49 protein-coding genes are annotated in these 53603 nt (G+C 48.7%); 39 read left to right on the forward strand and 10 right to left on the reverse strand.

Going from position 1 to position 53603, the window contains the following annotated elements; genetic code table 11:
* Both RDL68_RS01265 and RDL68_RS01270 read left to right on the forward strand, forming a co-directional pair.
* Window positions 1–571, forward strand: a 571-nt coding sequence (locus RDL68_RS01265; RefSeq protein ID WP_308539855.1) for a Rib/alpha-like domain-containing protein, incomplete at its 5' end; no start/stop codon positions are given.
* A 320-nt stretch (window positions 572–891) separates the two neighbouring features.
* Window positions 892–2673 (forward strand): Na/Pi cotransporter family protein, encoded by a 1782-nt coding sequence (locus RDL68_RS01270; protein WP_308539856.1) that lies wholly within the window; start codon window positions 892–894, stop codon window positions 2671–2673.
* 158 nt (window positions 2674–2831) lie between these two features.
* Here RDL68_RS01270 and RDL68_RS01275 read toward each other — a convergent pair whose 3' ends face one another.
* A complete protein-coding gene (locus tag RDL68_RS01275) occupies window positions 2832–4337 on the reverse strand; it encodes a 4Fe-4S dicluster domain-containing protein (RefSeq protein WP_308539857.1) in 1506 nt (501 codons plus the stop codon).
* Window positions 4334–4720: an NAD(P)H-dependent oxidoreductase subunit E gene (locus RDL68_RS01280; RefSeq protein ID WP_308539858.1), complete on the reverse strand. Its 387-nt coding sequence runs from the start codon at window positions 4718–4720 to the stop codon at window positions 4334–4336. The genes RDL68_RS01275 and RDL68_RS01280 overlap by 4 nt, the downstream gene beginning before the upstream one ends.
* 179 nt (window positions 4721–4899) lie before the next feature.
* Between RDL68_RS01280 and RDL68_RS01285 the strand changes: the two genes are divergently transcribed.
* Genes RDL68_RS01285 through RDL68_RS01300 form a run of 4 tightly spaced genes read left to right on the forward strand, consistent with a single transcriptional unit; the run spans window position 4900 to window position 10124 of the window.
* Complete coding sequence (locus tag RDL68_RS01285; RefSeq protein WP_308539859.1) at window positions 4900–5997, forward strand: MqnA/MqnD/SBP family protein; 1098 nt, start codon at window positions 4900–4902, stop codon at window positions 5995–5997.
* A gap of 1 nt (window position 5998) precedes the next feature.
* Window positions 5999–7459 carry an ATP-binding cassette domain-containing protein gene (locus tag RDL68_RS01290; protein ID WP_308539860.1) on the forward strand — a complete coding sequence of 487 codons (1461 nt, stop codon included), beginning with the start codon at window positions 5999–6001 and terminating at the stop codon, window positions 7457–7459.
* A 44-nt stretch (window positions 7460–7503) separates the two neighbouring features.
* A complete protein-coding gene (glmS, locus tag RDL68_RS01295; RefSeq protein ID WP_308539861.1) occupies window positions 7504–9336 on the forward strand; it encodes a glutamine--fructose-6-phosphate transaminase (isomerizing) in 1833 nt (610 codons plus the stop codon).
* Between the two features lie 53 nt (window positions 9337–9389).
* Window positions 9390–10124, forward strand: a complete 735-nt coding sequence (locus RDL68_RS01300) for a hypothetical protein (protein WP_308539862.1) — start codon at window positions 9390–9392, stop codon at window positions 10122–10124.
* A gap of 201 nt (window positions 10125–10325) precedes the next feature.
* Here RDL68_RS01300 and RDL68_RS01305 read toward each other — a convergent pair whose 3' ends face one another.
* The gene (locus RDL68_RS01305; RefSeq protein ID WP_308539863.1) at window positions 10326–11504 is read right to left on the reverse strand and encodes an AI-2E family transporter; all 1179 of its coding nucleotides are present in this window, start codon (window positions 11502–11504) and stop codon (window positions 10326–10328) included.
* A gap of 165 nt (window positions 11505–11669) precedes the next feature.
* Here RDL68_RS01305 and RDL68_RS01310 point away from each other — a divergent pair, with 165 nt between their 5' ends.
* Complete coding sequence (locus tag RDL68_RS01310) at window positions 11670–12584, forward strand: sugar phosphate nucleotidyltransferase (protein WP_308539864.1); 915 nt, start codon at window positions 11670–11672, stop codon at window positions 12582–12584.
* Between the two features lie 12 nt (window positions 12585–12596).
* Window positions 12597–13790 (forward strand): acetate kinase, encoded by a 1194-nt coding sequence (locus RDL68_RS01315; protein WP_308539865.1) that lies wholly within the window; start codon window positions 12597–12599, stop codon window positions 13788–13790.
* 107 nt (window positions 13791–13897) lie between these two features.
* Here the strand turns inward: RDL68_RS01315 and RDL68_RS01320 are convergent, their stop codons facing one another.
* Complete coding sequence (locus tag RDL68_RS01320) at window positions 13898–14563, reverse strand: HAD-IA family hydrolase (protein ID WP_308539866.1); 666 nt, start codon at window positions 14561–14563, stop codon at window positions 13898–13900.
* Window positions 14564–14649: 86 nt separating this feature from the next.
* Window positions 14650–15408: a hypothetical protein gene (locus RDL68_RS01325; protein ID WP_308539867.1), complete on the reverse strand. Its 759-nt coding sequence runs from the start codon at window positions 15406–15408 to the stop codon at window positions 14650–14652.
* A 155-nt stretch (window positions 15409–15563) separates the two neighbouring features.
* Here RDL68_RS01325 and RDL68_RS01330 point away from each other — a divergent pair, with 155 nt between their 5' ends.
* Together RDL68_RS01330 and RDL68_RS01335 are read left to right on the forward strand one after the other, a co-directional pair.
* Window positions 15564–16889 (forward strand): glutamate-cysteine ligase family protein, encoded by a 1326-nt coding sequence (locus RDL68_RS01330; protein ID WP_308539868.1) that lies wholly within the window; start codon window positions 15564–15566, stop codon window positions 16887–16889.
* On the forward strand, window positions 16876–18240 hold the full coding sequence (locus RDL68_RS01335; protein WP_308539869.1) for a circularly permuted type 2 ATP-grasp protein: 1365 nt from the start codon (window positions 16876–16878) through the stop codon (window positions 18238–18240). Before RDL68_RS01330 ends, RDL68_RS01335 begins: the two co-directional genes overlap by 14 nt.
* Here RDL68_RS01335 and RDL68_RS01340 read toward each other — a convergent pair.
* Both RDL68_RS01340 and RDL68_RS01345 read right to left on the reverse strand, forming a co-directional pair.
* Window positions 18181–18735, reverse strand: a complete 555-nt coding sequence (locus RDL68_RS01340) for a QueT transporter family protein (protein ID WP_308539870.1) — start codon at window positions 18733–18735, stop codon at window positions 18181–18183. The genes RDL68_RS01335 and RDL68_RS01340 overlap by 60 nt on opposite strands.
* Before the next feature lie 146 nt (window positions 18736–18881).
* The gene (locus RDL68_RS01345) at window positions 18882–20039 is read right to left on the reverse strand and encodes a polysaccharide deacetylase family protein (protein ID WP_308539871.1); all 1158 of its coding nucleotides are present in this window, start codon (window positions 20037–20039) and stop codon (window positions 18882–18884) included.
* A 205-nt stretch (window positions 20040–20244) separates the two neighbouring features.
* Between RDL68_RS01345 and RDL68_RS01350 the strand changes: the two genes are divergently transcribed.
* Genes RDL68_RS01350 through RDL68_RS01365 form a run of 4 tightly spaced genes read left to right on the forward strand, consistent with a single transcriptional unit; the run spans window position 20245 to window position 25907 of the window.
* Complete coding sequence (locus RDL68_RS01350) at window positions 20245–23037, forward strand: ATP-dependent DNA helicase (protein ID WP_308539872.1); 2793 nt, start codon at window positions 20245–20247, stop codon at window positions 23035–23037.
* Window positions 23030–24178: an ABC transporter ATP-binding protein gene (locus RDL68_RS01355; RefSeq protein WP_308539873.1), complete on the forward strand. Its 1149-nt coding sequence runs from the start codon at window positions 23030–23032 to the stop codon at window positions 24176–24178. Before RDL68_RS01350 ends, RDL68_RS01355 begins: the two co-directional genes overlap by 8 nt.
* A gap of 9 nt (window positions 24179–24187) precedes the next feature.
* Window positions 24188–25042, forward strand: a complete 855-nt coding sequence (locus RDL68_RS01360) for a hypothetical protein (protein ID WP_308539874.1) — start codon at window positions 24188–24190, stop codon at window positions 25040–25042.
* Window position 25043: 1 nt separating this feature from the next.
* A complete protein-coding gene (locus RDL68_RS01365; RefSeq protein WP_308539875.1) occupies window positions 25044–25907 on the forward strand; it encodes a hypothetical protein in 864 nt (287 codons plus the stop codon).
* A 90-nt stretch (window positions 25908–25997) separates the two neighbouring features.
* On the opposite strand, the gene RDL68_RS01370 is transcribed toward RDL68_RS01365, so the two are convergent.
* The gene (locus RDL68_RS01370) at window positions 25998–26756 is read right to left on the reverse strand and encodes an exodeoxyribonuclease III (RefSeq protein ID WP_308539902.1); all 759 of its coding nucleotides are present in this window, start codon (window positions 26754–26756) and stop codon (window positions 25998–26000) included.
* A gap of 136 nt (window positions 26757–26892) precedes the next feature.
* Between RDL68_RS01370 and RDL68_RS01375 the strand changes: the two genes are divergently transcribed.
* From RDL68_RS01375 to RDL68_RS01485, 23 genes are all read left to right on the forward strand, one after another.
* Entirely contained in the window at window positions 26893–29772 is a 2880-nt protein-coding gene (locus RDL68_RS01375) for an insulinase family protein (protein WP_308539876.1), read from the forward strand.
* A 307-nt stretch (window positions 29773–30079) separates the two neighbouring features.
* On the forward strand, window positions 30080–30364 hold the full coding sequence (gene rpsF, locus RDL68_RS01380) for a 30S ribosomal protein S6 (RefSeq protein WP_308539877.1): 285 nt from the start codon (window positions 30080–30082) through the stop codon (window positions 30362–30364).
* Between the two features lie 20 nt (window positions 30365–30384).
* Complete coding sequence (locus tag RDL68_RS01385; RefSeq protein ID WP_308539878.1) at window positions 30385–30876, forward strand: single-stranded DNA-binding protein; 492 nt, start codon at window positions 30385–30387, stop codon at window positions 30874–30876.
* Window positions 30877–30899: 23 nt separating this feature from the next.
* Window positions 30900–31127: a 30S ribosomal protein S18 gene (rpsR, locus tag RDL68_RS01390; protein ID WP_066924832.1), complete on the forward strand. Its 228-nt coding sequence runs from the start codon at window positions 30900–30902 to the stop codon at window positions 31125–31127.
* Window positions 31128–31267: 140 nt separating this feature from the next.
* The gene (locus RDL68_RS01395) at window positions 31268–31396 is read left to right on the forward strand and encodes a hypothetical protein (protein WP_308539879.1); all 129 of its coding nucleotides are present in this window, start codon (window positions 31268–31270) and stop codon (window positions 31394–31396) included.
* Window positions 31397–31460: 64 nt separating this feature from the next.
* Entirely contained in the window at window positions 31461–32012 is a 552-nt protein-coding gene (locus RDL68_RS01400; RefSeq protein ID WP_308539880.1) for a radical SAM protein, read from the forward strand.
* A 13-nt stretch (window positions 32013–32025) separates the two neighbouring features.
* A complete protein-coding gene (locus RDL68_RS01405; protein WP_308539881.1) occupies window positions 32026–32763 on the forward strand; it encodes an SPASM domain-containing protein in 738 nt (245 codons plus the stop codon).
* On the forward strand, window positions 32764–34506 hold the full coding sequence (locus RDL68_RS01410; protein ID WP_308539882.1) for an ABC transporter ATP-binding protein: 1743 nt from the start codon (window positions 32764–32766) through the stop codon (window positions 34504–34506).
* An 89-nt stretch (window positions 34507–34595) separates the two neighbouring features.
* On the forward strand, window positions 34596–35552 hold the full coding sequence (locus RDL68_RS01415) for a DUF2232 domain-containing protein (RefSeq protein ID WP_308539883.1): 957 nt from the start codon (window positions 34596–34598) through the stop codon (window positions 35550–35552).
* Window positions 35545–37563, forward strand: a complete 2019-nt coding sequence (locus tag RDL68_RS01420; protein WP_308539884.1) for a DHH family phosphoesterase — start codon at window positions 35545–35547, stop codon at window positions 37561–37563. The genes RDL68_RS01415 and RDL68_RS01420 overlap by 8 nt, the downstream gene beginning before the upstream one ends.
* Window positions 37544–37990 carry a 50S ribosomal protein L9 gene (rplI, locus tag RDL68_RS01425; protein WP_308539885.1) on the forward strand — a complete coding sequence of 149 codons (447 nt, stop codon included), beginning with the start codon at window positions 37544–37546 and terminating at the stop codon, window positions 37988–37990. Before RDL68_RS01420 ends, rplI begins: the two co-directional genes overlap by 20 nt.
* A gap of 4 nt (window positions 37991–37994) precedes the next feature.
* Window positions 37995–39356 carry a replicative DNA helicase gene (gene dnaB, locus RDL68_RS01430; protein WP_308539886.1) on the forward strand — a complete coding sequence of 454 codons (1362 nt, stop codon included), beginning with the start codon at window positions 37995–37997 and terminating at the stop codon, window positions 39354–39356.
* Between the two features lie 46 nt (window positions 39357–39402).
* Window positions 39403–40284 (forward strand): DnaD domain protein, encoded by an 882-nt coding sequence (locus RDL68_RS01435; RefSeq protein ID WP_308539887.1) that lies wholly within the window; start codon window positions 39403–39405, stop codon window positions 40282–40284.
* The gene (locus RDL68_RS01440; protein WP_308539888.1) at window positions 40281–41240 is read left to right on the forward strand and encodes an ATP-binding protein; all 960 of its coding nucleotides are present in this window, start codon (window positions 40281–40283) and stop codon (window positions 41238–41240) included. The genes RDL68_RS01435 and RDL68_RS01440 overlap by 4 nt, the downstream gene beginning before the upstream one ends.
* A 14-nt stretch (window positions 41241–41254) precedes the next feature.
* Entirely contained in the window at window positions 41255–41926 is a 672-nt protein-coding gene (locus tag RDL68_RS01445) for an NAD(P)H-hydrate epimerase (protein WP_308539889.1), read from the forward strand.
* A gap of 114 nt (window positions 41927–42040) precedes the next feature.
* Complete coding sequence (gene serS, locus RDL68_RS01450) at window positions 42041–43321, forward strand: serine--tRNA ligase (protein ID WP_308539890.1); 1281 nt, start codon at window positions 42041–42043, stop codon at window positions 43319–43321.
* Window positions 43321–44403: an undecaprenyldiphospho-muramoylpentapeptide beta-N-acetylglucosaminyltransferase gene (locus tag RDL68_RS01455; protein ID WP_308539891.1), complete on the forward strand. Its 1083-nt coding sequence runs from the start codon at window positions 43321–43323 to the stop codon at window positions 44401–44403. The genes serS and RDL68_RS01455 overlap by 1 nt, the downstream gene beginning before the upstream one ends.
* An 18-nt stretch (window positions 44404–44421) precedes the next feature.
* Entirely contained in the window at window positions 44422–45057 is a 636-nt protein-coding gene (locus RDL68_RS01460) for a chromate transporter (protein ID WP_308539892.1), read from the forward strand.
* Window positions 45054–45668: a chromate transporter gene (locus RDL68_RS01465; RefSeq protein ID WP_308539893.1), complete on the forward strand. Its 615-nt coding sequence runs from the start codon at window positions 45054–45056 to the stop codon at window positions 45666–45668. Before RDL68_RS01460 ends, RDL68_RS01465 begins: the two co-directional genes overlap by 4 nt.
* Before the next feature lie 196 nt (window positions 45669–45864).
* Window positions 45865–46248 (forward strand): hypothetical protein, encoded by a 384-nt coding sequence (locus RDL68_RS01470; RefSeq protein WP_308539894.1) that lies wholly within the window; start codon window positions 45865–45867, stop codon window positions 46246–46248.
* Window positions 46249–46307: 59 nt separating this feature from the next.
* Window positions 46308–47333, forward strand: coding sequence for a hypothetical protein (locus RDL68_RS01475; protein WP_308539895.1), 1026 nt, complete (start codon window positions 46308–46310; stop codon window positions 47331–47333).
* Window positions 47323–48498 carry a hypothetical protein gene (locus RDL68_RS01480; RefSeq protein ID WP_308539896.1) on the forward strand — a complete coding sequence of 392 codons (1176 nt, stop codon included), beginning with the start codon at window positions 47323–47325 and terminating at the stop codon, window positions 48496–48498. The genes RDL68_RS01475 and RDL68_RS01480 overlap by 11 nt, the downstream gene beginning before the upstream one ends.
* On the forward strand, window positions 48491–49162 hold the full coding sequence (locus tag RDL68_RS01485) for an ABC transporter ATP-binding protein (RefSeq protein WP_308539897.1): 672 nt from the start codon (window positions 48491–48493) through the stop codon (window positions 49160–49162). The genes RDL68_RS01480 and RDL68_RS01485 overlap by 8 nt, the downstream gene beginning before the upstream one ends.
* A gap of 52 nt (window positions 49163–49214) precedes the next feature.
* Here RDL68_RS01485 and murF read toward each other — a convergent pair whose 3' ends face one another.
* Together murF and RDL68_RS01495 are read right to left on the reverse strand one after the other, a co-directional pair.
* The gene (murF, locus tag RDL68_RS01490) at window positions 49215–50594 is read right to left on the reverse strand and encodes a UDP-N-acetylmuramoyl-tripeptide--D-alanyl-D-alanine ligase (protein ID WP_308539898.1); all 1380 of its coding nucleotides are present in this window, start codon (window positions 50592–50594) and stop codon (window positions 49215–49217) included.
* Window positions 50591–51682, reverse strand: a complete 1092-nt coding sequence (locus tag RDL68_RS01495; protein WP_308539899.1) for a D-alanine--D-alanine ligase family protein — start codon at window positions 51680–51682, stop codon at window positions 50591–50593. Before RDL68_RS01495 ends, murF begins: the two co-directional genes overlap by 4 nt.
* 146 nt (window positions 51683–51828) lie before the next feature.
* On the opposite strand from RDL68_RS01495, the gene RDL68_RS01500 reads away from it, so the two are divergent.
* Together RDL68_RS01500 and RDL68_RS01505 are read left to right on the forward strand one after the other, a co-directional pair.
* A complete protein-coding gene (locus RDL68_RS01500; protein WP_308539900.1) occupies window positions 51829–53364 on the forward strand; it encodes a hypothetical protein in 1536 nt (511 codons plus the stop codon).
* The coding region (locus RDL68_RS01505) for a BREX system ATP-binding domain-containing protein (protein WP_308539901.1) at window positions 53354–53603 on the forward strand (250 nt) is incomplete at its 3' end. The genes RDL68_RS01500 and RDL68_RS01505, both read left to right, overlap by 11 nt.

Genomic DNA, 53603 nt, shown 5'->3' on the forward strand with positions numbered 1-53603 from the left:
GAAAGCAAACTACAAGGATGCGACGAAGGTCTTTGACGCATGGGATCCGGCAGTACCGAAAGACGGCGCGGTAACGGCAAAAGACTATACGGCGACGTATAAGAAAAAGCCGGTTACGCCAAAACCGGATCCAAATCCGGGGACAGACCCGAATCCGGGGACAGATCCGGGAACAAAACCGAATCCGGGCACAGATCCGGGAACGAACCCCGGAACGAAACCGAATACAAAGGATCCCATTGGGCAGGATATCATCGTGAATCCGGGCGAAACGCCGAAGGCGGAAGACGGCATCAAGAATAAAGAGCAGATGCCGGAGGGAACGACCTATAAGTTCAAGAATAAGGTCGATACCTCGAAGCCGGGCGATAAGGATGCGGTCATTGTGGTGACGTATCCGGATGGAACGGTTAAAGAAGTAAAGGTCGTGGTACGAGTACGTGCGAAGAAGGGCGCAACACCCAAAACGGGCGATATCGTACTGGGATGGTCGATTCTCTCGATGGCGGCTTCGGTAACCGGTCTCGTTGCGCTGTCCGGTAAGAAGAGAAAAGAAAACGAAGAAGAATAATGGTTAAAAAGCGATAAGATGGTATGTGTGTTGTGCAAGAAATCGAATGAGGGATTGCTTCGTGACCGTGTCGAGTAGGACATTTTCTATCGGCAGCGTACCATTCGCATACGACCATAAGCCCACCTTGTGTACAGAACACAAGGTGGGCTTTCTTTTTGTCTAAAGAAGCGTGAAAAGCGACAACTTCTCAAGAACTTTTCGTTCAATTCATGTACAATAAGAGGGCAGGCTTGTAAGGAACAAATGCGAATTGCGAAAGGAATGCAGCCTGTGAATCATGAAGAGCCGATGCGAATCACGAGAGGAACGACGGAACCATGACGCTATTTGATTACTTAGAATTATTGGGCGGCTTGAGTATGCTGCTCTTTGGCATGTCGATATTAGGCGACGGATTGAACGTTGTTTCCGGCGGCAAAATGGAAAGCCTGTTGGAGCGGCTGGTGTCCAACAAGTTCAAAGGCGTGCTGCTCGGTGCAGGCGTAACCGCCGTCATCCAGTCTTCCTCGGCGACAACCGTCATGGTGGTGGCGTTAGTCAACTCCGGTGTGCTGAAATTAAAGCAGGCGGTTTCTATTATCATGGGCGCGAATATCGGAACGACCATTACCGCCTGGATTCTTAGTTTGAGCGGTTTGCGCGGCGACAGTTTTCTCATTCAAATGCTTAAGCCCAGCTCCTTTTCTCCCATTCTTGCCATGATTGGCATCATTATTCTGTTTACGGCGAAAAACGAAACGAAAAAAGCAAAATCCGGCGTGTTTCTTGGCTTTGCTGTCTTGATGTTCGGTATGGAGACCATGATGCGCGCCATGGAGCCTTTGCAAAATTCTGCAGCTTTCTTTGAAGTGGTTGCACTCTTCTCCAATCCGATTTTAGGATTACTTTTGGGCATCGGAATTACGGCACTCATTCAGTCTTCCTCCGCCTTTACGGGAATTTTACAGGCTCTTTCTTCCACCGGTGCGATTACTTTTGGTACGGCGATTCCGGTTATTATGGGGCAGAACATCGGTACATGTATTACCGCTCTGCTTTCCAGTATCGGCGCGGAGGTGAATGCGAAGCGCGCGGCGATTATTCACTTGATTTTCAACGTGATTGGTACGGCATTGTTTCTCTGCGTGTTCTATTTGGGCAATGCGTTTTTGCACTATACATTTTTGAATGACACGGTGAATGCGGTAAATATTGCTATTATTCATACGACTTTTAACATTGCGACAACGGTGATGCTCTATCCCTTTGCGGATCATTTGGTGAAGCTGTCGCAAAAGCTCATTGTGGACAAAAAAGCGCCGGTGGAAGTGGATGCCATCGACCAGGATTTGCGCCTTCTTGAACCGCGTTTGCTGGACCGTCCGGACTTTGCTGTACAGCAGGCCTATTCCGTCCTGTGTCAGATGATGAAACTCACTACACAAGAATTTGAAGAGACCGCTTTATTGATTGAACAGTATACGCCGGAGCGACACGAAAAAATAGAATGGATGGAACGTCAGGTCGACCGCTACGAGGATGCCTTGCAGGATTACAGCGTAAAAATCTCTAAGGCTTCGTTGTCGGATAACGACGCGCATAAGCTGACGGTTCTCATGTATTCGCTCAATGATATTGAGCGCGTAAGTGATTATGGCATTAATCTTGCGGATCAGGTACTCAAGAGTGTGGAATCACCGCAGCGATTCTCTCTTTTGGCAACGCGCGAATTGAAGGTGTATACGGATGCCGTAAAAGAGATTGTGCAGAATAGCTATACGGCGTTGGAAAGTCTTTCTTACGACAAGGCGATTCAGATTGAGCCGTTGGAAGAATGTATTGATGAAATCAACCAGACGCTGTCGCATCGTCATATTGACCGTTTGCAGAATGGGGAATGCAGTGCCATGAATGGTCCCATCATCATCGAAATGTTCAACAGTTTAGAGCGTATAGCAGACCATTGTTCGAACATTGGCATCAGTGTCATTCAATACACGACCCAGAAATACCTTGCGCATGAATATCAGTCGCATATTGATAAGTCGAGCGAGGCTTTTCGACGGACTTTTGAATCATATCGCAATAAGTATCCGTTGCCTGCTCCGCAGGTGCGCTAAAAGTTCTGCGGTTAACGGCACGAGCCTGATCCGTTTATAACAGTAGACTACGAAAAAGCCTTCCTTCAACCCGTTCTCTTTTAGCGAGGTATTCGCTTTATAAAAGAGCATTGTGGCTGAGGGAAGGCTTATTTGTATTACGTTTTTACCGGCAAGATTTACACCGGTTTGTCTTCCTGCGGGATATTGGTGTTGTCCCAAGGAGACGCAAACGAGGATTCTGCCGAGAATTGGACATTGGCTTTTCGCGCGCGATGACGGGGAACGACTACGCCCGGACCGCCGATGCATCCGGCTTCACACGCCATTCCTTCCAGCAGCATACCGTTCTTTCGTCCGGCTTTTGCCATGCGCATGAGCATCACGCAGTTGGCTAATCCTTCTACCGCCTCCACTTCAATTTCGCGATCCGGGTCAATTTCTTTCGCACGGGCGACTACGGCTTTGGCAACGCCACCGCCCACAGCATACCCGCGCCCCGTCTTTGACGCATCTTGGAACGGCTCTTCGGTTTCGATGGCGGATGGTTCAATTTCCTTCGCGACAAACATGCCCATGAGCTCTTCAAAGGTGATGACAAAGTCTACCTGGTCATGTACGGCAGGTTGCAAGCCTTCCAGCTTTTTCGAGAGGCAGGGTCCAATGAATACGACTTTGCAGTCGGGATGCGCTTTTTTAATCTGCTGTGCGGTATAGACCATGGGGGTAGACGTTTCGGAAATGAGAGAATCCAAATCCGGAAAGTTCTTACGTACCATGAGTTTCCAAGAGTAGCAGCAGCTGGTTCCCATAAAGGGGCGTTCACTGGGCACACTGTGCAGAAATTCTTTTGCTTCGTTCATCGTAGTTAAATCGGCGCCGAGGCCAACTTCTACTACGTCGGCAAAACCAAGCTGGCGGATCGCTTCGCGCACTTGCGCCGGACGGGTAAGCGAACCGAATTGTCCCGTGAAAGAAGGCGCAATAATGCCGTACACCGGCGTATCCGTTTTCATTGCTTTGATGACCTGATAGATCTGTGATTTATCCGCAATAGCACCAAATGGACAGGAAGCAATGCATGCGCCGCAGCTGACGCACTTTTCTTCGTTAATCTCTGCACGACCAAGGTAGTCGGAACCAATCGCGTTGACGCCGCAGGCTTGTGCGCAAGGACGTCCTGTTTCTAAAACCGCATTATAGGGGCACTCTTTTATGCACTTTTTGCACTTAATGCACTTCTCTTGGTCGATAACCATTTTCGTTTTACCGGCGGAGATGGCATTTTTCGGACAAGCGTTTTTGCAGGGATGCGCCAAGCATTTACGGCAGTTATCCGTGATAAGAATGTGGCGTTCCGGACACGCTTCGCAGGCGATTTTGATGACCGAAACCAGCGGGGGATGATGAACGCGCGTGGCAACATCCACTTTTTCGATGCCTTCGGAAATGGAGCCGGTCACATCGGCCGCTCTGGCATCAAGCCCCAAAGCCATGCGCAAACGCTCGCCGTAGACGGCGCGTTCACGGAAGATATTCTCCCGAAAATGGGCAACTTCTCCTGGTAAGGCGCGGAACGTTTCTTCATAGAGATCGTGTAGGTTTTCGTCGTTGTATGCCATGCGTGCAATGCTGGCAAAAGCCATACGACGAAGGCGAATGACATCAACGTAGCTGTATTTCATTCTCCCTCCTGTAAGCCATCTAAAATACGTTCCATCACCTGCGGACTGGTTGCTTTCAGCATTTTTTCCCCGTCAATGGTAACGACGGGCGCGATGCGCTTCTCGGACGTTTTGCACGTGCCATCGCAGGCGCAAAGCTCAATTTCAAAATCGGCGCCTTCGGGAAGGCTGGGGTATTCCGACAGACTTTCTTTCAAGTCGGTGACGTTATCCAAGATGTTGTCAGCACCGTAAAAAACACAGCGCGTGCCGGTACAAATCTGTACTTTCATAGATCCTCCTCGATGAACGGGGTACGCTCGCCGTTTTGCGCCGAGCCGTCTGCAACCGCCTTTCCGAGACGTTTTCCCACAGAAAAAACAAACGATGGATTCGGAAGGCATACCGTCTTTATTCTACGGGAATATGTTATCACAGCCTGCGAAAAAACGACAGACGCGGTAAGAAAGAACAAATCGGGTACAATAGGAACGAAAAAAGTGCCTTTCAACAAGGCATACGGTTGGGAAAAAAGAAAATAGAACTCGTAAGATAGGTTACCGAATAGAAAAAGGAGATGAGCATGAAATCAGATAAAGGCGTGAGTGTATTGTCAACGTTTCGTTTTGCTTTGTTGTTGTGCGCAATGGTGTTTTTCTTAGGGGCGTGCAGAGCACCTAAGGAGCCGAACAACAGTGCGCCTACGGGAGAAATGTCTTCTTCCGTAGGGGAAGAAACGCAGGAGAAAAGTGAAGCGAAAGAAATGCCCCCAACGCAAACGAAGTTGCGCCTTGCTGCGCTGAAGGGACCCACATCTATGGGGATGGCGTATGTGCTTTCGTCTTCCGAACAGGGAGAGACGGTACAGGAAAGTCGCATTTTAGGTGCGCCGGACGAAATCGTACCGCTGCTGCTCAAGAAGGAAATCGACGTGGCGGCGGTGCCGTCCAATTTGGCAGCAGTGCTTTATGCAAAAACCAAGGGGGACATACAGGTTCTTAATATCAATACGCTGGGCGTGTTGTATTTGGTGGAGCGAGGAGATCGTACTCATATGATGCAGGATCTCAAAGGCAAAACGGTGCTGGCATCCGGAAAAGGATCGACACCAGAGTTTGTTCTGCGTTATTTGCTTGAAGCGCATGGACTTCGCCCGGAGGATATTTCTCTTGAATGGAAGAGTGAACATGCCGAAGTGGTCGCCGCGCTTGCCGAAAACGAGGATGCCATCGCTTTATTGCCTGAGCCGTTCGTTTCTTCTGCAGAAGCCCAATTTTCCGATTTTCGTCGCGCACTGGATTTGACGGCAGAGTGGGAGGCTGTACAACATGAGGAGAATCACCCCTCTGCGCTGGTTATGGGGGTGCTTGTCGCACGTCGGGAAGTTGTGCAGGATCATCCGGAGGAAATCTCTCACTTGTTAACGCGCGTTGCCGAGTCGGTGGCAAAGGTGAATGCCGATCCGGTGGCAGCGTCAAAAGTGATTGGTGCCCTGGGCATTGTTCCCGAAAAAATCGCTGCAAAAGCCATTCCCCATGCGAATATAGTTTGTCTCACCGGCGAGGAGATGAAGACCAAGCTGGAAGGTTATCTGCGCATTTTGGAACAGTTGAATCCGAAAGCAATCGGCGGAACCCTGCCGGCGGAAGATTTTTACTATCTGCCGGAAGGAACGAAATAAGATGAGGGCGAAGGTAAAAGAGGCAGGCATCGGGCTCTTTTGGCTTCTTCTTTGGGAGCTGCTTGCACGAAGCATTGGAAACGCCCTCGTTTTGCCCACGCCGTTTCAGACCCTGACGGCGCTGGGTGCTCTGATGGCAGAACCGACGTTTTTTTCGCGAATCGTTACATCGCAGCTTCATGTTTTGGGCGGTTTTCTTTTGGCAGCGGCTTTGGGTAGTGCTCTTGGTTGGATTGCGGCAGAGAACACGATTCTTTCGCAATTTTTAGCTGTTCCCGTGCAGGGAATGCGTGCCATACCGGTTGCCTGTTTTGTCGTTTTTGCCTTGTTTTTGTTACCTTCTGCACATTTAGCTTTATTGGTGGTTTTTTTGCTCGTTTTCCCATTGGTATATCAAAATGCATGGGATGGACGAAGAGCTGTTGACGATTCGCTTTTGACGGTGGCACGCTGTTTTCATGTTCCTTTCTCCCGTCGTTTTCGAGGGGTGCTTTTACCTGGCGTGGTTCCTTTTTTGAGTGCCGCTTTTCAAACCGCCTCCGGTTTGGCGTGGAAAGGAGGTGTAGCGGCAGAAATGATTGCGTTTTCGGCAAACAGTGTCGGGGATGCTCTCTTTCAGTCGAAAATTCTGTTGGATATGCCTGCGCTTTTTGCCTGGACGGCGGTGATTCTTTTCATTAGCTATGCGAATACGGTGGTTCTTCTTTTCCTCTGGAAAAAGACGGCGAATCGATTGATGCGTATTGGCGTAATTCGGCGACAGTCCTATGCGCCGGAGGAGCGCACATCCGGTTTTGCTGATCATCCGCATTCGCTTGCGGAAAAAGAAAAAACGATGCTGTTCGCCTTGCAGCATGTCGGCGTTTCTTTTGCGGGGAAGGCGGTTTTACAAGATATATCGACCGCTCTGTTTGCCAAGGAGCGCGTACAGATAAGCGGTCCTTCCGGTAGAGGCAAAACAACGCTTCTCAACGTGATTGCTGCGGAAAAAGAACCGGACGAAGGAAGACTCGTTTATGGGGCAGATCCTGCGCTGCGCTGCAGCATTGTCTTTCAGGAAAACCGCCTGTTGGAACAGCACAGTGTGCGTGAAAATCTTCGCTTTGTCGGGCTAAGCGAAACGCAAATTGAGGAAGGGCTTGCGGCATTGGAACTTTTAGATGCGGCGGACAAGATGACATCTACACTTTCCGGCGGGATGAAACGACGATTGGCGCTGCTGCGTGCGCTGCTTTCGCCGGGAGATTTGTTGTTGCTCGACGAACCTTTTACCGGACTGGATGAGGCCCTGCGTAAGAAGACGGCGGACTATATCTTTCAGTGCAGCAAGCGGTTTTGTGCGCTCCTCGTTTGCGATCCGATTCTCGATGGGGAAGAAGAGGTGCAAAGAAGGCTCGGTATCACGGCAGTTTGGCATATTCAGGACGATGGCAGCCTATGGTGTGACGTGCGCAAAGTATGATAAAATGCTTAACGAAGGCGTAGCGCCTTCTTCAGGAGGAAACTATGTGTGGCATTGTAGGCTATGTTGGAAACACATCCGCCGTGGAAGTATTGTTGGACGGATTAAAAAAATTGGAATACCGCGGATATGATTCTGCGGGTGTTGCTGTACGAAATGCCGCCGGCTCTTTTACGGTGCTAAAAGAGAAGGGGCGTCTGGTTAATTTGGAAAATTGTATTGCGAAGCATAATCCGTCGGGAACCGAAGGCATCGGGCATACGCGATGGGCGACGCATGGAGAGTCCACGCGCATCAACGCACATCCGCACTATTCGGCGGATGACAGAGTCGTGGGTGTGCATAATGGTATTATCGAAAATTTCAAGGAAATCAAACAGGAGCTGAGCGAAAAAGGCTATACGTTTTATTCGGAAACGGACACCGAGGTTTGCATCAAGCTAATCGATTATTACTATGCAGACAAAAAGGATCCCCTCGAAGCGTTGAAAGCGGCAAAAGAACATATTCGCGGCTCTTATGCGCTGGCGATTCTCTTTGCGGATCGTCCGGGCGAGATTTGGGTCATGCGCAAGAACTCTCCCATGATTTTAGGGGTTAAAGAAGGGGCGAGCTTCTTAGCTTCGGACGTTCCAGCCATTTTGAAGCATACCCGTGACGTATACTATATGGAGGATGATCAGATTGCGCAGTTAACGCGCAAAGGCATCACCTTTTTCGATGCCGAGGGGCATTGCATCACCATGCCGAAGCAGCATATCGACTGGGATGTCGCTGCTGCGGAAAAAGGTGGTTATGCGCATTTCATGCTCAAAGAGATTCATGAACAGCCGGTGGTGATTGCTAATGCGCTTCGCCATTTTGTGGAACCGAATGGTTGGATTCGTTTTGATGGCGCGAATTTGACACCGGCGTTTTATGACTCCTTTGACCGTATCCATATTGTTGCCTGCGGATCTGCGTATCATGTGGCGTGTGTATCCAAATACATTGTGGAATCGCTCGCACGCATTCCGGTAGAGACAGACATTGCCTCGGAGTTTCGCTATCGGCATCCCATTTTGTCGAAACGGGATCTCGTGGTGGTCATTTCTCAATCCGGAGAAACGGCAGACTCGTTGGCAGCACTTAGGGAAGCCCAAGAGATGGGAGCATCGACGCTTGCTATTGTCAATGTCGTCGGCTCCTCGATTGCGCGCGAAGCGCAGCGTGTGATCTATACGGTTGCCGGTCCGGAGATTGCGGTCGCAACGACGAAAGCCTATAGCTGTCAGCTGTTAGTGATGGATCTTTTTGCGCTGGATTTGGCACTCCATCATAAACGCATCCGTGAAGAGGATGCCCAGGAGTTAATTGGCGCACTTAAGACGCTTCCGCGAAAAATGGACGAAATATTACGCGAAGAGGAAGCGTATAGTAAAGTGGCAGAACGCTTTCTTAATAAAGAACACATGTTCTTTGTCGGTCGTGGAATGGATTATGCCGGTTGTCTCGAGGCGAGTCTCAAGCTAAAAGAAGTTTCGTACCTGCATTCCGAAGCCTATGCCGCCGGAGAATTGAAACACGGTACGATCAGTCTTATTGAAGAAGGAACCCCGGTAATCGGTATTGCTACACAAGCGGATCTCATGGAGAAGACAAGGTCTAACCTGTTGGAAGTTAAGACCCGTGGAGGCGACGTAACGACGCTGATTATGGAAGGTATGGAAGGCTTTGAGGACGTGGGGCACGTAATGACAATTCCGGAGATTCATCCGCTTTGGGCAAACAGCCTTTCGGTGTTGCCCATGCAGCTTTTGGCGTATTATGAGTCCACGTTGCGTGGCTTAGATGTCGATAAACCGCGTAATTTAGCCAAAAGCGTGACCGTAGAATAAAACTCGGTAACGGCAGCCAGTTTTCGTTATGGCGTGAACCAAAGGAGCGAACGTTGATTACCTACACTTTTCCACAACTCATTCATGATGCCTGTGTGTTAGCTGTGCAGCCCGTGCTTAGTCGTGCGTTGAGCGGCGCTATCGGAGACGACATGGAGGAGAAGGAAGCGGAACAGTACATTCTTTCTATTCTCAAGGAAGATAAGGAAGCGCAGGATGTTCAGCTTTTGCCGGGAGAAGAGGGACCCGATCTTTCCGGACTCGGTTTTCGTGCGCTTTTCTTTTTGGTGTTTCGTCAACCGTATTCCGGCTTGGAACGCGATCCAGACATCTCCGGCGCATTATCCATTTTGGAGAAGCATTATGACATAACGCAGGAACAAATCGATATGCTCTGGATGACACAGCATATTTATCAGACTTCCGGCGACCAGCTGCTTTCGGCGGAATGGGTTCCCTCGAATGAGCAAGACTTTTCCACTTGGACGGACGAACGCGCTCTGGAAGTGATGAAAAAGGCTCTTTCGCCTTTTGGGGAAGACGTTGATGCGTTTTTTGCGCCCCTGACGACCAGCTTGGAAGTACAGACGGACATGAAGCGCGCCGATTCCGGAGATCCGAATGCCATGGTAGAAATTGCCTATGATTTGATTGAAGGTCGTGGCGTGGCAACCGATTTTAAGCAGGCGGAGAATTGGGCAAGAACGGCATTAGCGCATCAAACGACTCGCACAGAGGAAGCGCAGAAGATGGTTGCGTTTTTGGAATTGCTGAACGAACGGGAATAAACGAAAAAAAGGATGAGCCAGAGTCGGAGTATTGCGGTACTCCGGCTTTTTTTATTTCTTATAAACCAATGCGCTGAAAAGTGACCAGCGAAATGACTGAAAAGTGATCAGTGAGCCTTTGTTTCATGGCGTATTATAACGAAGAGTGTAAAGCGAAAAAAACACCTGCTGTTTCAACAGTGGGTGTTTTTTTGTCTTAGATTACTTCCGATCCAAATTCAAATGTTTCTCCGCAATGCGCCGATCGGTATAATCCATCAATATCGTGTGTATTGTCGAGACCAGCGGAACAAAGAGGAACATGCCGACAAAGCCGAAGCTCGCAGCGCCGACCAAGACGGCAAGCAGAACCAAAATGCCGGGAAGCCCCGTTTGTTGCCCAACCACACGCGGATAGATGATATTGCCCTCCAATTGCTGGAGACAGACGAGATAGACCAGATAGGTGATGGCGTGTAGCGGAGAAATGGTCAGCAGCATGAAGGCGCCCAAAAGACCAGCAATAAAGGCGCCGACGAGAGGAATGAGCGCCCCCAGCATCGTCATTAGCGAAATCATCAGCGCATATTCCAGCCCCAACATACTCATGCCAATATAATTCATCGTACCTAATAGAAGCGCCTCTACAAACTGTCCGGTAAAGAAATTATAGAAGCTGTCGAATGCGGTATACGAGACATACATCACCGCATCAGCGTGGCGCTCGCTTAAAAAGGTATAGATCATTTTTTTGGCAGCGCGACTTAGCTTTTCTTTGCTTAACAGGGCGTACAGCGAGAAGATAAACGCCAGCAAAGAGGACATTGCGATGTTAATTACCGAGCCAATCTGCGTAAGCAGGTTCTGCGCAAATTGCGAGATCAATGTTTGTATATCCACCCCTTTGAAATAGGTATCGATAAACTCCTGCAGTGACAGATTGTTGACATTGCTCATGACCTGGTTGATGGCATCGTTGATGCTTTCCCTCAGGGAACCCAGCCAGTCGGCGTGTTCCACAAACGTGCGCGCTTTACGCAGGACATCCGGAATTGCCCGAATAAAAATCTGCATGGAATTGATTACATTCGGTATGATGACCGTAAATGCCAGGAAAACGAAGGCGACGATGATGGCAAGCGCAATGAGCATAGCCAGAACGCGCGTCACTTTTGGATTCAGCGGTAGACGGGCAAGAAGCGATTCGATGCGGCGCATGGGGATATTGACAATAAATGCCAAGACAAGCCCAATAAGAAACGGCTGAATAATGCGCAGAAGAGTGAGCAGCATATTGACCAGCACGGGGAAGTTATAAAGCAAAAAGCCTAAAACAAGGGAAAAAGACGCAATTCGTATTCCGATAAGGACAATTTTCTTTTGTTCCGGCGTCAGTTTCATGGGACAATTCCTTTCTGTTTCGATTGCTTTTCATTTTACCATAGGTTACGGAGAAACGTGGCATTTCTGCTGTGTACGGCTGCGGAGAAGCGGTTTTTTGTGCTATGATAAGAAAGACAAGAATACAGGAAATACACAGCAATACAGTGACTTAAGGGAGGGAATATGGAGAAGAAACCGATTCTGTTAGTACTGGCTGCCGGTATGGGATCCCGTTATGGCGGACTGAAACAAATTGATCCGCTCGGTCCGACAGGAGAGATCATCATCGACTATTCTATTTTTGATGCGGTGGAAGCCGGCTTTGAGCGGTTTATCTTTGTGATCAAAGAAGAAAATCGTGAGGCGTTTGATGAGATTTTGACCGATCATCTGCCCAAAAACCTCGAAATTCATATTGTGTATCAGGATTTGGAAGATGTGCCGGAAGGATTCATCATCCCCGAAGGAAGAGAAAAACCATGGGGAACGACACATGCCATTTGTGCGGCAAAAGACGTGATTGATGCGCCCTTCGCTGTCATCAATGCAGACGATTATTACGGTAAAGAAGCGTATCGGCAAATTTACGATTTCATGACTTCCGATAGAATCACGTCGGATCACCATGCCATGGTCGGCTTTAAGATTAAAAATACGCTGACGGATCATGGCTCGGTTTCTCGTGGTGTTTGTGAAGTGGAAAATGACCAGCTGGTCAAAATTGTGGAGCGTACCAAGTTGTTTAAGGAAGGCGACGGCGCGCGTTTTACCGATGAAAACGGCGTTGAACAGCATTTGGACGGCGAGAACGTGGTATCGATGAATTTCTGGGGATTCCATCCCGGCTTCTTGCCCTTCCTGCAAGAGGATTTACACCGCTTCTTCCGTGAAGATGTGCCCAAAAATCTGCTGAAATCCGAAGCGCTGTTACCGACCGCTGTGGGAACGGGTCTTACCGAAGGAAAATTGTCCGTTGAGGTATTAACGACAAATGACACGTGGATGGGCGTAACGTACCATGAAGATAAAGAACCTGTAATGGCTGGGTTCAAGGCATTGGTCGAGGACGGCGTATATCCTTCCCCGCTGTGGAAGTAAGAGGTGAAAACGATGAAGATTTTGGTCATAAATTGCGGAAGTTCCTCGCTGAAATATCAATTGTTCAATATGGACAATGAAGAAGTGATGGCGAAGGGACTTGTTGAGCGCATCGGCATCGATGGCTCTCGCTTGGTGCAGGAAGTAGGCGAAGAGGAATGGGTAAACGAGACGGCAATTCCTGACCACAATACTGCCGTTAAGTTGGTATTTGCCGCACTGACCGATGACAAACAGGGCGTCATCCACTCCATGGAGGAAATTGACGCGGTGGGTCACCGCGTGGTGCATGGCGGAGAAAAATTCACGGAATCGACGTTGGTGGATGAAGACGTGATTGCGGCGATTGAACAAGTCATTCCGTTCAGCCCTCTTCATAATCCGGCAAACTTGCAGGGGATCAAAGCAGCGCAAGAAGCGCTTCCCGGAAAACCGAATGTAGCCGTTTTCGATACGGCGTTTCATCAGACCATGCCGAAGGAAAATTACATGTACGCTCTTCCGTATGACCTCTATAGCGATCACGGGATTCGTCGCTACGGTTTTCATGGAACCAGTCACTATTTTGTGACGCTTCGGGCATCCGAATTGCTGAACATTCCTGTGGACAAGCTCAATATCATTTCCTGTCATTTGGGCAATGGTTCCTCGGTTACTGCGGTCAAAAACGGCAAGAGTTACATTACGTCGATGGGGCAGACGCCGCTTGCCGGTGTGCCGATGGGAACACGCTGCGGCGACATCGATCCTGCCATTGTGACCTTTATGCAAACCCGTCTGGGAAAATCGGCAGAGGAAGTGGATGCCATCTTGAATAAGGAATCCGGCGTAGCAGGTGTTTCCGGCGTTTCCAGCGATTTCCGCGACTTAGAGAATGCTTCGGACGAAGGAAATGAACGTGCGCAATTAGCCTTGGATATGTTCCATGCGCGAGTGCGCGAGACGGTTGCTGCGTATGCGGCGGATTTAGGGCGTGTTGATGCCATTACGTTTACCGGCGGAATCGGGGAGAACGGTGCGAAGGATCGCAAAGCCATCTGCAAAGGCTTAGAGATTATGGGCGTAAAGTTAAATGATGCGGTAAACGAAAAGCGTAAGCCCAAAGAAAAGAAGATTTCTGCCGACGATTCCGCCATAGCGGTATGGGTCGTTCCGACGAATGAAGAGCTGATGATTGCGCGAGACACGATGCGCTTGTCGAAGTAAAGGCAAGACCTTTAGAAAGCGTAGTCTTTCTCGTGTGAAGCGAAAAAAGGAAAAAGCAGCGACGGAGAGATCCATCGCTGCTTTTTTGTTCGGTAACGAAGTTGTGATTACTGTTCTTCCTCTGCGAATCGTCTTGCTATAGATACAAGAGAAACCTCTTTCAGGGAGTGCGCGATGACCCAGGCTTCCGGAAAGGCATAGTGATTGGTAACGCTGCAGGGAACAGCGAGGGCGCGCAGCCCTGCCGCCGACGCGGCGCGGATGCCATTCATCGAATCTTCAATCACTAAGGCTTCATTGGCACACACGCCTGCTTTTTCCAACGCCTTGAGGTACAGGTCGGGTGCCGGCTTCAGTGCTTTGGTGTCCTCGGCAGTCAGTACAAAACGAAAGCGGTCGCGGATAGATAGATATGCGAGGCGAGAATGAATCGTGCGAGCCAGGTTGGAGGAGACAATCGCACAGGAGATACCAAGCGCTTCGGCATCCTTCAGCCAGCACGCGACACCGGGCAGCAAGGGCAGATGCCCCAAAGCGCGTTCTTCCAGAGAACGAGAAAAGGCAAAAAACGCCTCTTCATCCAGTGTACTATCGTATTTTTGTTTTATATAGTTGACTAACTCGACATGCCAGGCGCCTGCAGCGATAGCGTATTCTTCTAAGGTTAAAATGTGTCCGGTGCGCTCCACAAACCAGTCGCGCATCAGGCGATATACTTCTGTTTCGGTATCGGTGATCACGCCGTCAAAGTCCATGAATAGGTATTTGAGCATACACGTCCTTTCTGGTTCGCACGAAACTTCTATCCGGAAAGTGTTCTGTCCGGTTGATGTCAGGGGAAGGTAACGGGCGTAAACGACTATGCCTGAATCACAAATCGTTCGCCCGGCTTGTGGATGGCTTGAATCACCGTACCGGTTTCGCCACTATAGCGCGCACGGAAGGCTTCCGTAATTTGTGGATGTTCGCGAAAATGCATGGGGAAAAAGATTTGCGGATGAAGATATTTCAAATAGTACGAGCCGCCCAGCATGGCATTCTCTTCCAGTCGCGGATCGACAACGCCAAAACCGACATCAATCGGATGAACGCTAACCTGCCGTAAAATCTGCAGATAATCGCGGACTTCTCGCTTTTGTTCCGCTTCCGGAGAAGCGGGCCATTTCCAGGCGTTCAAATCTCCTGCATGAAAGAAATTGACGTCGTGTAAGGTAAAAAGAATAGCCATTCCCTGATCGGTGGAGGGGAACGTTCGAATGGACAGTCCACCGAAACAATCTTGTTCAAGGGGGGCTATACGGCGCGTGCGCGAGGGATCATAGACAATTTTTCGCACACGGGTCTGCGCGGGATTTTCGCTGAGATGAAGAATTTTCCCCTGCTCCGTCATCCGCTCCACATCCTCTGAAAGGATATACAGCGCTTTTTCACTTCCCGGCAGAGAGAAAATCGCCGGATTGTAGTGATCGGCATGTGCATGGGTAACTATAAACAGGATCTTTTTATCCTTCGGCAAAACAAGATCGCCCTTCCAATAATCAATCACAAGGAAGGTATCTTGATAATCAATGGTGAAGCCACTGTTGTACAAATACTGAATGGTGAGCGTTTGGGACATGGTTGTTCCTTTCGTCGGTGCTTCTTACGATTATACACTACACGGTAATCGATACGGATAAAAAAGGCGGGCGAAATGGTGTTAAAGCCCTACCGAAAATGCGTAACCCTGCACGACATAGAAAAATACCGGAACAAATGGGGAAAGGCGGAAAGATGAACAAACTTTTGACGGAAAATGAGAAAAGAGATCGCATCGTCAACGTGATTCGCGGTGGATACACCGATCGCATTCGCTGGCAGGTGGGACCGGAAATAGAGCATTTTGTTTTTGACCGAAAAAGCGGAAAACGCATCTTTTATCCGGGCGAAAACGGTGTCGAGAGCATTTTGCAGGCATTTTCCCGTCGCCATCCGGATTGGACTGCCACTTGGGAAGAAGGTCATCTTCTCGGCTTAGAAAAGCTTGGCAGCAGTATCACGCTGGAACCGGGTGCACAACTGGAGTTTTCTCTTGCCCCGTCGGAATCGATTTGCATCCTTCAGCGTCGTTATCAGGAGCTTTTGGATGCGATTTACGAAGTATTGGATCCATTGGGCTATATGCTGGTCACGATAGGATTAGATCCATTTTATACCGTGGAGGATATCCCTCTTTTGCCGAAATCCCGTTACCGTATGATGGATGCCTATTTGCAAAACACCGGTGATTTAGCACAGACGATGATGCGAAAAAGTGCGGCTTTACAAGTATCCATTGATGTCGAGGACGACGAGGACTTTATTCGCAAGTATCGTGTGTTGGTGGCTCTTTCACCGATTTTATACACCCTTTTCGATTCGGCGATAGAGAACGAGGGAAAGCGTCTGATGGCGTTTAATAGCCGTCAGGAAATCTGGCGGCGCACCGATCCGGCACGGACGGGCTATCCGTCGGATGTCTTTTCGCCGAAGTTCGGAGTAGAGCAATATGCCGAATGGGTGCTCTCTGTGCCGCCCATTTTTCTGCCGAAAGAGGGGAAAATCGATTTTACCGGAGATCGTCCGCTTCGCGAGCTTCTTGACGAGGCAAAAGACGAAGAAGAACGGGATGCTCTTGTACGTCACGGCATGTCCATCGTTTTTCCCGATGTGCGCGCAAAGCGTGTGATGGAGATTCGCATGATGGATTCCGTGGCTGCGCCATATGCGCTGGGGGCGATGGCGCTTTTCAAAGGCTTGCTTTACAACGCCGATACCCTGCGACGTCTGGAAGACCGTTTTACACCCATGCAGGTGGACTGGGTAGAACGCGGAAAAAATGCGGGCAGAGAGAATGGTATTCAAGCCTATTATCACGGCGATTATTTTGCCCACTGGGGAATGACCCTTTGCGCTTGGGCGCGCGAGGGACTGAGCGAACAAGAAGCGGTCTTTCTTACTCCTTTAGAAACCATGTGGGACAACCTTGATACGCCGCGTTTGCAAATGGAACGTGTAGTGGAAAACGAAGGATGGCTGGAAACCTTGAGAAAGTGGGAGGTGCGTCATGTTTTATCCTGAATTTACAAAAGAGTACATTCGCCGCGTACTCGAAAATCCGTCCCGATATGCGCAGGATGCGCAGTCTCTTATCGATGGAAGTGTAGAAAAGCGTTGCGTATATCACGGTATGGAAGTGCCCATGACATATCAGGGCATGTTTTTGACACCGCAGGAAGTCGAGACATTTCGAGAGATGATACAAATGATGGTTTCCATCGGACGAAAAGTAACCACGGAGTATGTTCAAAATCCGGCATATCGCGAGGGATTTCATTTCGACAAAGCAGTGGAAGAGTTGATTGTAACCGATCCGCACTATGACATTCCCGTGATGGTCGGTCGTTATGACATTTTCTTCCGCGGGGGAAAGGACTATCGCTTTTGTGAGTTAAACACGGATGGCGCTTCTGCCATGAACGAAGATCGCATTTTGGGCGATTTGCTTTCCCGAAGCCGTATCATGCGCGATATGCAAACCGAATGGGCTATTTCCCGTTTTTCACTTTTTGATTCTTTGGTGTCGGCTTTTCTTGCCCGTTATCGGGCGATTCGCGGGAAAGAAGCGGAAAGTGTCGCCATTGTAGATGTGCTGGACAAAGGTACTCTGATGGAGTTTGAAGTATATCGTGAACGCTTTGCGGCAGCCGGCGTGCGTGCCGTAATTGCGGATGTGCGCGATTTGCGTTTTTCAGAAGGAAAATTATGGGCAAAGGATGAAAACGGCGAGCCACTTTCCATTGACTTGGTGTACCGTCGTCTCGTGACCTCTGATTTTCTTGCGGTAAGGGAGGATGCTAAGGCGTTTGAAGATGCGTATCGGGCCGGTGCGTTTCTCTGTTTTGGTTCTTTTCGGTCACAGGTGATGCACGTCAAAACGACATTTGCCATGCTGCATAAACCGGAAACCAAGGCGCTGTTGACCCCACAGGAGTGTCAATTTATTGAAAAGCGCATTCCGGCGACATGGGAAATCACGACGCCGGCGGAGAAGCAGGAAGTTCTCCAAAACAAGGATGCGTATATTCTTAAGCCCTATAATTCCTACGGTTCACAAGGGGTCATGATTGGTCGCGATTATGCGCAGAAGGAGTGGGAAGAACGAGTGAACGCCTTACCGTATGCTCAATATATCGCACAGGAGTTTGTGGAAAACGACCCGACCCCGTTTTTATTCCGAAAAGCGGAAGCCAAAAAAGATGCCGATGCGTTTCTGGTCAAGCCATTTGGGCATGTCTTGGGCTGCTTTCTCTTTGATGAAACGTTTACCGGTTGTTATGTGCGCATCGGCGAGCATAACATGATTTCGGGTTTACGAGATTATTTTACGGCGCCCACGTTCGTCGTTTCGCGCAGAAGGCGCATCGGATAAAGCGCGGCGAATTGCGCCGTTGCGCCATAAAACCGTCCAAAGCGGCAAACCGATGAGTGCGGTAATAATGAATTGGGAGAGCATAATCTGCGCGGTCACCAGTAAAAACAGGTCGCCTGTGATTTCGCCTAAGAACCAGGCTTCTGCGCTATAGAGAAAGGAAAAAGCGGCGGGAAAAAGCGAAGCAATCCATTTAGAGGAAGCTTTTGCCATGAAATATGTCGAGAGAAGTGTACCAAGAGTGCCGATCACCATGTCAATGGCACCGAAGGGACTCCACATATTCGCCACGAAGCAACCGAGCGTCAGACCAATGACGTTCTTCGGATCAAAAAAAGCAAGCCAGGTCATCACCTCCGCATAGCGGAACTGTACCGGACCGTAACTGACGCCGAAGCCCGATAAAGTGAGTACGACATAAACCGCGGCAATAATCGCCTGACGTGCCGCTACTCGTGCGGTAAACGGCATTTTTTCAAAAGGCAATTTGTTCATAATGAACCTCCTTTTTTGTGGGAGTGTTCAAGGCAATAAAAAAGGTGCCGAAACGACACCATCTTGATTTTTAGAGTGGGTGCCAAGAAACACTATTACGTTATTCGATTTGTTTTATTCTTCTTTATTTATGTTACTGTCGAACCTTATTCCAGAATACCAAACGAGAAACCTTGTTCCTGCAACGCTTTTACGATGGCAGGGACGGATTCGCGCGTCAGGGTTTTGGCAGCGGTATCGTGCATCAATATGGTGATGACCGAAGGTTTTCCGTAGGCTTCCCAGGTTTGCAGAACACGATCCACCTGCCCTTGCGTCGATTCCGGCGAAGTGGAGCCTTCTGCATCGCCATTCAGGCAGTTCCAGTCAATCCACTGCACGCCCTCTTTCTTCAACTGGGCGTCCGCGTCATCCAATCCATTCCAGGACATATGTCCGCCCGGATAACGCCAAGGCTTGGGATCGACTTCCTTGCCGAGCAGCTCTTGCAGCGCTTCTTTTGCGCGATGATACTGGTCAAGAATTTCAGTCGCACTGCCGGTTCCACCGGGATAGAGCTTATCATAGTCATGGTCGAAAGAATGCAGTGCGAAGGCATGACCTTCCGCCAGCGTGCGCTCCAATAGCGGTTTATTTTCAGCGGTGAAAGACTGTCCGACCATGAAGAATGTAGCCGGAACGCCAAGTTCTTTAAGCGTATCCAATAGAAGTGGCGTAGATTGCGGATCTACTCCGTCATCAAATGTAAGGAAAGCCAACTTTTCCGCAAAGATGGTTTTGCCGTTATACATGGCATCATTTACGTCTTCGGTTTTATACGCATAAACGCCGGCAGCGGCATTATGATTTTTGCCGGTTCCTCCGGCATTTTGTTTGACGGTAGTGGTATTCGCATTGGGCTGCGCCGTCCCGGATAAAATACCCGTCGCTTCGGACGAAGAGGACGAAGATGCGGAAAGACTGCTTTGGCTTTCGGACAGAGCAGAGACGGACGACAAAGCGTTTTCTTCTGTAGAAGAGGAAAGCGATGGAGCGGCAGAGGACGCACCTTCCGGTGAGGTGAATTGTTTCTTCAGCGATAATAGCAACCAAAAAGCGGCGACACACAGCACCAGAACCGCTATCGCCAAAAGGATTAAGCGACGTTCTTTGCGTTTGCGGCGACGTCTCAGGCGCTCGCGCGAATCTGGAGCAGGGCGGTGTCGGTTGGGCTGTCCGATATGCGGATGACGCTCGGACGGATTTTTCTCGTTATCCGTCGCAGGGGCATTCGGTATTTGTCTATCGTTATTGTCCTCTAACATGATGTCCTCCTTAGTTCCATGGCATCATAGCATAGAACGCTTGACGAGAACAAGGGGCGCATCGCACGACCGGAAAGGCGCTTTCGCAGCACCTGTTTATAGCGAGTTCTGAAAGAAGGAAAAACCGCAAAAAGGATAAAAAGATGTGGATAAGAGCCGAAAACACGCAGACCTTTGCTAAAATAGGAGAAGAAAGGCGGAAACCATGGATAGAGCCAACGAACAACAGAAAAAAGCCATTCGTACGACGGAAGGGCATGTGTTGCTTCTTGCCGGTCCCGGTACCGGAAAGACCAGAACGCTCGTTCAGCGCACAGCGTATCTTCTTCGGGAAAAAGAAGTGGACCCGGCTGAGATTACGGTAACGACCTTTACGCGAAAAGCAACGCAGGAAGTGATTGTTCGTTTGTCACGCACCTTGGCGGATTCGGGTCATGCGCAGGATGCCGGCAAAGTACACATTGGCAATTTTCATCATATTGCAGGTGCTATCGTGGAAAAAGCAGCGGATCGAGCGGGATTTGGACCGGGCATGAAGATGCTTAACGATATGGCGAAAAAAACGCTGGTGGCATCTCATTTGTCCTCGTTCAGCACGATCGCGCATATCGAGACGCTCGGCATTCCGCTTTCGGCACAGACCCCATGGGCAATCGATGCCTGGTGCCGTCTGTTTGACCAGCTGCGTGAAGGCTTTGTCGATTTTCGCCCGCAGGATGAAGCAACAACAGCTGCAAAAGAGGCGCTGCGTTGCTATCGTCGGTTGTTGATGCAGCATAATGTTTTGGATTTCAGTGAGATGCTCTTCAGTGCGTATTTGCTGCTTAAACATGATTCGGAGGTATTGGCTGCGGAGCAGAAAAAATGCCGTTATCTTATGGTGGATGAGTATCAAGATACCAATCCCATTCAGGAAGAGATTCTTCGGTTATTGCAGAAAAAAAGCGGCAATTTGTGCGTGGTGGGGGACGACGATCAGAGTTTGTATCGGTTTCGGGGAGCGAGTGTGCATAACCTGCTTTCCTTTGCTGACCGTTACGAGGATGCGGTCGTCATTCGTCTAAACGAAAACTATCGCAGCGATGGGCGTATTTTGGATACGGCAGAAAATGCGTTTCGTCGCGATGTGCAAAAAATGAATTCTGCCGCGCCGTCTGTCCCGCTGCGCGAAGAGAAGACCTTGTATCCGGCGGATCGCACGCACCGTCATGATGCCGCGGTGCAGCAACTCTTTTGCTCGGATGAGTACATTTGGGCAGAGCGAGTGGCGGATTCCCTTCTTACCTTGCACGCAGAGGGACAGTCTTATGAAGATATGGCGATTCTCTCGTTCTCTGTGCGTTCTGCAGCGATGATGACCCTTGCCAAAACGCTGCAAAGACGGGGAATACCGCTTAATATGCCGCGCGGAGGAACCTTGATGGCAGATCGAGAGGTTCGTCGTTTCGTGGGTGGGCTTACGTTAGCGTTTCGCCCTTATTTGAGGCAAGCGCTGGAAAAGCAGCTTCTTCCTCGATCCATACTGGATCCCTTTGTGGAGTATGCCCGGTTCATTCCCAAGCGCGATTTCGCCGAGCAGAAAGACTTTTCGCGCACGTTTCACGACCGTATCGAAAAAGGAGAAACGATTGAATTTATCGATCTTTGCTACGGTATTTTAGGCATTTCGCCGCTGAAAAAGATGGTTCAACGCTCCCTTCGCGGCGAAGCGAGCGCAGAAGCGCATTTTGGCGCGGTGCGCAACGCTTTTACCGATCTTTTGGAAATGATGGCGGTGGATCCGCAGGCGGAGCATCATCTGATGAAGGATAATGTAGTTGAGCAAAGCGCCATCCTTTTCGGCAAGTTGCTTCCCCTTTTGAATCAAACCAAGCAGTCGGCTTTGCGTGAAGAACAGGAAACGGAGTCACCCGGTTCGCTTTCTCTATTCACGATTCATCAGACGAAAGGACTGGAGTATTCCACCGTATTTCTGGTGGAATCCGCACCGCGTCCTGTGTTCTCTTCACGAAACGGGATTTCCCGTCTCACGCGCTCTCCGGCACTGGGAGAACCACTTGCTGCAGGAATTGCGGAGCAGATGGATCACGCACGGTTGATGTATACGGCGCGCACACGCGCAAAAGCGCTGTTGATCGAAACCGGCGTGCGTTATGGAAGAGACGATCCGGCATTAAGCGCAAAAACCGTGCAATCGTGCGTGTTTTTTCCTGCTGATCCGGTTCCGCCGAGTCATCGGTATGCCTTTACCAGTGATATTGCGTGCTATCGTCGCTGCCCCAGACAATATTATTTTCTGCGAAAAATGGGTTTGCCGACAAAACCGAGTCGTGCAGCAGACCGAGGGACGTTCGTGCATGAATGTTTAGCGCGTTATTATCGGTTTATGCTGGCGTATGGAAAAAAGCCGACGGATGAAGAGGTGTTGTCCATGGTACAATTAGTCCGTGATGGCATGGTTCGTGCCGGATCCGCTTTAACGGAAGAGGATGGGAAACACGCAAAGGAACAGGTTTTGGCACTGCATCGCGCCGAACCGTTTTTGCCAAAGCAGATTACAGGAAGCGAACAGGAAGTGCATACTGTCCTTGACCATCATTTGCTGGAAGGGAAAATCGACCTGCTGTTAGAGCAAGGGAAGTGTATCGTCGATTTTAAGACCGCTCGTCCGGCGCAGGAACAAGAAGAAGTGTACCGCGACCAGCTGCGCTTTTACCGCTGTCTGCTTTCCTCGGCATGGAGGGAAGAAACACAGAACGAGGACACGAGCGAAACGGAAAGACAGATGCTCTATTATACGGCGAAGGAAGAGGCGGAGCATCCCCAGGAAACATTTTCTTTCCCCGTTCGGGAACGCGAAGCATTTTTACAGGGGATTCAGGAAACGGTCACGGCTATTGAGCAAGGGGCGTTTTCCACGTTAACCGAGAATATAACGCATTGTCAAACTTGTCCGATGCGTATTTGTTGTCCACGAGAGGAGGATTCGCATGAGTGAGAAGAAACACGTGAAGACTATAGCGGAAATGCTGGAGGGCGTGCAGACGACGGACACTGCTAATGTGCCGTCCACCGGAGATGCGTTGAGAGAGGATACTGCGCCGATACCGGCTCCTTTCGAGATGCAGAAGGAAGTGTCGGTCACTTTACCGGCCGATGTTTCCGCAACACGTTCCGAGGAAGAATTGTCCCAAGAAGCCTCGGCATCGTCAAACGATGAACGGGAAAGAGAAGAGGGGTTTCGCACGCGACCATGGATTATGCCGGATCCACCGGAACCGGAGGAGGAAGCTGCGCATATTGAGGAACAGAAAACCGATCGCATTACCGTGCCGGATTCCGTTACGGATTTGGACGATGCAGAGGAAGCGGTAGAGGATGATTTTCCTCCCGTCACCGAAGTTTGCGATGCGGAGACTTCCGACAATGAACCGGAAACCGGCGATCGCCCTGTCGCGCTTGTTTCTCATTTATCCAAAAAAATAGCCGGCAAGGCGGTGTTGGAGGATGTCAATCTCGCCCTGTTTAACGGGCATGTCCTCGGCTTGTTGGGTCCGAACGGGTCGGGAAAAACGACGCTATTGCGCATCTTGGCGGGTCTTGCGCACCCCAGCTCCGGAAGGGTGGAAATTGACGGCATTGTACCGGGAACAGAGACCAAAGCGATGGTGTCCTATCTTCCGGATACGCTTTTTTTAGGGCAGGAGATGACCGTAGAAAGTGCTCGGCGCTATTTTCAGACGTTCTTCATGGATTTTGACCGAGACCGCTTTGAGGAGTTGGCAGCACGCTTTCATTTGCCGGAGCGTACCAAGGTAAGCAAAATGTCTAAAGGGTATCGTGACCGCCTTGCCGTGGCACTGGTGATGAGCCGCCGTGCGCGTCTTTATCTTTTAGATGAACCTCTTGGCGGTGTAGATCCGGTGGTTCGCGATGAGATTCTTGACCTTTTGGTGGAAGCACTTGGCGATGAAGCGACGATGCTGATTACTACGCATCAGGTGCGCGATTTAGAGCGCATATTTGATGAAGTATGTTTCTTACAGGAAGGGAAAATTGCCCGTTACGGCGTTGCCGAAGAAATTCGCAACGAAGAAGGCACAGATTTGGATCACGTCTATCGCACGATTTTCGGTTAGGAGGAGAAAATGAAGTATTATTACTCTCTTTTACGCCGTCGTACTCGGTCTGCCCGTTGGGGGATGATTCTTGCCGCCATAGCCGTTATTCTTATCGGAACGGTTCTTCTTCCGCTGACGCAGCCAAGCCGGGCGCAGGAGTTGCTCGATGGGACGGAAGGCATTTTGGTCGCTGCTGCGCAATTTGTCCTTGTTGTCGCATTTTGCTTAGAACTCTTTCGTTCTTTGCCTTTCGCATGGGACGACCGTTTCGGTCACTTGCTTCCGGAACCGGAACGTCAGCCACTGCTTGCCGTGTTACTCAGCGTACTGTTCAGTGCGCTTCTTTATACCTTGAGCGCGGTTTTCTGCGCCATGCTGGCGGAGATGTTACGCATAGGCAATGCGACACAAATCGTTCACAGACTGACCGAAAATCTTCCTTTGTATCTTTTGGTTTTCCTTCCTGCGGCGCTTGTGCAATTGTTTTTTACCATCACGTTGGTGATGTGTCTTCAGCTGCTTTTTCATCGTTTGGGACAGAAGCATACGTTGGGCGGACGCATTCCGCATTCGGCAGGACGGCTTCTTACCTTTTTGCTGATTCTCGGACTTTGGCTGCTATGCTTTGAAGTTGCAATGAAAGTCATTTCTCGCTGGCCGCTTATGTTGGATGTGGCAAGCGGTACCGTTCGTTCTTCGGCAATGGTTGCTGAAGCTTATAGCTTTGGCGGCGGCGACTTGTTCTTATGGTCGGTTTCTTTGACAGAAAATGCGCAAACGGCGCTTTCTGTTCCGGTGTTGGCAGGATTGATTGTACTGAGTGCATTACAGTGGGTTTTTGCCGTGATTCTGGCAGAAGACCGTCTGGACTGGGAGGTGTGAAATGGGGAAGCGATTTCGTTTTGAGTTTATGCGCAGCATACCCTTTTTCGTCACGCTGGTTTTAGGGGGGACGGCGTATTGGCTTGTGTTGCGTCAAATGCTTATGCATCCGGAAACACTTTTTACCGTGACGTTTCTATTACCGCTTTTCATCGGATTATCCTTTGTTGTAGCCTCGGTAGTTTACGTTATTGTCAACGTGAATCGTGAACTTTCCAACCCTTCCGGGCTATTGACTTTTCTGACCCCACTTGCCCCGTGGAAACTGATGGTTGCCAAATGGCTGAATTTCATGGTTTCTTTTGGACTGTCGTTTCTAATTATGCGTTTTCTGGTCGTTCTGTTTCCTTTGGAAGCGGTAGGCGTTCCGATAGGTGTGGAAAGCATGGCGTCGTTAGCCGAAGCACATCATCCGATAAATGTGCCCTTCCTGTTTCTGATGAATATGAGCGCATTAAGCTGTCTCGTTTTTGTCTTGCGCTGGACGCTGGTGCTTGCCCTTGTGTTTTGGGCGTTGGGATGGACGCAGGTGCTTGCTTCGCGATCGGTTCTTCGCCATGGAAAATTCGCACTGCGTGCGCTTTCCTTCCTTGGCACGCTTTTTGTTGTGGATGAAGTCGGTGCGTATCTGACAACATTCTTGCCATGGTACATTGATGTGGATCGTTTTCAGTTGCTAAAGCGAAGCGTGCCCATGCCGTTTCACTTTACGCTGGAGTCCAGCACCATGTTGAACGCGCGAACAGCGATAGCAGGGCAGATGTATCGAACCGGCGTTCCGGTGATACTTTTGGTCTTCTTGCTGCTGGTGATTCTTTTCTTCTTTTGGCGCGCGCAGGCGTATTGGAAAAAGATAGATCGATAAAAAAGGTAAATGCGGACATCGGCGAGAAGAAACTCGTCCGTGTCCGCATTTTTGATGATACGTAGTACAGAAGAAAACGATCGGTTGCAATTATTCAACACCCAGAACCAATTCCACGGGGCAATGATCGGAGCCCATGACATCCGCATGAATGGCGGCAGAAACCAATTGCTTTTCAAGCACCTGCGATACAAGGAAGTAGTCGATGCGCCAGCCGATGTTGCGTTCGCGCGACCGCGCAAAATTGGACCACCAAGTATAGGCTTCGGCTTGATCAGGATAAAAATAGCGGAAGGTGTCGATGAAGCCGTGATGCAGCAGCTGGTTGAATTTCGCCCGTTCTTCGTCGGTAAAGCCGGCGCTTTTGTGGTTTGTCGAAGGGTTTGCCAGGTCAATATCCTGGTGCGCCACGTTCATATCTCCACAGACCACGACGGGAAGTGTTTTTTCTAATTTTTGCAAATAGGCGAGGAAGGCATCTTCCCAGACTTGGCGGTAATCCAGCCGTTCCAGCCCACGCTTGGAATTGGGCGTGTATACCGTAACCAAATAAAACGAAGGAAATTCCATCGTAATGACCCGCCCCTCGTCGTCATGTTCGGCTATACCAATGCCGTAATGCACGCTGAGGGGCGTTTTTTTCGTGAAGATGGCTGTTCCGGAGTACCCTTTGCGCTGCGCATAATTATAATATTGCTCGTAGTTGGGAAGGTCTATTGTCAGTTGCCCTTCCGACAATTTGATTTCCTGCATACAGAGCACATCGGGATGCAGTTCTTCCACTTTATCCAAAAAGCCTTTACGCATTTGTGCGCGCAGACCATTAACGTTCCAAGATATGAGTTTCAGCATGGGATTTCCTTTCTGTTTCGCTTGTCCTTCATGATACCCCATTTCCGCTCCATGCGCATTGCCGTGAATCGGCATCGGTTATAATGGAAAGGTAACGAGAACAAGAACCATTTGACCCGCATTGGAGGACCGCATGAACGACTTTCGCTTGCTGCGCAAAGAGACCATTGTCGAAGAACAAACCCTCTATCAACACTATGCGCACGAAAAAACCGGCGCCGAGGTATTTTGGTTGAAAAATGACGATGCAAACAAGATGTTTGCGATTGCCTTTCCGACCCTCCCCATCGGCTCGACGGGCAATATGCACATTATGGAACATGCCGTACTCAACGGTTCACGAAAATTCTGTACGAAAGAACCCTTTTGGGATCTCTTAAAATCTAGCTTACAGACGTTTCTGAATGCCATGACTTTTCCGGATCGCACGGTGTATCCGGTGGCGAGCCGCAATGATACGGACTTTCTGCACTTAACGGAAATGTATCTTGATGCCGTGTTCTATCCGAAAGCGGTAGAAGATCCGCTCATTTTTGAACAAGAGGGCTGGCATAAAGAGCTATTCTCGCCGGAAGATGCCATTACGTATAAAGGGGTCGTATATAACGAAATGCGTGGCGATATGTCTGCGCCCGAACAACAGATTGTTCAGCAGATACAACAGACCCTGTTGCCGGATACTCCTTATGCTAAAAATGCGGGCGGTGATCCCTATGTAATTCCTACGCTGTCCTTTGAGGCGTTTCGTGCCTACCATCAGGAATACTATCATCCGTCCAATGCGAAAGTATTTCTGTATGGCGATATTCCCGAAGAAGACGTTTTTTCTTTGCTTTCCACTTATTTTTCCGCCTATACACGGCGTGTCATGGATACGCTACCGGCGAAGCAGACACCATTTTCCGCGCCCAAAGAAGCGGAATTTACATTTTCTGTCGCAGAAGGGGAAGAGACGGAGAACAAAGCGTTTCTTGCGCTCAGCTGGCTGGTAGATGAAGCCCGAACAGACAGCGCGCGCTATCTCAATCAGATGCTCAGCGCCGTACTTATTGATGCGGAGTCCTCTCTGCTTCGCCGTCGTCTATTTGCGGAGATAAAGCCTGCTGATCTGCTTGCTTCGGAGATGAGCTATCACGATGTCAGTTTTCTACTGCTGGCAAAACACGTGGATCCGTCCAAAAAAGAACGTTTTGAACAGATAGTGCTGGAGACGCTTGCGCAGATGGCGGAGGAAGGGATTGATCCCTCTCTCTGGGAAGGTGTTCTGCATCGCATGGAATTTGATTTGCGCGAGAAGGACGGTCGGGCGACCAAAGCGGTTACGTTCTTATTTACGTTGCTTAACGAAGGCATTTATGGCTTGAATCCGGCACCTGTCCTGCATTACGAAGAGCAGCTTCGCGAATTGCGTAAACTTTTACAAAACGGGGCGCTTGAGCGATATATCCAAGAGAGACTGGTGAAGAATCCGCATCGCGTGTTGACCGTGCATCGTCCGGAACCGGGGAAAAATGCCCGTAGAGATGCCGAAGTGGCGAGGAAGCTGGCGGAAGAAAAGGAAAAGATGACCGAGGAGGAGATACAGGCCCTCATTGCGGAAAACGAACGCCTGCGTGATCGTCAGAATCAGCCGGACAGCGAAGAGGCCAAGGCGACCATTCCGGTACTTACGCGGGACGCCTTGCCGAAAACGTTGGAAAAAATACCTCGACGCATAACGAAAAGTGGTGAAGACACGCTGCTGTTTCACGATTTGCCCACGGCAGGAATACACTATCTTCTTGTGGCGTTTCCTCTTTCCCATTTTTTGCCGGAAGAGCTTCCTTATGTGGTGTTGGCGGCGGAATTGTTGGGCAAGCTGGATACGGAAAACTATTCCTACCGCGAGTATGATAAAGCGGAACACCGTTTAACTGGAGGCATTACCGTCACGCCCACCATTTTAATGAAAGAGGACAGCGAGGAATTGTCGCGCACGTTGCTTGTGGAAATGGCAGTGATGGGAGAGGAAAACGCGGATCAAGCATTTTCGCTTCTCAAAGAACAATTGCTTAGAACGCTGTGGACGGACAAGGCGCGAATGCAGGAACTCATTCGTATCAACTACACCTCTCTTGCACAACGCATCGTTTATGTCGGCAATGCGTTCGCAGCGGAACGCGCGCTTGCGAAATGCAATGCAGCGGCATTTTATCGACAATCCATTTCCGGACTGACCTATTTTCGCTTTTTGGAACGAATGAATCAGCACTTTTCCGAAGAAGACAGAAGAAAGGTGGAAGAGGTTGCCCATCGTCTCTTCTCCGCTTCGGGAAGAATCATCAATGTGACCGGACAGGGGAAGGCGGGAGAAGATTTTCTCCACCGTGCGCAGTGCGCCATTTCCGCTATTCCTGTCAAGAAGACAAAAGATAAGGAATGGCCGTTTGTTCCCGGAAAAGCGGCAGAGGCGTATTCGGCGACTTCGGATGTACAATATAACGCTGTTGCGGCGCCGTTTATTCAGCCAGACAAGCTAAACGGAAGCCTATTTGTCTTGATGAATATTTTGAACAATTCGCTGCTCTATAACGAAATTCGCGCAAAGGGCGGCGCATACGGGCAGTCTGCGCTGTTTACTACCGCCGGAGAGGTGGTGATGTCTTCTTTCCGCGATCCGCAATTGACGGCGACCTATCGCGTGTTTGAAGAGATGGGAAAGGCTGTCTCGGATTTAGCATTGTCGCCGGAAGATATGGATCGCTTTGTAGTCGGTACGGTAGGACAGATGGATCGACCGCTTACCGAAGAACAAAAAGGTCGGCATGATTTGCTTGATTATCTGCGCGGTCATGATGCTCGTCGTGAAGATCGTTTCTTGCAGGAAGCACTGCACACGCGCCTTGCGGATCTTCGTGCTTGGGGAGAGCTTCTTTCGCGTGCCATGCAAGAGGCGTCGAAAGTAACGATTGGCAATCCCGAAGTCCTGCGCGAGAATGAGGCGCAATTTGAACAGGTAGAGCGTTTATCTTAGGAGAAGAGTCAACGAGGCACTCAACGTGTATCCCGATAGTTCCCCTTTGTCGCTTTGCGTTTCAACTCGACCGAAACGCTTCTTTTCCGCATTATGCGCGGTATAATATAGGCGGTGAAGACACCACAGGGCAAGTAAGCGCCGGAATAGAAACCAACGGTAAAAAGGTAGCGATACGGTTGGAAGAGTTGCGCTTTCAGCGAATTTTGGTATAATAAGCGGGTGACGCAGGCGTGGCTGGTCCGCGCTCGGTTGCAATCTCTGCTCCATTAGAAAGTGGGGCGAAATCCAGAGGGAGGTGAAACGCATGAATCAGTACGAAATGGTCCTCATCCTGAAGGCCGGTTTGGAAGAAGAAGAACGCAATCAAGTTCTTGATCGTCTCAAAGACGCAATCAACCAAAACGGCACTGTTGGAGAAATCGACGACTGGGGAACCAGAAAGCTGGCGTACGAAATTCACTACAACAAAGACGGTTATTATTATGTTCTCAACTATGAGGCAGATCCGTCGGTCGTTGCGGAAGTGGAACGTCGCGCACGCATTTTGGATCAAGTCCTTCGCTACCTTACTGTAAAGAAAGAGGCTTAGTTCTTTTTAGGAGGTAACCGATGAATCAAGTGACGATTATGGGGCGCTTAACCCGTGACCCCGAGTTGACGTACAACAATGCGACAGGCAATGCCATGGTTCGCTTTTCAGTGGCTGTGGACAAGAAACTGTCGCGTGAAAAAAGACAAGAGATGGAATCGCGCAATCAGCCCACCGCAGATTTTATTAATTGCGTGTGCTGGGGCAAATTGGCAGAAACAGTCAACAATTTCAGCGGCAAAGGTAAACGTGTCATCGTGGAAGGACGTCTTCAGACCGGTTCTTACGAAGCACAGGACGGTTCACGCCGTTATACCACAGATGTGGTAGCCAATGCGGTTGAATTCATTGACTGGAAAGATCGTGACGGTTTCGGCGGCGGGGATTCTTCCCGTGCTTCCGGCGTCAACAATTTCCCAAAGAACAATCAGGCGACGGATACGGCGAACGGTGACGATGATTTTTTTGACGCTAATTTCAGTCCCGTCGATGATGAGCGTATTCCCTTCTAAAGGACGGAATCAGGGAGGACGACATGGCTCAACGCAAGTTCAGACCCCACAAAAAGGTCTGCATTTTCTGCAAAGACAAAGAACGTGTGCTCGACTATAAAGATGTCGATGCGGTAAAAGAATTTATTAGCGAAGCGGGAAAAATTCTTCCCCGTCGCATTACCGGTACCTGCGCTAAACATCAGCGCGACGTGACCACCGCTGTAAAGCGCGCCCGTCACATTGCCCTTATCCCCTACGAGGATAAGTAAGAGCGACAACCGGAAGGAAAAAGCCCTCTCCCCACAAAGCGGAGGGGGCTTTTTGTTTTGATATACTTTTTTCTTGATATATATGATGTTTGGGAATATACTGACTGCAAAAGAACTTAGAAGTAAGGAGGAGAAAGATTATGAGTGAATTGTTTGAAGAATTTGATGTAAGTGCGCTTGATTTGGAAAAGTCGATTTTTGAAACGGTTCAGGAGATTGAGATTCCTCGAGGCTGTGGCGCGTTACTTTTTTGTGGAGGAGCTTGTTAAAAAACAACGTGCATTGGACGCTCCTTCGGAGGCGTCTAATGCACCCCAAGCGGGGGTATGATTAATGGTTAATAGAGAAGATTTTATGCTCTTCTACAACGAAAGTATTTGTGTTTTGTATATTGTTCCATCGAACAAATTATTAACGATGAATGCGAACAAAGCTCCTCTTTTTGAGATGCAATTGAATAATTATTTTGCGAAGAACAGCTCTGCTGGGGACGCAGAGAGGATAGAAGAATTTCTCAATAGGTCATTGGATGAAGAACCATCCAATGATGACAAAGACCTTTTCCATTATCGTCATTTAAGAAAACTTGAAATTTTGCTTACTAATCATTGTAATTTAAGTTGTAGGTATTGTTATGCTGATAGAGGAAGCTATCATCGAGAATCGTTTGTTTATGATTCAGAGCAATTGCGAAATGATTTGCAGAATTTCTTTCCTGTGTACTACGACCAAGTTGATACTGTCTTCTTTTTTGGAGGAGAACCCTTAATTAATATTAAAGGAATAGAAACAGTTTGCGATTTTTTTGCTTCTCTTCATAGTAGGGGGGGAGATTGCTCGAGTTCCAGTTTACACTATAGTGACAAATGGTACTTTAATCTCTGAAGAGATTGCTACTTTGCTTAAAAAATATGAAGTAAATATAACGATTAGTTTGGATATACCAAAAGTGGTTCATGATAGTAATAGAGTTTATTGTAGTGGTCAAGGCACTTATGAAGATGTTATTGCTGGAATTAAACGGCTGCAATGTGTTGGCACTAATTTTAGAACGATAGAAGTAACTTATAATAAAGAGCATATAAGAATTGGTTTTAATAGGCATAAAATCACAGAAATGATTCATACTCTATTTCCTGATGTGAATACCATAATCGCTGATTGTTGTGGCGATAATGATGTTGCGCTTAATAATCAGGATAGAGACATCTCCTGTATTTCTCAAAAAGATTATACGCGTATTTTTAAGGCGTTATCAGCAAAAAGACGAAATAACTATTCGTGCGATGTATGCGAAAGATCCTTTATGTTAACGCCAAACGCAACAATTTATCCTTGTCACATGTTTTATAAAGATAAAGCATTCTCGTTTTCTGATAAGCAAGGTTATGAAGAACTTAGAAAGAAAATTCAATCTGTCAATAGGATTGCACACCCTGTGTGTAAAAGATGCTGGGCAAAATATCTATGTAACGCATGTCCTGCGTCACTATTATTAGACCGTCAAGGTAGCGAGGCGGAGATGAAGAAAAATTGCCCCATCATACGAGAGAAAATCAAGAACATATTATTGATGATCGCAGAAGATAGTTCAAAGAACCAGTTGCTTAATTATGAACGCTTAGTGGAGGATTAAATGAAGACTGTAGTTTATCGCTATATCCGAAAAGAATTGCCGGCACTTTTCCTGTCTGCTCTTTTTGCGATTTTGACAGCCATTGGCTATATTCTCCTGGGGCAACAAACGTCGAAAATCATTGATTCGGCAGTAGGAACACAGCTTTCTGTACTGGTAAAGCATACATTCTATACGGTCGCAGTCTGCATAGCTCTCCTTCTTGTGCACGTCGCAGAAAAATATTTCCGTCAAAAATTCGTGATGACGATTGGTAATCGCATTCGCAACGATGCTGTTAATGCATTATTTGAAGTGCCGTCGGTGGACAGACAAAAAGAAAGTGATGAGTATTATTTTAATGCGCTAACTAATGACGTTGACCTTTTTATGCAGAGATATCTTGATTCCCTTGTTTCGGTGACGCGCCATGGAATTAGTGCGATTGTGATTGGCGTAGTGCTTTTCACTTTTAATTTCCGGTTGCTTCTTCTTAGTCTCTTGTTTTCGTTTTTACCATCGATTATCGGAGAATTCTTTATTAAACCGACGGAGAAAATCAACCAAGAACGATCCGAGGCAGGGGAACGTTATTATTCTGCTTTGCATGAAGCTCTTAGTGGATTATCCATTCTCAAGCGTTCCGGAAGAAGGAAACAGTACTTTCGTTCTTTTGAATTGACTCTCCAAAATTGGGGTGAAAAGACCAATCGTATGGAAGTACTGAGGGTATTCGCTCAAAGAACGATGTGGACAGTAAATTCAATTGGTCAAATTCTGGTCATTATGGTTTGTTCGTATTTAATCATGGAAGGGCAGATTACAACAGGTGCCCTCTTGGCGGCAATCTATTATGTCACTTTCTTCGCAGAGAGCGTAACAAATGCCTATTTCAGTTTTATGGAAATTCGGGCGGCGGGACCTATTACAGAAAAAGTTTTGCTACCCATTATGCAGAGCGAAGCTCTTTCTATGACAAAGGAAGAAACGAACAAATCGAGATCGCATATCATAGAGGAAAAATCTTTCATTGCGGAATCAAAATGCCGATCCTCCTTTTCAGTCGATACGTCGCTATCGGTTGGCAAAATAGAATCGATGGCTGATAAGCAAGAGATATTTGGGGAAACTGCCATTCGCGTCGAGAATCTTCATTTTCATTTTGGGGATCGGGTACTATTTGATGGTCTTCAATTTTCCATCGATAAGAATGGATGTGCTGCGGTTGTTGGAACGAGTGGATCCGGAAAAACAACGCTCATCCATCTGCTCATGAAAGAAATGGAAGACTACACGGGAGAGATCTCCGTCGAAGGAAAGTCTCTTCAGGATTGGCGAGAAGAGTCGTTGTACCGTCAGGTTTATCTCATTCCACAAGAAGTGTTCCTCTTTTCAGCTAGCATTTTTGATAACGTGAGTATGTTTGACGAAAATAACGATGCGAATAGGGAAAGAGTACAATCCATATTGCATCAACTTGGTCTTGACGCGCTGATAAAAAAAGATAGACAAGACGGTGATGTTTTCAATGGTAATCTTTCCGGTGGTGAAAAGAAACGCATTGGAATTGCAAGAGCACTCTATCAAGATAGCCCGATCCTTCTTTTTGATGAGCCAACGGCAGAGTTAGATCCGCCGCAGGCAAAAATCATTCACGACATCATTTTTAGGATGAGCGATAAGACACGATTGGTCGTCACGCATAATTGGAATCCCGACTATCTCGCTCAATTTGATAAAGTCATTCATATTGGGAAAGATTAAGTTTTCCCACTCTACCTAAGCAGAAGAAATGCACCCTCCTTCTCTCGTTCTCTTCCTACTATGTTAAAATAGTACAGGAAGGAGAGGACATGAAATTCGATACGAACAAAATGACCGCGCCGGTTAATGCACTGCTTGCGGCGGCGCTAAGTGTCTTTATTTATTATATTTCCGCACGTTCGGTGGGCGTGGTACGCCTTTTGCTCTATTTTCCGCTGACTACGCTTTACATTGTTGAGGGCATCTATTGGGCAGGTGCGGCGACTATGCTCTGTGTCGCAGCCATAGCAATGCTGTTCGGTGCCGAAACAGGCATTTCGTTGGGGCTGCATTTTCTTGTTATGTCCTTCGCCATCGGCATACACATCAAACGAAAAAAAGCCCTGTTTCACGAGATCGTCTTTCCAGCACTTCTCTTTGCCGCATTGAGTGTGGCATTGCTTTTTGTGACGCAATGGCTGACCGGACAGGATGTCTTGGCGTTGCTGCGTGAGGAGATGCAAAATATTACCCAGCAGGTGATGGAACTTGCTGAACAGCAGAATGCTGGCGGTGTATTGCCGCCGGGAGCAGAAGTCCTTTTACGTCGCTCTCTTGAAGCGATGCTGAATTTGTTGCCGGCATTTCTTTTTGTCGAGGGACTATTGACCGCGATAGTCACGTCCTTTTTCTCCCATTTGTTGCTGTCCCATACCGAAGAGGATGTCGCACGGTTTTGCCTTGCGGACTTTCATATTATGCGAAAAATAAGCGGCATTTTGTTGGTGTTAGCGGCGGTCGGGATGATGCTTTCGCTGTGGGTCGAGCCATTTGCTTATTTGGGGACGAATATAGGAACCGGCGTATTGGTTCTTTATGCTCTTCATGGGGTAGCGCGTATCGATGAGCAGCTTTCTCGGCTGCACGTGCCAAAGGTGCTGCGTGTTATTCTCTATTTCTTCGCCGTGTTCTTTGTCTTTCTAACTGTCCTTTTTGTCCTTGTCGGCTTCTTGCTGAGTTTTCTCTATGAGCGTAATCCGATTCCCGAAGGAGGCAATCATGAATAGAGATTTCTTTTCTGACAGCGGACAAAAACGGGTTTGGACAGAGGTATTCGTTGTCGCCATTGTAGGGCTTTTGATGACCATCGGACTCTTTTTTTGGAACCCCTATGCCGGTGTGGCAGGCTTCGTCGGAACGGTTTTTTTAGGCACACACAGTTATCTGCGTGAACGGGAGTCGCAGCGCAGTGTTACGGAAGCGATTGAAACGCTGGATCTGCATTTTGATGAAATAACGAAAAATGCCGTATTCGGAATGCCCTTCCCCATGACGGTTTTGGACGAGCATGGTCTTTTCCTATGGTATAACTCATATTTCAAAAAGCTGTTTCATATTCAGGATTCTTTGCTTGGTCAGCGTTATGACAAACTCTTTGCGGATGTTCCGGCAAAGATGCTTACCGGAAAAAATGCCGAGCCGTTCCGTGTGAACGTTGGCGATCGCATCTATTTGTTCTACAACAACGTAACCGGCTCTGCAAAAGGGGAATCGTTGATTCTACTTTATGGTATCGATAACAGCGATGACGAAGAAGTGCGTCGGCGTTATCAGGAAGAACAGCCGGTTCTGGCGGTGGTTGTTTTGGACAATTACGATGAGTTGCGCGCTACGATGCCCGAAGCGGACAGACCCTTGGCGTTTGCTAAAATTGACGGATTGATCAGTCGGTTTGCTGCCGATTATGATGCGCCTATTATTAAATATGAATCCGACCGGTATTTACTGGTGCTGACACAGTACGGTCTTGAACGGATAAAAAAAGAAAAATTCCGCCTTTTAGAGCAATTAAAAACCGAGACGGAAGGGTTAACCACCATTCGTCCGACGGTTTCCATCGGCGTTGGGTATGGCGAGGATACACCGGCGCAAAAGATGCTGGAAGCACGCTCTGCGTTGGACATTGCCCTTGCGCGCGGCGGTGATCAGGCGGTGCTGAAGTCGGGCGAACAACTGGATTATTTTGGCGGAAAAAATCAGGCGACACAGCGCATGACGAAGGTTAAGGCGCGCGTCATGTCCAACACGATGCGCTCCTTTGTCGAAGAAGCCTCCAATGTGCTTATCATGGGGCATCAAAATGCGGATATGGATTCGCTTGGGTCGTGCCTTGGCATGTTTACTTTTGCGGAACAGGCGGGCGGGGATGCCTGGATTGTACTGGATGAAGTAACCGCGTCGATTGAGAATCTCTATCAAAAAGTGAGCAACGAAGCGCCGGAGCTTGCCAAGCGCATCATTCGCCCACAGCGTGCGGTGGAATTGCGCAATGCGCAATCTCTTGTTGTGGTATTGGATAATCATCGTCACGACGCTACGGCAGAGCCGAAGCTGTTAGATGAAGGAAATCGCGTTATCCTCATTGACCATCATCGTCGAGGAGCTGGGTATATTCAGGGGGCGGAGATTTCCTATATCGAGCCGTATGCTTCATCGACTTCAGAGATGGTGACGGAGCTAATTAGCTACCAAGACAGCGATATGGCGCTGCCCAAGGTTGTGGCGGAGGCGCTTTTGGCGGGCATTACCGTAGACACGAAGAATTTCTTCTATCAGACGGGAACCAGAACCTTTGAAGCGGCGGCGTATTTGAAGCGAAAGGGCGCAGACAGCGTCGTCATTAAAGAGCTGTTTAAGGATGATTTTGACTTAATGCGCTACCGTTCCGAAATCTTGGTAGGGGCAACGCATTTCGCACCGGATATTATGATTGGTCGTTTTCCACATGATATGGAAGGTTCCACGCTCATAGCCTCACAGGCAGCGGATGACCTTTTAGGGATTCGAGGTGTCAAGGCATCGTTTGTACTGACCCTGGCAAAGCAGCGCGTACACATTTCTGCGCGCAGTCTGGGGGACATCTCCGTTCAGCTGATTATGGAAAAATTGGGTGGCGGCGGACATTTAACCTCCGCGGCGACACAGCTTAACGGGTCATTGGATGAAGCGCAGAAGAAATTGGAAGAGGCGATTTTCGCCTATTTGAAGGAGGAAAAGGATGAGAGTAATCCTGCTTAAAGACGTGAAAGGCTTGGGGAAAGCCGGCGAATTGGTGAACAGCAAGCCGGGCTATTTTCATAACTTTTTAGCGGCGAATGAACTTGCCGTAGAAGCGACACCGGCGGCGGTGAAGCAGTGGAAGGCGCAACAGAAGCGTTTGGAAGAAGAGGAAGCGGCAAGAAAAGCCGAAGCGGAAGCACTGAAAGAAAAGATTGACGCGCTGACCGTGTCGGTCTGTGCCAAGGGCGGTGGAAACGGTAAATTATTTGGTTCCATCACGGGACAGGACATTGCTGATGCGTTGCAGAAACAGGCAGGACTTTCTATCGATAAAAAGAAGATTATTCTTAAAGAATCCATTCGCGAGGTGGGAGTTCGCGAGGTCGATGTGCGTGTTTACGCAGATATGACCGCCCGTCTCAAGGTGAATGTAGAAGAGGAATAGGAACATGACGGGCCAACAATTGCCGGGCAATGCGAATGCCGAACGATCGGTACTCGGTTGCATTCTGTTCGATGACAAAATGATTAACACCGTTATTGAACAGGTCAAAACGGAAGATTTTTATTTTCCCAAGCATCAGATTCTATATGAGGCGATGCTTGCGCTGAACCGTGCCCATGAGCCCATTGATTTACAAACGCTTGTCGCAGAGCTGGAACGCGAGAAAAAAGCGCAGGAAATTGGCGGAATGGATTTTATTGCGCAGATTACAAGCGAGCCATTTTATTCTGCGAATCTTCAGTCGTATATTGACTTGGTCAAAAATCATGCTTTACAGCGCGCCCTCATCCATTTTGGTAATGATGTCGCCGCCCATGCCGGTGACGGAGCCGATCCGTCCAAAGTGGTGCTGGAAGCCGCGGAAGAACAACTTCTGCAGCTTTCACAGGATCGCACGCGTATCGGGCTTACGCCCGTTGCGGTGACGATGGAGGAGACGCTGGCACGCATTTCTGAGCTGTCCATGAATCAAGGAGCCATCACGGGTATCCCGACCGGCTTTCGCTGGCTGGATCATCAATTGACCGGTCTGCATCCGTCCGATTTGGTTTTGCTCGCGGCACGTCCTTCCATGGGAAAGACGGCGCTTGGTTTGAACATTGCTTATAATGTAGCGCGAACCGAGGACAAGCAGGGAGGACATCCATTCAAGGTTGCTGTTTTTTCTCTTGAAATGAGTAAGATGCAGCTGACGCAGCGTCTGTTTGCTATGGCGTCTGGTCTTGACTTAAAAAAGATTATCACGGGTGATTTACAGAACGACAGCGACTGGGGGCTGCTTTTTAAGGGAACCGATGTGCTCAAAGATTTGCCTCTCTATATCGATGATACGTCGTCCATCTCGGTACAGGAATTGCGCGCCAAGTGCCGTCGCTTAAAGATGGAGCAGGGGCTGGATCTCATCATGGTCGATTATTTGCAGCTGATGAATGCCGACAATAGCCGGCGAAACGAAAATCGCCAACAGGAGATCACGCAGATTTCACGGGGGCTCAAAGCCTTGGCGAAAGAAATGGATTGCCCTGTGCTGGCACTTTCCCAACTTTCCCGAAAGGCGGAAAGTCGCGAAGGCGGTCGTCCATTAATGAGTGATTTACGTGAATCCGGCGCGATTGAACAGGATGCGGATGTGGTCATGCTCTTGCACCGTGAAGATTATTACGATAAAGATACGGAGCATCCCAACATCACCAAGGTGATTATCGCGAAACACCGCAACGGTCCAACCGGAGAAGTCGAATTGTTCTTCGAGGATTACCTCACGCGATTCAAAGATGTGAATCGGGAAGAGGATCCCACCGCATAGAATAGAAATAGAAAAGTAGTATTTCCGCAAACAGGAAGGAAGCAGGATGGACACGTCATTTGAACTGTCGCGTGTGGATTTTCGCACGACGCCGGTGGAAAATATATTTTTGGATACGTATCTTGCCCATGCGCCGGAAGAAGCGCTTCGAGTCTATCTTGCCGGTTGGAAAGCCTGCTATAGTCGTGCCGACGAACATGTGGAAGAAAGCGATTTGGCAGAATCGTTGGGCATGAGTGCCGAAACCGTGCAGGAGGCGGTTGCGTATTGGGTGAATGAAGGGCTGGTGATTATCGATGAGGCGCATCCCGATCGGCTTCTGTTTCGTTCCATGCTGTTGCTGTGGGCAGGCGTTGGGGAACCAACGGCGGGAAAAACGCAAGAGAGTCCGGCACAAGTTGACCAACCGGCAAACACTGCACAGCCATCGCAAGCGGAAATGTTTGACGCGCTGGAAGATTTTTTGTCGGAGGGGCTTCGTTATCGCGTAACCTTAAAAGAAAACGAATTGCGTCTTATTCTACAGGTGATGGAACAATATGCATTTTCACCCGATTATTTTTTGTATGCGTACAAAAGCGCTTGCCAACGCCATGAAGTCGGCTCCCGTTCGGTAAACTACGTGGTTGCCGTGATTGAAAATTGGGCGCGTTTCGAGAAGATTACCACGCGCGAAGCACTTGATGCCTATTTTACCAAAGCCGATCAAGAAAAGAATGTGCGTCCAAAGAGACGAAAACGGAAGCAGGCGGAATTTGCTCAAAAGGACACGCGCATGAGTCGAGAAGAACGTAAAGCGTGGGTGAGCCGTAAATTGGAAGAATCACGAAAACGAAGTCTTCGCGGAGATAGGGATGAAGCAGATGAAAAAACGACCTCACCTGTAAAAGAAGATTCGTTTGTACCGCAAACAGGAGGTGAGGCATGATCAACGTCAGCGACATTTTAGCCCAACGCCGTCAAGACGCGGAGAAAAAACGCGACCGCCGCGTAAAAGCGCTTTATGCCGCACATCCGGAAATGGCTCGCCTGCGTCAGGAACGCCTTCAGAAAGGGCGTGCCTTGCTGGGCAGAATTTTGTCCATGAGTGAGGAAGAACGTAAAATAGCGGAAACCGAGCTTCGCCATTGTCGGGAAGAAGAACTTGCCGGCTGGAAGGCGCTCGGTATCTCCGCAGATGCCTTTTTGCCGGATTATGTTTGTTCCGATTGCCACGATGAAGGCTTTGTTGACGGGGTTTCCTGCCATTGTCGAAATCGTCTGTTAGCCGAAGCGCGGTATGACATGAGTGCCGTCGGCAAGCGTATTGCTACAGAGAATTTCAAGACGTTTAATTTACTTCTATTCCGCCAGGATCGCCAAGCGGATGAACCGTGCAGCCCCTATGAGAATATGGCGGATTTGCGTCGTCGCATGAAGGAGGAATACATTCCGACTTTTTCACGGCGTTCGCCGAATCTCTATTTTTATGGGCCGACCGGCACGGGAAAGACCTTTCTTCTGAACTGTATCGTCAAAGAGCTGCTGGATAGAGGCGTACAGGTGTACTATCGCACAGCTCCGCAGCTGCTGGAATTTTTGACGACCTATTCCTTTTCCTATGCGACGGAACGTACAGATCAGGATCGTGCAAAACACGACTTTGCTTTTTCCTGTGATTTACTGGTGATGGATGATTTGGGCACCGAGTTTTTAACCGATAAAATGCGCGCAGAACTGTTTGAACTGTTGAATGCTCGTATTGTGGCAGCGCTGCCCACCATCATTTCCTCCAATGTTCGGTTAGAGGAATTAGGAGATTTGTACGATGAACGTATTGCGTCGCGCATAGCCGGAGAATATGTCCCGTTTGCGTTTTTCGGCAGTGATCTGCGCAAACAATGAGAAAGGAGGCGCCTATGCAAAGCGTGCGTGTGGAAGAAATGCGAGAGATGGAACAGATTGCGATCAAACAATTGGAAATTCCGGAAGTGCTTCTTGTGGAAAATGCCGCGCTGAGTATTTTGCGCTGTCTGGACTTGAATATGCGCCATTCTTTTGCCGTTTTTTGCGGTCCGGGAAACAACGGAGCGGATGGTTTAGCCCTGGCGCGACATCTGCTTGGGCGTGAAAAGAAGGTTATGGTCTATCTGGTTGGAGAAAGCGAACATCCTTCACAAGCCTGGATGACCAATTACCGCATTTTACAGCACATGACGCAAAATCTTCGTCGTGTGGAAACGTTGGGGGAGATTGAAGACATGCTTCAGGAGCTTAACGCCTACAACACAGTAATTGATGCCCTGTATGGCACGGGGCTTCATGGTGCGGTAAAGGGGGTCGCTCCCATAGTGATGGACAATATCAATCAGTCTCGCATCTATACCATTTCCGTGGATATGCCTTCGGGACTGGATGCAGACACAGGAAGACCATACGGGGCATTCATTGAAGCGAACGAAGTGATCACCATCGAAATGATGAAGACCGGACTGGAGAATAATCCCTATGTAGATTGTCCCATTCAGGTCGTTTCAGCAGGATTGCCGCAGCTGGTTAAAAATCGCGTCCTGAAAAAGCGCGAACGGTAGAAGAGGCGTAATCTGCAAGCGTAAGGCGGGAGAAGAAAACCGCTGCAGGTTCCGTGCTATAATAGGGCAGAAGGATTGCAACAAGAGTGTTGCATAAGGAATGAGGAGGAACTCATGTTAGACATCAAGCGTATCCGAGAAGAGCGAGAAAAGGTCGAAAAAGGTCTGGCTGGACGCGCAGGCTCATTTTCGGTGGAGAAGGCGTTGCAGTTGGATGACGAACGCCGATCGATATTGAGTGAAGTCGAGGCAAAAAAGGCGGAACGCAATCAGGTGTCAAAAGAGATTCCTTTACGAAAAAAAGCGGGAGAGGATGTTTCCGCGACCATTGAACGGATGCGCGTTCTTGGGGACGACATTAAAGCGGATGACGAGAAGTTGCGCGTGATTGAGGAAGATTTGCGTATGGAATTGCTTTCCATTCCGAACGTACCGCACGAATCGGTTCCTTTTGGAAAAGACGATACCGATAACAAGGAAATGCGCCATTTCTCCGAGCCAACGACGTTTGCCTTTGACCCTAAACCGCACTGGGATTTGGGAACCGACCTTTCTCTTTTAGATTTTGATCGTGGTGCCAAATTATCCGGTGCGCGTTTTACCATCATGAGAGGACAAGGTGCGCGCTTAGAGCGTTCCATTTATAATTTCATGTTGGATTTGCACACCATTGACCAAGAGTATTTGGAGATTGAACCGCCGTATCTCGTTAACCGTGCTTCCATGACCGGAACCGGACAATTGCCGAAGTTTGAAGAGGATATGTATCATTGTAACGATGACGATCTCTTCCTTATTCCGACGGCGGAAGTACCGGTAACGAATATCTATCGTGACGAAATTTTAGACGAGAAAGATTTGCCGCAGTACATGACGGCATTCACGCCTTGCTTCCGCCGAGAAGCCGGTTCGGCAGGTCGAGACACGCGCGGAATTATTCGTCAGCATCAGTTTGACAAGGTGGAGCTTGTGAAATTCGTGCATCCCGACAACAGCTATGAGGAATTGGAAAAACTGACCAACGATGCGGAAGAAGTCCTGAAGCGTCTGGAGCTACCGTATCGTGTTGTTACGCTTTCCTCCGGCGATCTCGGTTTCTCGTCCGCAAAGACCTATGATATTGAAGTCTGGATGCCGAGCTATCAGCGTTACGTTGAAATTTCTTCCTGCTCTAACTTTGAAGACTATCAGGCACGACGTGCCAACATTCGATTCCGTGATGCGAAGGGCAATGTGCGTTTTGTGCATACGTTAAATGGATCCGGTCTCGCGGTCGGTCGTACATGGGCGGCAGTAGCGGAGAATTATCAGAATGCGGACGGTTCCATCACTATTCCGGATGCATTACGTCCGTATTTCGGCAGTGACCGCATTGAAAAGAAATCGCACGAATGATGGCTAAGCGAATCGTGTTGACCGGCGGAGGATCTGCCGGTCATGTCGTTGTTAATTTAGCGCTTCTACCGCGTCTTAAAGAAGAGGGCTGGGAAGTGCATTATATTGGCTCCGAGAAGGGCATCGAGAGAAGTCTTCTTGCCGACTACCCGGAAGTTACCTATCACGCTATTCCGACAGGGAAATTGCGACGGTATCTTTCCGTCGAGAGCGTAATGACCAATGTGCGGGATATGGGGCGCGTACTTTCCGGCATTCGTGAAGCGTGTCGTTTGTTGAAGCAGATTGCGCCGCATATCGTGTTTTCCAAAGGCGGTTTTGTTTCCGTTCCGGTTGTGCTTGCTGCAAAGATGCGCCATATTCCGGTGATTAGTCATGAGTCGGACTTGAGCCCGGGGCTGGCAAACAAGATTACTGCACCGTTTGTAAAACGCATTCTATTGACCTTTGAAGCAACCGCATCGAAAGTACCAGAGAATAAGGCGTTTTATCTGGGACCGGTTATCCGCCCGCAACTGAAAGGTGGTTCGGCAAGAGAGGGACGTATTCGTTTCGGAATGCAATCCAATAAGCCGATTTTGTTGATTTTGGGCGGTTCTTTGGGAGCAGAGGCACTGAATCGTTTGGTTTGGGAAAGCCTCGATCCGCTTTTGGAGCGGTTTGAGATATTGCATGGCGTCGGCGCGAACAAAGGAGATTCTTCTGTAGAACGTGTGGGATACCATCAGGTAGACTACATTAAAGCAGGCATGAACGATGCTTTGGCGATGGCAGACGTCGTGGTTTCGCGTGCCGGTTCAAATGCGATTTTTGAATATCTTTACTATCATAAGCCTATGCTGCTGATTCCCTATGTAAAAGGAAGCCGTGGCGACCAGGTTGAAAATGCGCGGGAGTTTGCGCGCGCCGGTTATGCCGAAGTATTGGATGAACGCAAGGCTACCCCCGAAACTTTTTTAGCGGCCGTCAATGGGGTGATGAATCATCGCGAAGAACTACAGCGCAGGCAACGAAGCTTTGTTTTTTCGGATAGCGTTGAAACAATTCTTTCGCTCTTAGATGCACATCGCCTGTTATCGTAAAGCATCAAAGGAGAAGGCATGACCAAACAGAAGCCATTCCCGCTCAAGCAAGGGAAACAAAACAAGCAAACAGAACACAACACAAGCACGCCCACCGAAACGCTCTCTCTGTGGGCGTTGTTTTCGACCTTTTTCAAAATCAACCTTTTTACCTTTGGCGGCGGTTATACGATTGTGCCGGTCATTCGCGATGAATTTGTACAAAAAAGAGGGCTCATCGAAGAAGAAGAGATGTTGGATCTCACCGCCTTGGCGCAGTCCGGACCGGGACCGATGGCGGTAAATACCTCGATTCTTACCGGCTATCGCTTATGCGGTCCCCTTGGTGCAGCGGTCGCGTTATTGGCAGCAACACTACCGTGTCTTCTGGTCATTACGTTGCTATTTTATGTGTATCAATCGCTGCGCACCAATCCTTGGGTAAATGCCGCTTTTTCCGTCATGGGAGGTGCTATTTCCGCAATTCTCTTGCTCACCACTTGGAATATGGGAAAAGTCGCATTAAGGAAACATCCCGCTTTTGGAAGCGGAATCCTGTTGGGTGCTTTTATTTCCGGCTTTTTTCTTCATCTGAATGCCGCATTAATTATCGCCGTTTCGGGGACATTCAGTCTGTTGCTGTTTTCTTTTGTGGAAGAATCGAGGATCCGATGACCCTGTGGACACTGTATCTCGTTTTTTTACAAATTGGTGCTTTTGCTTTTGGCGGCGGCTATGCGGTTTTACCGCTCATTTCCCAGTATGTCGTACATGACCGAGGTTGGCTTACTACCGCCGGCTTGACCGATCTCGTTTCGCTTTCTCAGATGACGCCCGGTCCCATCGCTATTAACGCAGCAACCTTTATTGGTACAAAGGTTGCCGGTCTTCCGGGAGCCATTGTGGCGACACTCGGCAATGTCACCCCACAATTTGTACTCATGATGGTACTGGGTTACTTTTTATTTACTCGTCACCAAGAGATGCCCTGGCTTGGGCGCATTCTTAAAGGTCTCAAGCCTGCCATTGTTTCGTTAGTAGGCATTGCCACAATAGACATGATGCGTGTCTCGCTTTTTATCGGCGAGGGCGGGCAAATCTCTGCCCTGCGAATCGGCGGTGTCATTGGGTTTGCGATAGGCTTTTTGCTATATCGCAAGAAACGTCTTGGCGTTATCGGCATTGTTCTGGTTTCTGCGATGACGGGGGTCATGTTATACTCAATGGCTGTAGTATGGCTATTATTGCTTGACATAGTTACCGCGATTCTTGAATTTTTGGCATAGTTTAGTGTTATTACCGTTAGGTCGTCAGGTTATCAAGAGGCGAGTATTGTCCGATGGAATCAGAATTTGTTTCTTATACCAATGATTGATTAATATCCACATTATGGGGTAATCACGGAATGAGGAGAGAGAATCCCTTTAGAGTGTTGTCAACAGGATGGATAAATGAACGGTGTAGACAAGAAAGGAGAAAAATATGAAAAAGGTAATGAAAACGTTTACTTTTTTGGCGTTGATCATTACAGGTGTGCTGCTTATCGATCAAGGTGCTTCAATGGCTTTCTCACAATCTACGCGAGTACAGAAAGATCGAAAAGGCTGGCTAAGTCGTGGTAATATGTATGTTGAGTATGATTTCGGCACTTGGAGACCAAACGATGACGCTTTTCTAAAGGCAGAGATCTATGGCGATGGGTACGACTATTCACAGTGCTGGGCGACAGCTAACGATGGACAAACCACCGGATATGATGAAGGGAAATATGCTATTGTTGAGTTTTCTGGTGTCGATTATTTTGATGCCGGTTCCTACTCACAGACGAAGAATAATAATGGAACGCTATATTTAGAAGTAGAATAACGCATCTTATGCATTAACTGGAGGCGGAGGGGAAGAAAAGCTTCCCTCCCGAATTAACAATGAAAACGTTTTTGAGATATTTATCTATTTTTAGCCATCCTCCATTTATTCCGCTTTTCGTACTGCTGAGTTTTTTCGTACCGGCGTTTGTTTTACTGGTGACGAGTAATCAGGAAATCTCGATTTATGTTCAAGGTGTCTTATCGGAAGATAAAGTGTATCAGCAGGAGATGACGTTTACGCTTTCCGCTTTACGTCAGGGCGATATGCAGAAAATACAGAGTGATCCCCATGTAGCGTATTTTCGAATGATGAAGGAAGACAGGGACAAAGAAATCATGATTTCTTCGCCACCAGCGAACCTTCGCGCAAAAGAAAAACAATTGCTGGAAAAAGAACCAATGGGGGCGTTAGCCCCATTTGGCTATAAGAAGAATACCGGAAAAGCGGAATTTGTTTTTGATGGACATACCATAGCAGTAGTGGGCGAAACCGGCAGGGACTTTTACCAGGAACATGGAAAAAACTACATGCTTATTTTGCCGGAAACGTTCGTGCAGCTTGCTATTAGCGATGTGCAAGTCCGTGTTTCCTGGAAAGGCATTCCTACAGCGAAAGCGATGGAAGAAGCAGCAGAAACTTGGAAAAGGAAGGGACTTCCAATTACTGATTTGCAAATTCCGGATTTTGAAAAAATCCTTCAGGAAAACAAAAATGTGTTGCTGTTTTATCAATTACTTGTTTTTCTGTTTTTGATATTAAATGTGCTTTTTGTTTTTCACTACATTTTGCAGACCAGAAAACGAACGCTGAGTATTTTTCGCATTTTAGGGCTTTCTCGCACCCGATCGGCATTGCTTATCACCGGTGAGCTCGTGTTTTACCACGTGATGGGATTCGCTCTGGCGACGGTCGCCGCATACACTCTTGTGGTAAAAAGAAGTATATATTTTTCATGGCACGACATCGCTCTGTTTTTCGTGCTGGCAACGTTGGTCGTCCTCGTTCTGTCTTTTGGCTTGGCGTCACTTGTTTTGGCGAGGATGCCTCTCTCGACGGTGAAGGAGAATATTCATGCTGCGTGATTTGCGATTGACGCTTCGTTTATTTCGACAGAATGTACTGTTTGTTCTTCTCTTTCTGATCGAGATACTATTAGCGTTTATGCTTATTTTTGCCTCGTACAATCGGTATACCGAAAAAAAAGACCCCTTGGATTTTGTTACTTCTCATCCGGAGTTAGGCCGTAGCATCATCGCCTTTGTACGAAGTTCCTCGATGGACAAGGATGAGGCAATGTCCGACGCTCCATTTCGTTCTCTGATGGATACAGAGGGCTATATCGGGCAAGCGGATATTTTTTACAGTGGATGGGATGAACAGGGAAAAGCGGCTCAATTGCTCCTTTATGATCCATTCACCGCAAAGATTTGTTTTCCTGCGTTGAAAGCGGGACGTTATCCGAAGTCAACCATTGAGAATGATACGATCGAAGTCTTGTTCTTGGATGACGGGCGCGGAGGAAGCGCTTCCCCAACCATCGGCAGTGAAATTATGCCGAAAAAGGGAGCGTATAAAAAACTACGTGTGGTAGGGACGGCTTCGCTGGCAGAGGCGGTTTTGCTGAATAAAGGGACGTCTTTTTATTCCGGCGAAGGATTGGATTTAACCATCATGTTCACCTATCGGCATAACGTTGATCTTCACTTTTTAGGTGTTCAAGATAATTTGAAGGGAAATTCAAATGCTTTTCACCTTTTCTATTTTTCGCCGGAAACACCGGAAGAGGTGATTGCGAAACGAGTCGAAGAGTTAAACGATCAGTTTCCTGCCTACTCCGTCAAGACGCTCGCTACACAGTCGGAGAAGATCCTGTCCGAGCGGTTAAAGAATGATATGCCGATGAATATGACGCTTGGTCTTTTACTGTTATCCGGTATCTTCAGTATGACCGTGCTAAACCTTTTTAAGAGTGTGCGGCAATTTCAAGTATTTCGCCTGGTAGGAGCATCCAGACGGGATTGCGAACGTATCTATTTTTTGAGTTTTGTGCTGCTGTTTGCCGCAGCATTACTACTCTTTTTCATCGTGATGAAAGGACTCTATTTTCTGGATCATTCCGGAAGACAATATGTATACCATATTCGCCCGGCATTAAAGTGGGGACTTATCGGCGGAAGTGTTCTATTATCAGGACTTTGTAGCTTGCCGATGGTTTGGGTGTTGAGAAAGGATCGCGAACATGATTGAGCTATTTGAGGTCAGTAAAATCTATAATCCGGGCAAGCGAAACCAAAAAACGGTTCTGGATCGCATCAATTTGACCATCCGGGAAGGCGAAATGACCGCTATTATGGGAAAATCGGGTGCCGGAAAAACGACGCTGATTAATCTAATTGGTGCTGTGGATCAGGCTACCGAAGGTAAAATTCTGTTTAAGGGTGCGGATCTTACGAAGTTCAAAGAAAAGGAAATGGCGGCGTTTCGCGCTAATCACGTAGGCATCGTTTTGCAGAATTTTGCGTTATTGCTCAATGAGACTGTGGCGGTGAATGTGTCGCTTCCCCTCTATTTCAGTAATAAGCGAAAAAAAGATACACTAAGCGTAAAAAGAGCGTTGGATTTATGCCGTATTTCCGGCTTTGAAAAGCGTAAAGTAGCGGAACTTTCCGGCGGCGAAATGCAGCGCGTGGCAATTGCGCGTGCTTTAATTACGCAGCCGGAACTCATTATCGCGGATGAACCGACCGGCGCACTTGATTCAGCAACATCCAGCGAAATTATTGCTTTATTGCAAGAACTCAATCGACAGGGGAAGACGATAGTCATGGTCACGCACGATCAAGACGTTGCCTCCTCCTGCGGAAGATTGTTGCATATTCAGGATGGACGCATTCAGGAGAGTGGTCACTAAGAAAAAAGAGGTCGTTGGCAAACGGCGCTTACCGTTTGTCAACGACCTCTTTTTATACCGTTACACCGGAAAGACTTTCCACGACCTCTTCGAGGCGCATGGCGCGTGAGCCCTTGATCAACACAAGAGAATTGCGCGAAATGAGATATTTAGCTTTGTCCACCAGATCGGGTTTGGAGGAAAAATGGAAAAGACGTGAAGCGTCGAAGTGTTCGGCGGCACCTTCCATCATGGCTTTGGAGAGCGGCCCATAAAAGAGAACCGCATCAAAGACGTTCGGGTCAATCTTTCTGCCGATTTCCCGATGCAGAGCTTCTTCCTGTTCTCCCAGTTCCAGCATATCGCCTAAAATGGCGATTTTCTTTTTATATCCGTGCAACAGCGCCGCTGTGTGCAGGGCTTCTTCCAACGAAGGCGGATTGGATTTATAGACATCTACGAGAATATCAAAACCGGAGAAATGCTCTAAGTCGGTGCGCCACTTGGTTTGATCCGTGACGTGGAGTCCCTCCTGAATAGTGCTATCGTCCAGTCCGAGAAGATGACCGATAATCACGGCGACGGCGGCATTATACATCTGATACGCACCCAAAAGATCGACGGTAAATGAGGTGCCGTCGAGGGAGAAGGTGGTGCTTACCGGCGTGGTACGCTCTAAAGAAAGCACGATATCGGCTTTTGGGTCGGTTCCAAAAGAAATCATGCGTGGAACAATGGTGCGTTCGGCAACCGCTTTACGCAGGACTTCATTGTCATAGTTATAGAGGAAAATATCGTCCGCATGCATGCCTTCTAAAATCTCTAATTTGGCTTGGGCTATATTTTCACGGGAGCCAAGCTGTTCCAGATGAACATCTCCGACATTGGTGATAACGGCAATATGCGGGCGCACAATTTTGGTTAAGTGGGAAATTTCTCCCAATCCGCTCATTCCCATTTCCACGACGGCAACTTCGGTATCCTCATCAATCTGCAGCAAGGTTCGGGGGACACCGATCTCATTGTTGAGATTGCCGGTCGTTTTCAGCGTGCGAAAGGCTTTCTGTAAGACGGAATGGACAATGTCTTTCGTTGTGGTTTTGCCATTGGAACCGGTGATGCCGATGACAGTGAGATCGAGTGAAGCGCGGTAGTTGGCTGCCATCTGCGTAAACGCTTCCGTCGTATTTTCTACGGAAAGATAGGCGCGATTCTCCTCGTCGGAGGGAATATGTTCGCTGTCGTGAAAACAGGCGATGGCGCCTTTTGCGAATGCGGTGTCAATAAAGCGGTGTCCGTCTAAACGCCCACCGATAATCGGTACGTAAAGGTCTCCTGCATCAAGCGTTCGTGTATCAATGGAAACAGCACGAACCGGCGCATCCGGATTGGCGGCGGAGGAGAGGCGCGCATTGGCGTAGTCTGCGATTTGTTTTAGCGTTTGTCGTTTCATGCTTGTCTCCACGAAGTTTCTACGGTTTCTTGCGCTGCTTCGGATTCCAGCGCATAGCCAATCAATTCATCCAGATACTCGGCGAAGGTCATCTCGGTCAGTGCCGTCCACAGCTTAGGCGCTAAGGAGGAAGGCGTCATGCCGGGGAAAGTGTTGATTTCATTGAGATATAGCTTACCGTCGTCCCCCAAAAAGAGATCCACACGGGCAAAGCCTTCACAGCCAAGCGCTTCATAGGCTTTCAGGGCTAACGCCTGTACCGCTTTTGTGGTTTCTGTGGAAAGAGGATGCGGCACGTTCTCTTTGGTGGACGTATCGTTGTATTTCGCCTCGTAGTCTAAGACGTCATGCGTGGACGTATAGCTTCCGGGAAGAGACGCTTTCGGGTGCGTATTGCCGAGGACAGATACCTCCAACTCATGTCCGTGGATTTCCTCTTCAATGACAATGCGCCGGTCAAAGCGGAAGGCTTCTTCGATTGCTTTAGCAAGCGTTTCTTCGGTGGCGCGATTCACGCCGACAGAAGACCCGTTGTTCGCCGGTTTTACAAAGCAGGGGAAACCGAAGGAATGCGAAATGCGTTTTGCGAGCGTATCGCTTTTCTTTCCCTCCGCTTCCCACTGGGTTCGTGTATACGTGAGGTAATCCGCTTCGGGAATACCGCAGGCGCGGAATACGTCATTGGCAAATCCCTTGTCCATGCAAAGCGCACTGGTTGTCAGCCGATTGCCAACATAGGGTACACCCAGCGTTTGCAAAAAGCCTTGAATTTCGCCGTCTTCGCCTGTCTGCCCGTGCAGGACGGGAAAAACGATGAGCGTTTCGCTTTCCGCAGAAAGCCGCTCGACAAGATGGCAAAAGGTGCTGATCGTCGAAAGACGTGGCTGACGGGTTGTGCGTATCAACTCGCGCTCCTCTTCGATAGGACCAACCTCTCCCAAAGGCAGGAAACGGCCTTGCTTATCGATATAGCATACTTCGACACGGTATTTTTTACGATCTAAGGCATTGATTACGGATTTTGCGCTGCGCAGCGCAATTTCATGTTCCGTCGATCTTCCGCCACAGAGAATCAATATAGTTTTCAACAGTCACTCCTTTTGGTTCCGGTCGTCTTATTATAGTCCACTTATTGGACACTGCAAAAAGAACCGTGCGGAATCGTTCCGCAAGGCATTTTATTATGCGGTAAAATGGAAAGAATGGATGTTCATCTTAGAAGGGAGGAGGCGACATGAGAGAGGACTTTTCTACCTGGATTCTTGCACAACTGCAGGATCCGAAGTTGAAAGCAAAGGCAAAAGCGCGTATGGCAAATGCGCCAAAGATGATGACCTCTCCGTTAAAAATGCCGTCGAAGCGCCCACCAGCAGAAGAGCAACCATCGCCGCCACGATTTATTCACGTGGCAAAACCGCATAAAGACGGTTTTTGGAAAGAGCAGCTTCTTCGCGAAGTCCCCTATCAGGCGGCGTTTTCCGGTTCCGAACAGCTGAAACGACAGGTGGATATTCTTTTTGAGCGCGCAGCGGAACAGGCGTATGCGCTTCGTCTGGAACGCCTTGACCGTCATCATCGAAGCGATGCTCTGCCACCGGAAAAACTCCCTTCCTACTTGCTGAGCAAACTTCGTGTGCTTACGGAGCATATTGTCTGTGCACATTACCGTGGTCGCGAAGAGAAGGGGTATAGCGATGATGCCTATCTGTCTTTTGCGCTTGGTGCGGAAGGCAAAGCAACTTTGGAATCCTTTTTGCGTCGAGAGGCGGAAACCTTACCGCCTGCCGACGAGGAAACGCTGCGTTATTTTGGGTTTGATCAAAAGGGAAGACCCATTCTCTGGTGGGATCCAAAAGGGATTATTCAAGACCATTACGAGGTGCAAACCAAAACAATTCGTCGTTTGCAGGAACGACAGGCATCGTTAAGCGCGCTTTGGACGATTCCACCGCTGGTCAGGCGCGTCGTTTTTCTTTATGATGCCGCCATGGATGTGCTGGAAGAAGCCGCACGAAAACAAAATGTGCGTTGGAACAACCGCATGATGCGAGAATACTTGTATGACACTGCGTGCGGAAGAGAGACAATCAATCCATACGCGTATACGATACTTCGTAATCTTCTTCGGCTGGCGGAAGCGCGCGTGCGCATTGAAATCGCAGGCATTTCGCCCATTCAAACGGCGCGCGACCGACGGGAAGTCGCCCGTCGATTGCCCAAAGGCGTGGAAGAGGAAGTAGTGAAGGCGATAGAAACAACGCCTCTTCCGCCCATTACCGAAGAAGATTTCTTCTTGCTTCCTGTAGAAGAGAAACGAGCTAATCGCATGCGCCAGAAATGGCTGTTTCTTCTTCCAAAGGAAGAAAAACGGCTAACGGTTCTCGATACCATGAACGAAAAGGAAGTCTGCGCCATTCTTGGGCGACGAGATAACGGCGAAGAGCTAAGCCCTGCATTTATGCGGTTACAGCGCTTCTTTGCTTTGCGTCGAAAGCCGAATGCCGCGAGGACATCTTCTGCCATGCAGGAGATCGTGGATTCCTCGCATGAAGAAGACCTTCGACAGGTTCTTCACAGCCTTTCGCCGGAAAATCCCCATTGGGTGAGCGAGTTATCAAAACAGCTTACCGCCTGGCAAAGCCCAAAAGTACGCACGCTTCGCCTGAACCGACGGCGTATTCGTGAGGCAAAAATAGAGTTAACCCGGACGGTCGCCATGGTGGATCATCTGTTGACCACCGGAAAAAAGGAGGAAGTCGATGACGAATGAACAAACACTTTTCTTATCGTGTGATGACGCACAACAGATTCTGCAGGCTCTCGAAGGGGGTGTAGTACCTTCTGTTGGCATTCAGCATCTTCTGGTTGGCAGGCGTCAGGAAGTCGAAGAAGTCGTTTCTATTCTTTCCCGTCTTGGCGAAGGTGCCTCCGAGTTTCGTTTATGGGTGGGGGATTTTGGTTCCGGAAAGAGCTTCATGCTGCATACGATTGAACAGCTGGCATGCTCGA

Origin of the sequence: uncultured Murdochiella sp., assembly GCF_902488755.1 — a bacterium.
Lineage (GTDB): Bacteria > Bacillota > Clostridia > Tissierellales > Peptoniphilaceae > Murdochiella.

Coding starts and splice junctions, on each gene's coding strand:
- RDL68_RS01325 (WP_308539867.1), bottom strand. CDS start 15,408: ATGTCCCAAACGCTCACCATTCAGTATTTGTACAACAGTGGCTTCACC.
- RDL68_RS01400 (WP_308539880.1), top strand. CDS start 31,461: ATGGTTAATAGAGAAGATTTTATGCTCTTCTACAACGAAAGTATTTGT.
- RDL68_RS01485 (WP_308539897.1), top strand. CDS start 48,491: ATGATTGAGCTATTTGAGGTCAGTAAAATCTATAATCCGGGCAAGCGA.
- glmS (WP_308539861.1), top strand. CDS start 7,504: ATGTGTGGCATTGTAGGCTATGTTGGAAACACATCCGCCGTGGAAGTA.
- RDL68_RS01330 (WP_308539868.1), top strand. CDS start 15,564: ATGAACAAACTTTTGACGGAAAATGAGAAAAGAGATCGCATCGTCAAC.
- RDL68_RS01420 (WP_308539884.1), top strand. CDS start 35,545: ATGAATAGAGATTTCTTTTCTGACAGCGGACAAAAACGGGTTTGGACA.
- RDL68_RS01410 (WP_308539882.1), top strand. CDS start 32,764: ATGAAGACTGTAGTTTATCGCTATATCCGAAAAGAATTGCCGGCACTT.
- RDL68_RS01320 (WP_308539866.1), bottom strand. CDS start 14,563: ATGCTCAAATACCTATTCATGGACTTTGACGGCGTGATCACCGATACC.
- rpsF (WP_308539877.1), top strand. CDS start 30,080: ATGAATCAGTACGAAATGGTCCTCATCCTGAAGGCCGGTTTGGAAGAA.
- RDL68_RS01270 (WP_308539856.1), top strand. CDS start 892: ATGACGCTATTTGATTACTTAGAATTATTGGGCGGCTTGAGTATGCTG.
- RDL68_RS01415 (WP_308539883.1), top strand. CDS start 34,596: ATGAAATTCGATACGAACAAAATGACCGCGCCGGTTAATGCACTGCTT.
- RDL68_RS01290 (WP_308539860.1), top strand. CDS start 5,999: ATGAGGGCGAAGGTAAAAGAGGCAGGCATCGGGCTCTTTTGGCTTCTT.
- RDL68_RS01455 (WP_308539891.1), top strand. CDS start 43,321: ATGGCTAAGCGAATCGTGTTGACCGGCGGAGGATCTGCCGGTCATGTC.
- RDL68_RS01315 (WP_308539865.1), top strand. CDS start 12,597: ATGAAGATTTTGGTCATAAATTGCGGAAGTTCCTCGCTGAAATATCAA.
- RDL68_RS01395 (WP_308539879.1), top strand. CDS start 31,268: ATGAGTGAATTGTTTGAAGAATTTGATGTAAGTGCGCTTGATTTGGAA.
- RDL68_RS01335 (WP_308539869.1), top strand. CDS start 16,876: ATGTTTTATCCTGAATTTACAAAAGAGTACATTCGCCGCGTACTCGAA.
- RDL68_RS01285 (WP_308539859.1), top strand. CDS start 4,900: ATGAAATCAGATAAAGGCGTGAGTGTATTGTCAACGTTTCGTTTTGCT.
- RDL68_RS01375 (WP_308539876.1), top strand. CDS start 26,893: ATGAACGACTTTCGCTTGCTGCGCAAAGAGACCATTGTCGAAGAACAA.
- RDL68_RS01385 (WP_308539878.1), top strand. CDS start 30,385: ATGAATCAAGTGACGATTATGGGGCGCTTAACCCGTGACCCCGAGTTG.
- RDL68_RS01445 (WP_308539889.1), top strand. CDS start 41,255: ATGCAAAGCGTGCGTGTGGAAGAAATGCGAGAGATGGAACAGATTGCG.
- RDL68_RS01365 (WP_308539875.1), top strand. CDS start 25,044: ATGGGGAAGCGATTTCGTTTTGAGTTTATGCGCAGCATACCCTTTTTC.
- RDL68_RS01310 (WP_308539864.1), top strand. CDS start 11,670: ATGGAGAAGAAACCGATTCTGTTAGTACTGGCTGCCGGTATGGGATCC.
- RDL68_RS01460 (WP_308539892.1), top strand. CDS start 44,422: ATGACCAAACAGAAGCCATTCCCGCTCAAGCAAGGGAAACAAAACAAG.
- serS (WP_308539890.1), top strand. CDS start 42,041: ATGTTAGACATCAAGCGTATCCGAGAAGAGCGAGAAAAGGTCGAAAAA.
- RDL68_RS01500 (WP_308539900.1), top strand. CDS start 51,829: ATGAGAGAGGACTTTTCTACCTGGATTCTTGCACAACTGCAGGATCCG.
- rplI (WP_308539885.1), top strand. CDS start 37,544: ATGAGAGTAATCCTGCTTAAAGACGTGAAAGGCTTGGGGAAAGCCGGC.
- murF (WP_308539898.1), bottom strand. CDS start 50,594: ATGAAACGACAAACGCTAAAACAAATCGCAGACTACGCCAATGCGCGC.
- RDL68_RS01435 (WP_308539887.1), top strand. CDS start 39,403: ATGGACACGTCATTTGAACTGTCGCGTGTGGATTTTCGCACGACGCCG.
- RDL68_RS01475 (WP_308539895.1), top strand. CDS start 46,308: ATGAAAACGTTTTTGAGATATTTATCTATTTTTAGCCATCCTCCATTT.
- RDL68_RS01280 (WP_308539858.1), bottom strand. CDS start 4,720: ATGCCTTCCGAATCCATCGTTTGTTTTTTCTGTGGGAAAACGTCTCGG.
- RDL68_RS01360 (WP_308539874.1), top strand. CDS start 24,188: ATGAAGTATTATTACTCTCTTTTACGCCGTCGTACTCGGTCTGCCCGT.
- RDL68_RS01480 (WP_308539896.1), top strand. CDS start 47,323: ATGCTGCGTGATTTGCGATTGACGCTTCGTTTATTTCGACAGAATGTA.
- RDL68_RS01340 (WP_308539870.1), bottom strand. CDS start 18,735: ATGAACAAATTGCCTTTTGAAAAAATGCCGTTTACCGCACGAGTAGCG.
- RDL68_RS01305 (WP_308539863.1), bottom strand. CDS start 11,504: ATGAAACTGACGCCGGAACAAAAGAAAATTGTCCTTATCGGAATACGA.
- RDL68_RS01355 (WP_308539873.1), top strand. CDS start 23,030: ATGAGTGAGAAGAAACACGTGAAGACTATAGCGGAAATGCTGGAGGGC.
- RDL68_RS01440 (WP_308539888.1), top strand. CDS start 40,281: ATGATCAACGTCAGCGACATTTTAGCCCAACGCCGTCAAGACGCGGAG.
- RDL68_RS01275 (WP_308539857.1), bottom strand. CDS start 4,337: ATGAAATACAGCTACGTTGATGTCATTCGCCTTCGTCGTATGGCTTTT.
- dnaB (WP_308539886.1), top strand. CDS start 37,995: ATGACGGGCCAACAATTGCCGGGCAATGCGAATGCCGAACGATCGGTA.
- rpsR (WP_066924832.1), top strand. CDS start 30,900: ATGGCTCAACGCAAGTTCAGACCCCACAAAAAGGTCTGCATTTTCTGC.
- RDL68_RS01470 (WP_308539894.1), top strand. CDS start 45,865: ATGAAAAAGGTAATGAAAACGTTTACTTTTTTGGCGTTGATCATTACA.
- RDL68_RS01345 (WP_308539871.1), bottom strand. CDS start 20,039: ATGTTAGAGGACAATAACGATAGACAAATACCGAATGCCCCTGCGACG.
- RDL68_RS01350 (WP_308539872.1), top strand. CDS start 20,245: ATGGATAGAGCCAACGAACAACAGAAAAAAGCCATTCGTACGACGGAA.
- RDL68_RS01465 (WP_308539893.1), top strand. CDS start 45,054: ATGACCCTGTGGACACTGTATCTCGTTTTTTTACAAATTGGTGCTTTT.